Raw genomic sequence first — 56457 nt, 5'->3', positions numbered from 1 at the left:
GCTTTCGTTCGCGTCAATCCGGCCCGGGCGCGTGACTTCGCCCGCGCCACCGGCGTTCTCGCCAAGACCGACCGGATCGATGCGCGCATGCTCGCCGCCATGGCCCAGACGCTTCGTCCCGCGCCCCGCCAGCCGCGCTCCCCGGAGCGCAACCGTCTGGCGGAGTTGCACAAGCGTCGCGACCAGCTCGTCGCCATGCGCAAGCAGGAACGCACCCGACGGCAGGGATGCAGCGACGAGATCGCCGACGACATCCGCGAGACCCTGGCCTGGCTCGACATCCGCATCGCGGCGCTGGAGCGCACCATTCAGGCCTGCATCAAGGCCTCGGCCGATCTCGCCGGTGCTGAGGCGCGGCTGCGCTCAATCCCCGGCGTCGGCCCCGTCGCCAGCGCCACGCTGATCGCCCTGCTGCCCGAACTCGGCCAGCGCTCTCCCAAGACCATCGCCGCGCTGGCTGGCCTGGCACCCTACAATGTCGACAGTGGTCAGTTCCGCGGCAGTCGCCGCATCCACGGCGGACGACGGCGCGTCCGCGAGGCCCTCTACATGGCAGCCGTCTGCGCCGCCCGGATCGAGCAACGCTTCGCAGACGCCTACCGACGCATGATCAACGCCGGAAAGCCACCCAAGGTCGCCCTCATCGCTATCGCCAGAAAGATCCTAGTCATCGCCAACGCCATGCTCCGACAACACCTCTCATTCAACCCGTGACCACACAGTTGCCGGGTCTCCGCCCGGAATGACGCCGAGTGTGAGGCTGGCGAAGGGCTGAAATAACGACCGTCGCCCTTCACCAACGACCCTAAGGCAGAGGTGAAGGCGCCCCCCTACCCCAGAAACCGCGCCGGGAACGCGTGCACGGCCGGCGGGCTTTGCCGGTCGGCGAGGTTGGCCTCGATCGTCGGCAGCACCTCGGCCATCCAGTTCCCCGTATCGACGACGAAACCGGGCCCCCTCTGGTCGAGCAGGAACGGATAGATCCGCGCCTCGCTCAGGCCGCGGATCAGCGGCCGCCAGCTTTGATGGACATGGCCGCAGATCACATCCGGCTTTCCCCGCTCGATCGCCTCGACCAGAGCGGCGGTGTTGCCGATATCCGTCTCCTGGTTCACGGCGAGGATGTGCAAATCCTGCGGAACGGCCGCGCTGGCGCAGGCCTCTTGGAACGCTTTGAGCCTCGCTGCCTGTTCCTTCGAGCCGATCGTCGAGTCGAGATAGAGATAGCGCCGGCGCTCCGAACCCAGCGCCTCGAACATGCCCGCGAAGGCCGGGCCATAGTCGAGGCGATAGGTGTGGAAGCGCGGATCGTCGAGGCTGGCGTCGATCAGGCTGACCTGGCTCGAGGTTTCGCTCAACGGTTCCAGCCGCGTCTGCCGGGTGAATCCGGTCAGCACCACCGCGTCGAGCGCGTCCCACATGCCGGTCGGCATCCGCTCATTGGTGAAGCTTCCCATGACGAACTCATGCCCGGCCGAGACGACGCCCTTCTCGAACGCCATCACCAGCCGCGTATAGAACTCGTTGTCGAAGATGCCGCCGCCGACGATGTCGCGATTGTAGAAAAAGCCGATGCGGAGGTGCGCCTCGGCCCAGGGCGTGGCGACCAGGAAGGAGCCGCGGCCGACCTGGCGGCGGATGACCCCTTCGCTCTCCAGGTCCTTCAGCGTCTTCACGACCGTAATCAGCGAGAAATCGCAGAGCCTGACGATCTCGTTCTGCGATTCGATGCGGTCGCCCGTCTGCAACCCGCTCGTCTTCCAGCGCCGGAAAAGCCAGTCGCGGAGCTGGAGATGGCGCGGCGAAGCATCGAGGTTCAAACCGGCGGTTCCCATGTCTTCTGGATGGCGAGGATGCCGCCATCGACGAACAGCATCTGGCCGGTGATATAGCCTGCCGCGGGCGAGGCAAGGAAGACCGCCGCGCCGCCGACATCTTCCGGTTGTCCCACGCGACCGAACGGGATCTGCTTGTTGAGCGAGGCTCGCACGCCCGGAACGTCCAGCCCGCGCTGGGTCAGCGGAGTCTCGACGATGCCCGGGCCGAGGCCGTTGACGCGCACGCCGCGACCGGCCAGCGACACGGCGAGCGAGCGAACCAGCATCAGCACCGCCCCCTTCGAGGCGTCATAGGCGACGCTGTGGCGCTCGGCGGTCACCGAATTGGTCGAGCCGACCAGAACGATGCTGGCGCCCTCCTGCCCCGGCGCCAGCAGCCGCACGAAGGCCTGCGAGGCGAAGACATAGGCCTTCACATTGAGATTGAAGGTGCGGTCGAACAGCGCCTCGGTCAGATCGTCGAAGGGCGTGTCGACGAAGGTGCCGGCATTGTTGACCAGCGTGTCGAGGCGGCCAAGCCTGGCGTGCGCCTGTTCGACCAGCGACACCGCGCCGGCGGCGGTCGAAAGATCCGACTGGATGAAATGGCACTCGGTCAGCGCCGAAAGCTTCGCCTGCGCGCCATTGTCAGGCAGGTGCGAATTGATCACCAGCCGGGCACCCTGGCGGGCAAACGCCTCCGCAATGCCATAGCCGATGCCATGGGTCGATCCCGTTACCAGAACGCAGGGCTGCGTCATCTCTTTCTCCTTGCCGCGGAAAGTTATTTTGTTAGCATGATAACATCATAACGATGGAATGCGATATGCACGTCAAGCAGAGATGGACGAATGTCACGATCGTGACCCCCGAGGGGCAACGGCCAAACGAGCTTCTCGTCCAGAACGATCGCATCGCCGGCATCGTCACCGCCGAGACGCCGGTCGGCGACGACTGGGAGCGGATCGACGGCAAGGGGGCGATCCTGTTTCCGGGCATGATCGACCTGCTGCAGCATGGCTTCGGCGAGCATCTCTATTGCGATGTCGATCCGGGCGCGGTCGCCGCCAATTCGCAGGTGATGCTGCGCCATGGCGTCACCGGCTTCCTGCCGGCGATCCCCTGCCTGCCGCCCGCCAGCATGGAAAGCGTTCTTTCCCGCCTCGCCGCCCAATGCGGCGAAGCGAAGGGCGCGCGGGCGCTCGGCGTGCATAGCGAAGGGCCCTGTTTCGGCTCGCCCGGCGCGCACAACCCGGAAAACATCGTCGCCCCCAGCGTCGACCTAGCCGAGCGGATGCTGGCCGCGACCGGCGGCCTGCTGAAGGCGGTCACCGTGGCGCCGGAACGCGAGGGCGCGGAAGGCTTCATCGGCGTGATGAAGCGCGCCGGCGTTTCGGTCCATCTCGGCCACAGCCTGGCCCGGCCGGAGGACGTGCCCCGCTATGTCGCCTGGGGCGTCGACGCCGTCACGCACATGTACAATGTCATGCCGACCTATCCGCCGGGCAATAGGGGCGTGCATGTCGTGTCGCTGACCGATGCGCTGCTGGCCGAGCCTACACTGGCGCTCGGCCTGATCTGCGACGGCATCCATGTCGATCCGCAACTGGTCAAGCTGCTGGCGCAGCTGCCAGAGGACCGCGTTTTTCTTGAGACGGACGCGATGAAATATGCCGGCACGCCGGGCAGGACCTTCGAATTCTATCCCGGCTACGTCGTCACCAGCGCGCCCGGCAAGGCGGTGCGCGACAGTCAGGGCGGGCTTTGCGGCTCGTCGCTGGCGCCGGACGAGGCAATGCGCAACTATCTCGCCTTCTCGGGAAAGGACCTGGTCCGCGCCGCGCATGCGACCAGCCTGGTGCCGGCGCGCCTGCTCGGGATGGAAAGCGAGATCGGCAGCCTCGCGCGCGGAAAGCGCGCCGATTTCTGCGTCCTCGACCCGGCGACACTGGCTGTCAAGGCGACCTATGTCGGCGGCGAATGCCTCTATGGGAGCGTTTGAGCATGGCGACGCACGAAAGTCCGATGCGCTATGAGGAGGATGGCAACGTCCATCTCGACTTCCACGGCGCGACCAATACGACGATCGACTTCATCGTCGAGCGCTTCGGCGTCGACGCCATGGATGCGATTTTCAGGAAGGTCGGCCGCGACGTCTACGCCAGCATCCGCAGCGACCTGATCGCCGGCGACACCAGGCAGCTGGTGCGCCACTGGCGCCATTTCTTCGATCGCGAGGGCGCCGACTACGATATCGAGATCGGCGAGGACGAGATCGTCCTCACCGTTCGCCGCTGCACCGCCTGGCATCATGTGAAGGCCCTCGTCGGCCATGTCTCGCCGCATTTTTGCGACCAGACCAGCCGCACCAACGAAGCCATGGCAGAGGGCTCGCCCTTCGCCATCACGACCGAACTGACCGGCGAGGGTTCCTGCCGGCAGGTGATTGCGAGGCGCGCATGATTCCGAGCGACCACTTCACGCGGTTCTACAACGAGATCTTCAAGTTCCTCGAAAGCCAGGGCGAAGACGCGCTGGAAGCCTACTGGCTGGCGATCTCGAAGAACCAGGAGCGCCACATCCTCGAGCTGATCCAGACGCAGGGGCTGGCCGGCATGTACGAGTACTGGTCGCACATCAAGATCGAGGAAAACTGCGACATGGACCTCGATTTCAACGAGGACCGTCTCGAGCTTCGGATGAATGTCTGCCCGAGCCTTTCCAAGGTGATGGACAATGACGCCGCCCCGATGGAGCGCTATTGCGATCACTGCGCCGGCTGGATCGGCCCGATCATGGACAAGACCGGATATCACATGGTGTACGACGTGATCGACCGCACCAAGCCGCAATGCGTGACGCGGATCTTCAAGGATCCGGAAAAGGCGCGCGCGGCCGAGAAGGACGCCAAGCTGCTGATGGGCTGGCCGGGCCACAAGGTCGGTTAAGCGCCCCCGTCATCCGGGCTCGCTGAAGCTCCCCTCACCGGTACTCGATGCGCGGGTCGATATAGGCGTAGAGCACGTCGACGGCCAGGTTGATCGCGATGTAGAGCACCAGGATGATGACGATGCAGCCCTGGATCAGCGGGTAGTCGCGCGTCGAGATCGCCTGGATCAGCAGCCGGCCGATGCCGGGATAAGTGAAGACAGCCTCGGTCACCACCGCGCCGCCGATGAAGTTCGCCATCATCAGCCCGACGATCGTGATGAAGGGCAGCAGCGCGTTGCGCAGGATGTGCACGCCGACGATCTGCCGCTCCGGCAGCCCCTTGGAGCGTGCGGTCCTCACATAGTCGGCGCGGAGTTCGCTGACCAGCGAGGCGCGCAGGAAACGAGCCAGGATGCCCGAGACATAGATGCCCAGCGTCAGCGCCGGCAGCGCCAGGTTGCGCAGCGCGCCGATCGGATTCTCCCAGATCGGCACATAGGCCGAAGCCGAGGGCAGCCAGCGCCATTCCACCGCGAAGACCAGGATCAGCAGGATGCCGAGCCAGAAGGTCGGCACGCCGAGCGCCAGAGCGCTCCAGCCCGACAGCACGCGGTCGAGCCAGGACCCAGGGCGGAGCGCACTGGCAATCGCGACCGGAATGCCGATGACGAGCGAGACGATCGTGGCGGCGACGGCGAGCTGCAGCGTCGCCGGCAGGCGTTCGCCGATCAGTTCCAGCACCGGCGCGCGGCCGCGGATCGAGATGCCGAAATCGCCGCGGATCGCGTTCCAGAGCCAGTCCGCATATTGCACCAGCACCGGCCGGTCGAGGCCGAACTGCGCGGTCGCGGCGGCGATCTGCTCCGGGCTGGCATTGTCGCCGGCGATCGCGCCGATTGGCCCGCCGGGAACGGCGTAGATCATCGCCCAGATGGCGGTGGAAGCGAGCAGCAGAACGGGCGCCAGCTGCAGCAGGCGGCGCAGCACGAAACCGATCATGGCGGTGCCCCTTCGCCCTTGGGAGCGATGACGGGATCGCGATGGCCTTCGAGCAGGCCGGACAGCGCCCGGCCCAGCACATCGAAGGAAAGGATGGTGAGCGTCAGCACGATGCCCGGCAGCACGGCGTAATACGGCGCCTCATGCAGGTAGGATTTTCCGGTGCGCAGCATCTCGCCCCAGCTGGGAGTGGGCGGCGGCACGCCGACGCCGAGGAAGGAAAGCGCTGCCTCGAGCAGGATCGCCACCGAGCAGAGCACGACGACCTGCACGAAGATCGGACTCCAGCTGTTCGGCAGGATGGTGCGGAACATGTTGTAGGTCGCGGTGCCGCCAAAAGCCTCGACGGCGGTGACGAAATCGCGCTTTCGGAGCGTCAGCACCTGCGCCCGCGTGATGCGGGCAAAGCTCGGAATGCCGGTCAGGCCCACCGCGATCAGGGCCGCCGCCTGGCTGCGGCCGAGCACCGCGATCATCGCCATGGCGAACAGGATCGCGGGGAGCGCCAGCAGCACGTCGACGAAGCGCATCAGCGCCGCATCGCGCCAGCCGCCGAAAAAGCCGGCGACGAGGCCGATCGGCACCCCGACCAGCGCCGCGATCATCACCGCGCCGCCTGCCGTCACCAGCGAGGTGCGCGCGCCGAAGATGACGCGAGAGAGGATGTCGCGGCCGAGTTCATCCGTGCCGAACCAGTTGGTGGCGGAAGGGCCCTTCAGGGCGTTGGCGAGCTTCTGACCCACCGGATTGAGCGGCAGGAAGTCGGCGAAGATCGCCGCCATCGTGATGCCGACGAGGAAGATCAGCGCCAGCGCCGAGCCCTTGCTGGCGAGCAGCCGGCCGAGGATGGAGAGCGTCCTGGAGGCGATCTTCTTCACGACGCCGCCTCCATCGCGCCGGACGCGAACACATTGCGTCGCCCATCCAGAGGACCGGCATGGTGGCAGGCCGTGCGGGTGGGGAGGTCGAGATAGCGCTCGAAGGCGGGCGCCTTGGCCGAGCAGATCTCGGTGGCGCGGAAGCAGCGCGGATGGAACGTGCAGCCCGTAGGCGGCGAAGCCGGGTTGGGAATTTCGCCTTCCAGCACGATCCGCCGCCGCGTGTCGCGCACGGCCGGATCCGGCACGGGAGCCGCCGAAAGCAGGCTCTGCGTATAGGGATGGACCGGCAGGTCGTAGAGCCCGTCGCGCGAACTCTCCTCGACGATGCGGCCGAGATACATGACGGCGACCCGGTCCGAGACATGACGCACGACCGAGAGGTTGTGCGCGATGAACAGATAGGCGAGGCCGAGTTCGCGCTGCAAATCCTGCAGCAGGTTGATCACCTGCGCCTGGATCGAGACGTCGAGAGCGGCGACAGGCTCGTCGAGGATCAGCAGTTTCGGCTGAAGGGCCAGCGCGCGGGCAATGCCGATGCGCTGCTTCTGGCCGCCGGAAAATTCGCTCGGGAACCGGCCGAGCATGGTGCGCGACAGCCCGACAAGATCGAACAATTCGGCGATGCGCCGCGCGCCGCCCATTTCGTCATAGAGACCGTGGATACGCAGCGGCTCGGCCACGATGTCCTCGACCGAAAGCACCGGATTGAGCGAGGCATAAGGGTCCTGGAAGACATATTGCATCTGCCGGCGCGCCTTGCGCATCGAACCGCGATCGAGGTCGCGGATCGATTGGCCGGCGAAGCGGATGCTGCCGCCCGTGGCGCGGATCAGGCCCATGATGGCACGGCCGGTCGTCGTCTTGCCGCAGCCGGATTCACCGACCAGGCTGACCGTCTCGCCGGGATTGACGGAGAGGCTGACGCCATCGACCGCCTTGACCCAGCCGGTGGTGCGCCGAAGCACGCCGGTCTTGACCGGAAAATGCACCTTCAGGCCGTCAACGACGAGCAGCGGCTCCGGCTTGGTCGGCGCCACCTCGGCATGGAGGCGCGGTTCGGCGGCAAGCGGGGCGACCGGCAGTTCCTCGGCAAAATGGCAGGCGGACTGGCGGCTTTCACCGACTGCGCGCAGCGCCGGTTCCTCGGCCGCGCAGAGCGGCCGGTCACGGCCGACGGCGCAGCGCGGCTGGAAAGCGCAGCCCTTCGGCAGCATGCCGGGGATCGGAGGCTGGCCGGGGATCGGGTCGAGCCTCGAATCCGACGTGTCGATGCGCGGAATGCTGCGCAGCAGCGCGCGGGTATAGGGATGGCGGGGGCTGGCAAAGATCTCGGCGACCGGGGCCGTCTCGACGATGCGGCCGCCATACATGACGGCGACGCGGTCGGCGACTTCGGCCACCACCCCGAGATCGTGCGTGATCAGGATGACGGCCGAACCCATCTGGGCCTGGCGACGCGCCAGGACGGCCAGCACCTGCGCCTGCACCGTGACGTCGAGCGCAGTCGTCGGCTCGTCAGCGATGATCAGCTTCGGCTGGCCGGCCATCGCCATGGCGATGACGGCGCGCTGGCGCATGCCGCCGGAAAACTGGTGCGGATATTGCCCCGCCCGGCCCTCGGGATCGGCGATGTCGACCTCGCGCAGCAATTCCGCCGCGCGGGCATGCGCATCGGATTTCCGCAGCCTTCCGTGCGCCACTTCGCCCTCAGTGATCTGGCGTCCGACGGTAAGCACCGGATTGAGCGTCGTCGTCGGGTCCTGGAAGATGAAGCCGACATCGGTGCCCCGCATCTTTCGGAGCGTTTCCGGCGCGGCAGTAGTGACGTCGATGCCGCAGAGGCGGATCGAGCCCGCGACCCGCGCGGTTTCCGACAGCAGCCCGGTCACCGCGAGGGAGGTGACGCTCTTGCCGGAGCCGGATTCGCCGACGATGCAGAGCACTTCATTCGGATAGACGTCGAAATCGACGCCGCGAACGACGGGCACCGAGCGCCCCTCGCCGCCGAAATCCACCTTGAGCCCCCGGACGGAGAGAACCGGGTCAACCATGCGTGGATCTTCCGGCGAGAGAAGCAGTGCCCGTCACCATCACTGGAAGCCCACCGTGCGGGCGACGAACAGATTGTCGATATCGAGCGCCAAGCCGCCGAGCTTCGGCGAGGCGACAATCAGGCCGGTGTCGTAGGAGTTGGTCGGGATCGCGAAGGCGTCCGTGACCAGCACGCGATTGAGATTGTCGTAAGCCGCCTTCACATCGGCATCCGGACCGGACGTCGTATTCACCCGCTCGATGGCGGCGACATAATCGGGATGGGGATGCGGGTCCTTCAGCACCGGGTTCTTGACGACGCGGTAGATGCTGTTGGTGGCGACGCGGGAGGGGAATTTCTGCACGTTGCCGACCGCGCCGAAGGTAGCGTCGAAATTGCCGGCGAGCAGCGCCTCGGTATATTCCGCGCCCTGGCGGACATCGAGCTCGATGTTGATGCCGGCTTCGGCCAGCGCGCTTTGCAGGATCTGGCTGATGACGACGGTCGGCTCGTCGCTGCCCCAGACCAGCATCTTCCAGTTGCTCATCTCTGCCGGCGTCAGGCCGGACTCCGCGAGCAACGCCTTGGCCTTGTCGAGATTATAGGCGAATTCGTCCGTATAGGCCGCGTCGAAGGCGGGGCTCGCCGGCGCCCAGGGCAGCGCCACGACCTCGCCCAGACCGGCATAGCCGACGCGCAGCATGCCTTCGCGGTCCATCAGATAGTTGAAGGCCTGACGGAATTTGGCGTTGGTGAAGGGCGGGCGGGTCGAGTTGATGCGGAAGACCTGCACCAGCGGACCGGGGCCGCGCAGCACCTGGTAGCTGGCATCCTGCAGGCGCACGGCGCTGCGCGAGGTGCCGCCATAGACGATGTCGACGGCGTCGGATTCGAGCGCCGCGCTGGCCGAGGCGTCCTCGCTGAAAATGGTGAACTCGATCTTCTCGGCGATCGGCTGGCCCTTGCGCCAGTAATTTGGATTGGCCTTCAGCGTCAGGCCCTGGCCGACGGCGCGGCTATCCAGCAGATAGGCGCCGGTACCGGCCGGCACGGTCTCGACCGTGGCGATGCCGGCCGCCTCGATCGGGATCAGGAACTGCAGGAGATCGGTGATCTGGCGCTGCGGAGCCGGGCTCTTGAAGTTGATCGTGACGGTCTTCTCGTCCGGCGTCATCCAATCCTTGACGATCGACATGGTGGCGTAGACGTTCTTCCCGCGCTCGGGATCGGCCGCCTTGGCCAGCGTCGCCGCCACATCGGCGGAGGTGAGCTTGGCGCCGCTACGGAAGGTGACGTCGTCGCGCAGGGTGACCGTCACGGACTGGTTGTCCGGCGCGATCGCCCAGGCGGTCGCCAGGCTCGGCACCGGCTCGCCCTCGGCCGTATATTCGATCAGGCTGTCATAGAGGTTCTTGATCAGGTGGAAGTTCACCGTCGAGAACTGCTGCGGGTCGAAATTGGTCATGTCGCCGAGCAGCGCCACGCGCAGCGTGCCGCCCTTCAGCGCCTGTTCCTCGGCATGCACCGGCGCGATCCAGCCGGCGCTGCCGACGACGACAGACGCGGTCGCGGCGAGGAACAGGAAGCCCAGCCGCCTGAGTGTCCGAAGGAATTGGGTCTTCATGATGTAGGCCCCCGTTCGAGTGCATGGGGTCGGCCATGGCCGACAGGATGGGACGGTCAGGCGTCGACGCGCTGGCCGGGCTGAGACGAGTGCGCACGCCAGTCGTCAAACGTCTCGATCGGATAGATCGGGCGCGGAATCCGCTTCCAGGGCAGCGTGAACACGTCCGACTGGCCGGGACCGCGCGTATCGGCGCGGATGACGGTGGACGCGATCGGCGCGAAATACTGGAAGTTCGACGCCGTCTTCAGCACGGCGATGCCGTAATCAGTCGGCTCGACGCCCATGGCCCGGTAGACGCCCGGCACGTTTCCGGCGACGGCGCGCAGCGTCGTGATCATCAGCGTGACCGGACCGACATCGAAGATGACGGACGGTCCGAGATCGACCTCGCTCTGGTGGTTGTAGCCCTCGATCTTCAACAGGCCACCGCCGACCGTGCGAACCGTGCCCGTGACTTCGAGCGGGGTGAAGAATTCCGTTGCCGCGTCGCCGCCGAGCGGCAGCGTCACCGTCGCCCCTTCCCCGGCCGCGACCAGCCTGGCCGCCGCCACGGGCGAGATCAGCGGCACCAGCGCGCGCTTGCCGATACCCAGGCGCAGCATGGCTTCGAGCAGCAGGTTGCTGTCGCCCGCCGCGCCGCCAAACACCGTGTCGCCGGTATCGCTGAGGATCGCCAGACCTGGAGCGGCGTCCGCCTGACGAACCGCATCATCGACCGAGACCGACTCGCGGATCTGGAAGTCGTCGCGCAGCGACCAGCAGAGATCGGCCAACTCGTCGGCGAGCTTTTCCGCCAAAGCCTGGTCGTTGTCGGTGACAACGATGGTGGCCCAGCCGCCCTCGGCGACGTCGAGCCAGGGCTGCATCGGATAGTTCGACGCCTGCAGCACGCGCGGATCGGCCTCGACGGCACGGGCCGCGTCGAACCAGACCTTCATCGGTCCCTGCGAGGTCAGGAACTGCTCCTGATGCGAGACGAGCGGGATCTTGCGCCAGGCGATCGTCGGCTTCAGCCCCTCGGTCAGGATGCGCAGCAACAGCTTGGCGCCGAGGACGCCCGTGTCATAGACATCGTGCGGCTGGGTGCGGTGGCCGACGATGGCGGTCGCATTGTCGATGATCTTCTGCGTGACATTGGCATGGTGATCGAGACCGAGCACGATCGGCACGTCCGGGCCGAGGATCTCGCGGCAAAGCGCGATCTGCTCGCCCTCGACATCGTCGATTCCGTCGGCCGAGCAGGCGCCGTGCAGCTGCAGTTCCAGCCCGTCGATCTTGCCCGCCGCCAGCAGGCCGGCGCGGATCTTGTCCTGGAAGAATTGGAAGGTGTCCGCCGACAGTCGGCCGCCCGCCGAGGCATAGCCGCGAATGATCGGGATCAGCTCGATCTCGAGACCGGATTCCTCCATCACCTGGAGGTGGCCGCCGACCTGACCGAAGCCGCGCAGCTTCTCGAAGATCTCCTGGCCTTCATAGATGCCGAAGCCCGCATAGTCGTCGAGCGTCGTCGGCACCGGATTGAAGTCGTTGGTTTCCTGCGAGATGTGGATGACGGCGATACGCAACATCAATCTCCATGAGAATTACTTTTGGCCCCCGCACGAATAGATTGACCGGGCGTCTGATTGGCCATCGGAGCGGCCAAGACACGCGCTGTATTGGGCCAGAGCGGGCTCTGGATTTGCCCGATCTATATCGAAGCCTTATTGATATTCAGGCTAGGTAGCGGTCCGTTTCGTGTCAATCCCGCGACGTTTCACTGGGCGAAACAACGCGGCACTGCAACAAATTCGTGCATTTGCACGGGGGACCGCCCGGCGCCCCGTTCAGAAGAACGTCTTCAGCGCGCCGGTGACGCGGTAATCCTCGTCGACGCGGTAGAGCAGCGACCACTTGTCGAAGGTGGTGCAGGGATGGCTGATGCCGAAGCCGACCATGTCGCCGGTCCGGAGCGGGCTGTCCTCGGGCGTGACGAGGTGGCAATGCTGGTCGTTGAGCGCGACCACCTCATGGCCGGCCGGCATCGCGGCCGGGGCGGTCATGCTGCCATCCGGCCGATACCAGCACAGCGGCACCGGCAGGCCGGCATCGTGGCTGACGTCGCGCTTGCCCATGGTGAGCATGGTGCGGCCCGTCTCGGGACGAGACTGCACCATCGCCCAGACCTCCAGCGCCGGCTCGAGTCCGCCTTCGGGAAGCTTCAGCGAGGTCTCGCTGACGATGCGCTGGAACGCCGCCGCATAGGCGATGGAATCATGCGTCAGGTAGCAGCCGGACCGCAGCACGCGCAGCACCGGATGCGGAAACGAGACCTGGTTGAAGCGCTCGACGACGCGGTCGAAGAAGGCCGAGCCGCCGGCGCTGATGACGATCGGCGCGGCGGTGGCGAACAGCCCCTCCTCCATCGCCATCAACGCCATCGACGCGACATCGTCGATCAGGCCATCGGCCGTTTCCGGCGTCGGCAGCATGCCCTCGAAGCATTCGAAGCCGGCGAGCTCCAGCCCCGGCGCCGCCGCGATCGCACGCGCCAGCTCGATGGCGCCCTCGCGGGTACGAACACCGGTGCGCCCGCCAGGAAAGCCCATCTCGACGAGAATGCGCAGCGGATTGTCCTTGGGCGGCGGATTGCGGCGCGCGCCCTCGATCAGCATGGCGACGCCGTCGGGATTGTCGGCGAGGCAATAGAGCTCGAAGCCACCCTCGGTGTGCAGCGCGCGGAAGCAGGCATCGATCGCCTGGGTGCCGACCGGCTGGTTGGCGAGCAGCACGCGCCTGACGCCGAAGCGCAGGCAGACGCCGACCTGCTGCAGCGTCGCAGCGGTGATCGCCCAGGCGCCGTCCGCGATCTGCAGGTCGAACAGATGCGGCGACATCGTCGTCTTGCCATGCGGCGCGATGACCAAATCGTTCTCTGCCGTGAAGGCGCTCATCCAGGCGCTGTTGGCGGCCAGAACCTCCTGACGGATGACGGCGACCGGCAGCGGCAGGTCGCCGGCGAGCAGGCTCCAGCCCTGCGCCGCGACATCGCCGACGGTGAGGCTTGGCGCGTCGTAAGGGAGCCCCTTGGTCGAGGGATCGAGTTCGAGCGCATCGAGCGAAGCGATGTCGAGGCGGGGGATCAGAGCCATGGATTGGGGTCCAGCGGTGAAAGCGGGCGACGCGCCCGGGTGTAGGGAATCTTCGCCGTGTCGCTCGGATAGGGACCGCCCGTATCGAGGTAGTGCACCTTGTGGGCGATCTGCGCGAAGGCGGCGTGGAAATGGTTGGACGACTTCACCACGACGATCTTCTTGGCGGCGAGATCGACGCCGAGATCGGTGAAGACGGGCGGGCTGAAGGTCTGGGCGCGGGTCGACGCCAACACGACATCGAGATTGCCGATCGTCACGGCCGCCGCCGGGCCGAGCGAAACCCAGCTCTGCTCGAACGGCACCAGCAGATCGTCCGTGACGCCGCGCACGACCACGCGCGCATCGATCGGCTTGCCGGAGGTCGGAGCCGCCTTGCCGCCAAAGCGCAGATCGATCTCGGCGCCAATCCCGGCCGCCCGGCAGAAGCTGACGGCGACCGGATCCCAGAGCGCGCCGATGGCGGCGGGAATTTCGGGATGGCGCAGCAGCGCCTCGACCATGACGGTGGAATCGCCGGCCACGCCGCCGCCGGGATTGTCCCAGCGATCGGCGAGAACGACCGGCTGGCCTAGTTCTGCCAGCGCCTGGACGATCGCCTCTTCCGGCTTGAAGTGATAGGGCCCGCCGCCCGCGCCCCAGCTCAGGATCTCGCGGCCGAGGCGCTCGGCAAGCGCCGCCGCCTTCCCGTGGTTGGCGGCGCCATCGGCGATCACCAGCACTTTGGTGCCGACGTCATGGACATCCGCGGCCTGGAAGCCATGCGCGACCGAGATCGACAGGATGGCATCCTGCCCTTCCAGCGCCAGCATGCGATCGACGAAGCTGCGACCGGGCTCGCGGCTGGTCATGAAGCCGGTGATGGCGCGGCAATCGAAGACGGCGCTGACCGGCGCGATCTCGCGCCTCGCTGCGCGCAGGCAAAGATCGACCAGATCCTCGGCCCGCTCGAGGAAATCGGTATGCGGGAATTCCTTGAAGGCGGTGATGACATCCGCCGCCTCGACCATCTGGTCGGTCAGGTGGCAATGCATGTCGAGTTCGGCGCCGACGATCGCCTCCGGCCCGGCGATAGCGCGGGCATGCGCCAGCAAATCCCCCTCGCAATCGTCATAGCCGCGCGCCACCATCGCCCCATGCAGGCCGAACAGCACGACATCGACCGGCATTGCCGCGCGCAGCTGGTCGAGGATCTCGTCGCGCAGGCTTTCATAGGCTGCGCGCGAGACGAGCCCGGCCGGCTCGGCCCAGGTCGCCGTACCTTCGAAAAGCGTGAAGCCATCCGTGCGGGCGCGGCGGCGCGCGGCCACCATCGGGCCGGAACAGAGCGTTGGCGTCTCGGGATGGGTGCCGGGCGGACAATAGAAGGCGCCCTCGAACGCGCTTCGATCGACGAAGAGCGGCGAGAAAGTATTCGTCTCGGTTGCCAGAGACGCCACGAAGACCCGCATTGCCGACCCCTGCTCGCCATGCCGGAAGGGCACGACATCAATTATTCTACATCATGGAACAACGCTTTGGCTGCTTGCTGAAATTTAAGCGGCAGGAAGCGGCGCCTGTCAACAAGCCTATCGACGATCCTCTATCGAAACCAGAGGTTCGTCTTGCGCACACCTCGGAGTTGATGTCTTAATATCCGGGCGAACATCGCCATTTCGTTCTATGATATGGAATGATGTCCGGATAGTCGCGATAGCAACGGTCGGAACCCGCATGTCGAAGCCAGAAAACGAGCCCAGCGGCGCCGCTGTGGCCGCGCGCATCCAGTCGGTCGCCCGCGCCAAGGCGCTGCTCGACGCCATGGCGAGCGGCGATTTCGTCACGCTGCGCGACCTGGCCGCCCGCACCGGACTTGCCAAGACCACGGCGTTCAATCTCGTCACGGCGCTCGTCGATGTCGGCCTCGCCGAGCGCGACATCAAGGGCGGCGCCTACCGGCTCAGCCTGCAGCATCTGGTCTATGGCAAGGCGGTCGAGCGCCGGCTGGACATCGCGGCGCTGGCGCAACCCTATCTGGTTCGGCTCTGCGCCGAAACGCGCGAGACCGTGAACCTGGCCCTGCCCGGCCCGACCGACGCGGTGATCGTCGAAAGCCTCGAAGGCAGCCAGACGCTGCGCGTCTCGTCCTATTCCGGCACCCGCGCCGCCTATCATTCGACTGCCTGCGGCCGCGCGCTGCTCGCCTACCAGCCCCTATCCTTCCGGCGGATCATCTACAATCTCGGCTCTCTGCCGGCCGCGACCGACCGCACCATCACCGACCCCGAAGCGCTGGAAGCCGTGCTGGAGCGCTGCCGCACCGTGGGCTGGACCACCGAATTCGAGGAAAACGAAATCGGCGGCGCCTGTGTCGCCGCGCCGATCTTCGCGCCCGGCGGCGAGGCCATCGCCGCCGTCTCCATCGCCGGCCCGTCGGCCCGCTTCGAGCCCGACGCCATCGAAAAGCTCGGCCGGCTTCTCGTCGCCACTCTCGCCGAAATCACGGCGAACATGTCCCGCAACCGGTAGCCTTCCCATGAACCCACGCGCTCGCATCCTGCTGGCCGGGCTCTATCACGAGACCCATACTTTCGTGGACGAGATCACCGGGCTTGCCGATTACGCCATCCTGCGCGGCGCGGAATTGCCGGCGCGCCGGGGCGACGGCTCCACCGTTGACGGCTTCCTCGAAGTCGCCGAGGCCGAGGGCTGGGACGTGGTCCCGGTCGTCGAATATTCCGCGCTTCCTTCCGGCACGACAGATAACGCCGTGTTCGAGCAGTTCTGGGCGGAACTGGAAGCGGGCCTTCGCGACGCGCTGGAGCATGGCGGGCTCGACGGTATCTGGCTGGCGCTGCACGGCGCCATGGTGACGACGGACTGCGTCGATCCGGAGGGCGAACTGCTCGCCCGCATCCGCGCGATTCCCGGCGCTGGGGCGCTGCCGCTCTATGGCGTCTTCGACCTGCACGCCACTTTCACCGCCGCCATGGCCCAGCATGCCAACGGCCTCGTCGCCTACCGCGAGAACCCGCATACCGACGCGCGCGAATCCGCGGTCCGTTCGGCCCGGTTGCTGGCGCGCGCCCTTCGCGAAAGGGCTGCGCCGGTCATGCATGCCCACAACGCCGCGATCCTGTGGGCGCCGCCCGGCACCGGAACGGCCGACCGGCCGATGCGCGACCTCGAAGCCCTCGCCCGCCAGATCGAGGCAGAGGATGCCGAGATATGGGCCGTCAACGTCATCGCCGGTTATTCCTTTTCCGACGTCCCGGACGCCGGCGTCGCCTTCTCGCTAGTCACTACCGGCAGCGCCGAGCGGGCGAAAGCCGCACTTGACCGGCTGGAAGCACTGGCAATCGAATTGCGCGAGTTGGGCCAGCCGACGGAATGGGACCTCGACACGGCGCTTGCCGAGATCAAGACGCTGGCAGGCGGCCCCTATATCGTGGTCGAGCCGGCCGACAATATCGGCGGCGGCGCGCCCGGCGACGACACGGCGATCCTGCGCGGCTTCCTGCGCCACGGCATCCGCAACGCCGCCGTCGCCGTTGCCGACGCCGACACCGTGAAGGCGTTCGCGGACGCCAGGCCTGGCGATGTCCGAACGATCCGCCTCGGCGGCAAGGGCAGCAAACTCGGCGCCGGGCCGCTCGAGATCAACGCGACCTTCCTCAGCCGCAGCGATGGCGAGTTCACGTTGGAGGACCGCAACAGCCATCTCGCCGCGATGCAGGGCGTCCATATCAGCATGGGCGCCTCGGTCGTGCTGGAAGTGGCAGGCGTGAAAATCCTGGTCAACAGTCGCAAGACGCCACCCTTCGATCTCGGCCAGTTCCGCTCGCAGGGCATCGTGCCGGAGACGCTGACGGCGATCGGCGTCAAGGCAGCCGTCGCGCACCGCCGCGCCTATGACCCGATCACGGTCAAGAGTTACACGGTGGCGACGCCGGGCCCCTGCACCAGCGTGCTGACCTCGCTTCCCTATCGCCGGCTGCGCCAGCCGGTGTTCCCGATCAGCTGAAACCTGGAGATACCATGATCGAATATCCGAGCGAGCCGGACACCCCGCGTTCGCACCTGCCCTTCAGCCCGTCGACCAAGTTCGGCGATCTGATCTTCGTCTCCGGCCAGGCTTCGGTCGATGCCACCGGCAAGATCATTTCCGAGGATTTCGAGGGCGAAATGCGCCGCTCGATGGAGAACATGCGCAAGGTGCTGGAGACGGCCGGCAGCGACTTCCAGCATGTGCTGCAGACCCGCAACTACGTGCAGGATCCAGCCGATATCCCGCTGTTCAACAAGCTCTACCGCGAATATTTCGGCGAGCCGTTCCCGGCCCGCACGACGATCACCAACTGCCTCGGCGCGGCCCTGCGCTACGAAGTCGAGTGCATCGCCATCGCCAAGCCAAAGGTCTGATTGTCTCAAGGCCGCAGGACACAAGGGCGGCGTGCCTCGGTCCTCACCTCTCCCTGAGGGAGAGGTCGACGCACTCAGTGCGGCGGGTGAGGGTTTACGGCCTCGCCGGATAGTTCCCTAAACCCTCACCCGGAGCTTCGCTCCGACCTCTCCCTCAGGGAGAGGTGAAGAAACTGCATTCCCATCGCACCAGCCTCGGCACGGGCGGCAAACCGTCACCCGAACCGATATTCCGTCTCTTGCCGGTAGATCTCGCCGGGACGGAGGATGGCCGAGGGGAAAGTCGGCTGGTTGGGGCTGTCGGGGAAGCGCATCGGCTCCAGGCAGAGCCCGGCATGCGCCTGATAGGGCACGCCGTCGAGGCCGGCGAAATCGGGTGCCAGCCCCGCCCCGTCATAGAAGACAAGGCACGGCTCAGTGGTGTGCACTTCCATGGCCAGCGAACCGTCCGGCGCCTCCAGCCGCGCCGCGCGCAGCAGGCCGTCACCACTGCGGTCGAGCACCAGACAGCAATCATAGTCGAAGTCAGGGTCGCCGGCCGGATCGGAAACCGGACGCGGGGTCCGGAAATCGTAGGGCGTGCCGGTGACGCTGGCGATCTCGCCGCTCGGCACCAGTTCCGGGCTGAACGGCGTGTAGCCGGAAGCGGCGAATTGCAGCTTGTGCTCGCGGCTGGTGGCACCGGGCAGCAGCGAGAAATAGGAGTGATGCGCCAGGCTGACGATGGTCGGCGCATCGGTCGTCGCCGTCATCGTGATGTGGATGGTGCCGGGCGGCAGCAGCCGATAGGTGCAGCGAACGTCGAGCGTGCCGGGATAGCCGTCGTCGCCATCCGGCGAGATCAGGCCGAGCGTCACCGATTCCTCGTCCGAGTCGAGGATCTGCCAAGGCTTGCGCGAGAAGCCGGTGACGCCGCCATGCAGATGCACGCCGCCTTCGTTCAGCGACAGCTGATATTCCTTGCCGTCGATCGCGAGGTGGCCATCGCCGATCCGGCTGGCATGCCGTCCAGCCGTGACGCCCAGAAAGCGGTTGTTCTGCAGATAGCCTTCCAGTTCCTGGAAGCCGAGCACGACGCGGCGCGGTTCACCGCCCATCACCGGCACGACCAGGTCGCGCAGCGCCGCGCCAAAGGTCAGGATCGAGACCGAGGCGCCGCTGGCATTGGCCAGCCGGATCTCGGAAATGGCCGTGCCGTCCGGCAAGCGACCGAAGAAATGGATCGACACGATGCCTCCTGGGCGCTGTCGGCGCCTGCTTCACCGCTCCCTGAGGGAGACCTTCTCGTTACACCGTTGTAACGCCAAGCCCCCGCGTCGCGCGAGCGTCATCCCGGCGAAGGCCGGGATCCAGACACACCGGCCTGCGGAGAGACGGCTGGCCGCTGGTTGCTGGGCCGGTGTTTATGGGCCCCGGCCTTCGCCGGGGCGACGAGCCTTTCCATGCACGCGATTTGCATGGATGTCCTGGAGGTCGGGCAACCGCTCACCTCCGCAAAGAGACCTTGATCCTACCAGAGCGTATAGCCGCCATCGATGACATAGGCGGCGCCTGTCACATAGGAAGCGGCGGGGCTGGCAAGGTATACGGCGAGCGGGGCGATCTCCGGCGGGTTGCCCGGGCGGCCCATCGGGATATGGGCGACGATGGCGTCGATCACGTCCGGCCGACGCTCGTTCCAGCTGCGGTTGGTGTCGGTCATGAACAGGCCGGGGCAGATCGCATTGACGGTGACCCCATGCGGCGCCCAGTCGGCGGCGGCGCAACGGGTGAAATGGATCACCGCCGCCTTGCCGGTCTCGTAATCACGCCCGCCAATGCCACGATTGGCGATCAGGCCGCTCATCGAGGCGATGTTGATGATGCGGCCGCCCTGCCCGCGCTCCAGCATCGCGGCGCCAAAAATCTTGGTGCCGAGGAAGCAACTGGTCAGGTTCATGTCGAGCGATTGCTGCCAGGTCTCCAGCGTCTCCTCGACGATCGGCATGCTGGCGATGCGGTTGCCGACATTGTTGATCAGGATATCGACGGGGCCGTATTCCTTGAGGATGGTCTTGCAGGCCGCCTCGCACTGAACCGCCTCGGCCATGTCGGCCATCACGCCCCAGGCCTGTCGGCCGAGCGCGCGGATCTCGGCCACGGTGGCGTCGAGCGTTTCCTGCGTGCGGCCGGTGATGATGATGTCGGCGCCCGCTTCCGCCAGCGCCAGTGCCATTTCGCGCCCCAGGCCGCGACTTGCACCGGTGACGAGCGCGCGCTTGCCCTCCAGCCCGAACCAATCTTTCAGTCCCATCTCGGTCTCCGATTTTCTTCTGGCGTCGCGGGGGGAAGCGGCGGGCCGAGGCCCGCCGCGCGTTCACAACCGTTGTCGAAACGTCACTTCACGGCGCCGACCGTGAGCCCGCTGACGAGCGAGCGCTGCAGCAGGGCGAAGATCGCCGCCACAGGCACGCTGGCGACCAGCGTCGCCGCCATCACATGGTCCCACTCGACCTGATAGCGGCCGCCGACCAGCGAGAAGGTCTGCAGCGTCAGCGTGCTCTTTTCCGGCGAGCGCAGTAGCGTCATCGCCAGCACGAACTCGTTCCAGCAATAGATGAAGATGAAGACGGCGGTGATGCCGATGGCGGGCGCCGCCAGCGGCAGGAAGATCAGCCGCATCCTCTGCAACGTCGATGCGCCGTCCAGCGTCGCCGCCTCCTCCAGCTCCTTCGGAATCGTCTGGAAATAGGCCTGCAGCATCCAGACAGAGAAGGCGAGGTTGAAGGCGACATAGGCGAGCACCAGCGCCGGCAGCTGGTCGACGAAACCCATCTTCGCCATCAGGCGGAAGATGCCAAGCACCAGCACGATCGGCGACAGCATCTGGGTGACCAGCAGGAACTGGCGGAACAGCTTGCGGCCTGTGAACTCCATCCGCGCCGCCGCATAGGCGGCGGGAATGGCGACCAGCAGGCAGAGCGCCGTGGCGGCGATGCTGACGACCAGGCTGTTCATCACCGCCGGGCCGAGCCGCGTCGCATGCCACATGTCGACGAAGTTCTGCAGCCGGATTTCCGACGGGAACCAGCTTGGCGGATACATCAGCACCTCGACCCTTGGCTTCACCGCCGTCGAAACCATGACGGCGAAGGGGAAGAGGATCAGGATCACCAGCGGCGACATCAGCAGCCACATCAGCAGGGATTTGCGAACCGGATGTTCCATCAGGCCGTGCTCCGCTCGTTGCGCATGGCAAGCGCCGCATAGGTGATCGTCAGCGCCAGCAGGATGACGAACATCACGATCGACAGCGCCGAGGCGATGCCCAGTTCGCCATAGCGGAAGGCGAGTTTGTAGAGCCAGGTCACCAGGATGTCGGTGCTGTTGGCGGGATCGCCCTGCGTCATCACCCAGATCAGCGGGAAGGAGTTGAAGACGTAGATGAAGTTGAGCACCAGCACGATGTTGAGGAAGGGCCGGATCAACGGCAACGTCAGATAGCGGAAGCGCTGCCAGGCCGTGGCGCCGTCGATCCTGGCCGCCTCGAAGACGTCAGCCTGCAGCGAGGAGAGGCCGCCGAGGATGACCGTCACCGTGAACGGAATCGAGACGAGGATGCCGATGGCGATCAGGATCGGGAAGGCCGTCGCCGAGGTCGCCAGCCATTCGACCGGCGTATCCTGCAGGCCGAAATTCGCCAGCGTCGCATTGACCATGCCGAACTGACCGTTCAGCGACCAGCGCCATACGATGCCGGTCATGGTCAGCGACACCGCCCAGGGCAGCATGATGATGATGCGCGCCAGCGTCCGGCCGAAGAATTTCTCGTTGAGGATCAGCGCAATCGGCACCGAGAGCAGCACCGTGCCGCCGACGACGAACACCGTCCAGACGAGCGTGCGGATCAGGCAGCCGATGAACAGCTGGTGGGAGAACAGGCGCTGGTAATTGGCGAAATCGTTGAAGGCCGCCGTCTTGCCGAACCGGTTCACCGCATGAACCGACATGTTGGCCATGTCGTAGATCGGATAGCCGATGATCCAGAAGGCGAACAGGATGGAGGGGAGGATGAGAAGATAGGGCGCGCTGGCGCGCCCTATCTTGCCGTTGGCCGGCGTCTTGGCGCGATTCATCGCGCGTCCGACGCCAGCTTCCGGTGCCGAACCGGCCTTACTGCTGGATAAGGCCATCGATCGTCGCCGCGGCTTCCTTCAGGGCGGCTTCAGGCTGGGCCTGTCCGATATAGACCTTCTGAACAGCGGCGATCACGGCATCGACCATCTGCTCCCAGTTCGGGACCGGCGGCGCGAAGCGGGCATAGGGCAGCATGTCGGTGAAGGCCTTGAGCTGCGGGTCGTTGGCGAAGACGGGCGCGGCGGCCTCTTCCTTCATGACCGGCAGGAAGCCTTCCTTGGTCGAGAACTCGATGCGCCATTTCGGGCTGAACGCCGTCTCGGTCAGGAACTTCATGGCGAGTTCCTTGTTCTTGCTCGACTTGAAGACCATCAGCGTGTCGGTGACGCCATAGGTTGCCTTGGTGGTGCCCTCGGGGATCGGCGACAGGGCGTAGTTGAGCGTCGGGGCGTCGGTCTTGATCTGGCCGCGCAGCCATGGGCCGGTCAGGATCATGCCGATCCGGCCCTGCTTGAACAGGCGCTCGATGTCCTGGCGGTTGAGGCCGCTCGGATCGGGCTCGGTCAGGCCCTCGTCGATCATCGACTTGTAGAGCGTCAGCGCCTTGATCGCCTCGGGGCTGGCGACGCCGGACTTGCCGTCCTTGATCAGGTCGCCGCCATGCGTCCAGAGCGAATAGTACCAGTAGGCGTCGGTCTCGATTTCCTTGCCCTGCAGCGCGAAACCATAGGCATCGGTGCCGAGCGCCTTGATCTTCTTCGCGGTGTCGACGACGCCGTCCCAATTGGTCGGCGGCTCGTTGACGCCGGCCTTGGCCAGCAGGTCCTTGTTGTAATACATGGCGCGGGCGGAAGCCGCGACCGGCAGGCCGTACATCTTGCCGTCGAAGGTCGAGGGCGACAGGAACGACTCGATGAAGCCGCCCTTGAATTCCGGCGTCATGTAGCCGTCGAGCGGCTCGGCGATGTCGTTCTTGACGTAGTCGACCAGCCAGCGCGTGCCGATCATGGCGATGTCCGGCTCGGTGCCGCCGGCGATGTCGGTGGTCAGGCGCTGCTGGAGGTTATCCCACTGGATGACTTCGATCTTGACCTCGTCGCCGGGATGCTTGGCCATGAAGTCCTTGGCCATGCCTTCGAACAGTTCCTGCGTCGCGGCGCTGTAATAGCCGAGCACGACGCGCACCGTCTCGGCCTGCGCCATGGACGAGGTTGCAAGTATGGCGGCGGCGCCAGCCAGCAAACCGAGAACCCTGCTTTTTTTGGTTTGGTACATTGAGCTGATCCTGTCGTATTCACGAAGTGAATGTTGATCGATCGAGATAGTGGCCGATGTATCCTTGAATTCTGCTTCTGACGGTCCGCGCTATTGTTTTGGTTCCCCGCGCAGCCGTCCGGGCAGAATGGAGTATCATCCTCGCAGGATGACTACGTCGTGAAAAGTCCCTGATCACGAACGGTCGACAGGCCGGAAACCCGGCTTGTCTTGCAAACGCCGTCTCCTCTTCTTCGCTCGACAGAACCGAGCGGTACGCCTCCCCGTCACGGGGACAGACTTACTATCGCACCTCTGCGGGATCCGGCTCTAGAGACCGTTCCCTGGACCTGGTGCCCGATCATGTGTCGCCGGCACGGCCTCTGCCAAGCGATTTTTTTATTCTTGTGTCATTTGTCGACAAATGAGCGGCCAGAGCATTCCGATTGAGCAATATTTGTTCGACAAAGCCAAATATTGGCAGCCGCTGCCGCTTATCTGACCGGATGCGACCGAAGCCTTTTCCCGGGCGATCCCAACCTTTTCGACGCCTCAGCGGCGGCGGGTGATCGAGATCATCTTGAGTTCGGTCATCGCCTCCAGCGTCAGGCGGCCGCCGAGCCGGCCGATGCCGCTCTTGGTCCCCGGAGCGCCGCCAAAAGGCAGGTGCAGCTCCCAATAGGTGCTCGACTCGTTGACATTCACGATGCCGGCCGGGATCGCCTCGCCGAAGCGCAGGGCGCGGCCGAGATTTTCCGTGAACACGCCGACGCTCAGCCCATGCTCGCTGTCGAGCGCCAGGTCGAGCGCCTCCTCGTCATCGCCGAATTCGAGGATCGGGATGATCGGGCCGAACGTCTCCTCGCGGTTGATGCGCATGTCGCGGGTGACGCCGGTCAGCACGGTCGGCTCGTAGAACAGGTCGCTGCCGAGATCCGGCCGCGCCTTGCCGCCGGCCAGCACCGTGGCGCCCTTCGCCACCGCGTCGTCGACATGCTCGTGGATTTTGGCCACGACCTTGGGATTGTTGAGCGGCCCCATGGTGGTGCCCTGCTGCAGCGGGTCGCCGAGAATTTGCGCCGCCGTCAGTTCGACCAGCCGTTTCGCCAGCGGCTCGACGATGCTGCGATGCGCCAGCACGCGCCCCGTGGCGGCGCAGACCTGGCCGGCATTATAGAACGCGCCGCCGGCAACGGCGGATGCCGCCGCGTCGAGATCGGCGTCCTCGAAAACGATGACCGGGCCGTTGCCGCCCAGTTCGAGCATCATCGGCTTGCCGGCGCCACGCTCGGCAATGCGCTGTCCCGTTGCGGGACTACCGGTGAAGCCGATGCCGTTGACGTCGGGATGCGAGACGATCTCGTCGCCCACGACCGGCCCCTCGCCCATCACCAGATTGACGACGCCCCTGGGCAGGCCGGCTTCCTCGATCGCGCGCATCAGTTCGACGGCGGCCATCGAGGTGGTCGGCGCCGGCACCCAGACGGCGGCATTGCCGGTCGCGACGCAGGGACCGAGATATTCGACGGGAATGTTGACCGGGAAATTCCAGGGCGTGACGATGGCATAGACGCCGCGCGGCTGGCGGATGGTGATGACCAGCTTGCTCGGATCCTCGGCCGGCAGGGTCTCGCCGCCCAGCTGCTTGACCAATTCGGCCGCGAGGCGGAAACCGTCCGCCGCCTTGCCGACTTCGCCGACCGCCTCCGATAGCGGCTTGCCCTGCTCCTGGCTCAGCGTGCGGGCGATCTTCTGGCGATTGCGGTCGATGCTGGCGGCGATGGCGACGCACATCTCGGCCCGCTTCCAGACCGAGGTCGCCGCCCAGCCCGGCTGCGCCTTCTTCGCTGCGGCGATCGCGAGGCGCGCCGTGTCGCGGCTGCTTCTCGGCAGATTGCCGATCACCTGGCCGCTCGCCGGATTGATCGCGTCCATGCGCTCGTCTTCGGCCACCCAGGCGCCGTCGATGAAATTGCTGAAGCTCTCTATGTCCGCATTCAACATGACCCAGTCCCCTGCTCTTTCATCGCGCCGGTTTGCCCGGACTTAGTTCGAGTGCCACCACTTGCCGGCGACGACGACGCCATCCGCGAAGATGCGCTCCTCCGCCGTGACGATGCCGTTGCGCGAATCTTCCAGCGGGAAGGCGCCATTGCGGATCGACAGGATGCTGGCGTCGCCGGGGCTGCCGGGCCTCAGCGTGCCGAGTTCGGGCCGGTCGAGCGCCTTGGCGGCGTTGAGCGTCGAGGCGGCGATCACCTCGTTCAGCGGCATGCCGAGATGGAGGAACTTCGACATCGTCGTGACCTGGTCGAAGGCGGGGCCTTCGATGCAGAGCGCATGCACGTCGGAGGAAATCGTATCCGGCGCAAAGCCCTGCTCCAGCATGGCGCGCGCGGTCTTCCAGGAGAACGACCCCATGCCGTGGCCGATATCGAAGATCACGCCGCGCTCGCGCGCCGCGATCACCTCGGGCTTGATCTTGCCCTTGCCGGTGATCGGCGCGTTGGGGAACGGGCGGAAGCAATGGGTCAGCACGTCACCCGGCCGCAGCCGGTCCACCACCGCCTCATAGGAAGGCGGCGGCTCGTCGATATGCACCATCATCGGCATGCCGAGCTCGTCGGAGACCTGAAGCGCGATATCGAGCGGCGCGATGCCGCTGTCGCCGCTGGCGTGGCGGCCGATGCGGACCTTGATGCCCACGACGACGTCGCGATTGGCATCCGCCACCTCGACCGCGTCCTGCGCCGCCATCAGGCGCATGTCGTGGCTCTCGCCGACCATGATGCGGTTGGAGAAGGCATAGATGCCGGCGAAGGAGACATGCAGATAAGCGAGGATGCGGACCTCGCTCGGCTCGATCACATGCTTGCGGAAGCCGGGAAAATTGCCGGGGCCGGCGCTGCCGGTGTCGACCGAGGTCGTGACCGCGCTCTGCCGGGCATAGGCCTCGGCATCGACGCCGAGCGACGTGCCGCCCCAATAGACATGGGTGTGCAGGTCGATCAGGCCCGGCGTGACGATCCGGCCCGAGACATCGCGGATATCCGCGCCCGCGGCGTCGAGGCCGTCGCCGATCGCCGCCACCTTGCCGTCGGCAAAGGCGACGTCGGTGATCCGGTCGATACCCTGGGACGGATCGATGACCCGACCCTTCTGGAGAACGAGGTCAAATGGCATGGTGGGCAGGTGCTCTGCGTTGTGACGACGGAGGCGACAGGCATGTCTTGCGGCAACTGGCCGAACGGGCCAGAAAACCGCCTCGTGAAGGCACCCGATGATGAGCATCGATCGGGGCCGCCGCCAAGTTAATTTTTCATTTTTCCGTCATTTCGAGTAGACGCACGGGAATTCTTTCGCAGTGCGGCGAGAAAATGATCTGAAAAATCAATTCCTGGGCAGCTTCAGCCCATTCGCGGTGCAGCGCCGGATCAATCCGCCAGCGGCTTGCTGGTGTCCGAGTCACGGTGCACGGTGAACTGCTGCTTGATCCGCCGCAGCTTCTCCAGCGCCGCCGGGCGGCTGCGCACCGCCGCGCCATAGGCGAGCATGTCGATGACGGCGAGAAAGGCATAACGCACCGAGGTCGGCCCCAGCACGTCGCCATCGTCGGCAACGTTCACAGCGAGCGAGATATTGACCATGTCGGCCAGCGGCGTACCGGCGACCGTCAGGCCGATGGTCTGCGCGCCATAATCGGCGCCGATGCGCAGCGCGCGCATCAGCTCCGGGTTGGTGCCGCTCAGCGACGAGCAGAAGATGACGTCGCCACGCCCGACCGTCGCCGCCAGCATCATCTGCATCTGGTGGTCCGCGCTGGTGCTGACATGCAGGCCGAGCCGGAACAGCCGGTTGTGCACCTCCTCGATCAGCCAGCTCGAAACGCCGCCGGAGCCGAAGGCATAGATCATCCGGCTGCGGCTGATGATCTCGATCGCCTGCTCCAGCGCGCCGAGATCCAGGGTTTTCTGCGCGTTGACGATGGCGCGCTGGGCCCGCATGGCGACACGCTCGCCCACTTCGATCAGGGTCGCAGGCGGGGTCTGCGGCTCCAGATATTGCAGGCCGACCCGCATGCTGCCCATGATCTTCAGCTTGAGATCCCGCAGGCCATCGCAGCCGACCTCGCGGCTGAAGCGGGTGATGGTGGGTGCCGACACGCCGATCCAGGGCACCAGTTCCTCGATCGGCTTTTCGACGAAGACGCGCGGATAGCCGAGGATCGCCTGGGCGATCTTGCGGTGGGATTTGGAGAGGCCCGGCTCGCGGTCGAGAATGGCGGCGAGGATGTCATTGGCGGCGGACTGTGCGTCCTCGACGGAGATCGACAGATCGGTGCCGCGGTCGCGCGCCGGTCCGCCACCGCCAAGCTCCGGGCTATCCGTGGTCCGTGCCCGTCGCCGGCGGCCATCCATCCGCTGTCTCTCCCGCGCTTTCATTTTCGCATCAGATTTGTTGCGACGATTGCACAGGACCCCGGCTTGGGGAAGACGGCTTCGTACCGAACGGCGCCGACGGCTCAGACGAAATAGGAGGTCGGCGACACCTGGTGGGTAGCGCGGAAGGCTGCAAGGCGCTCGGCCGCCTTCTCGCTGGAAGCCTCGAGATGGGCGCGCAAAAGGTGCTTGGCGCCGTTCACGTCCTGCCGGCCGATCGCCTGCAGGATCTCCAGATGCTCTTCCATGAAGGAATCGAAGAAGGGCTGGCGTTGCAGCGCGACCTGGAAGTGCTTGCCGGATACCAGGATGCAGCGGGTGCGCTTCAGCGCCTCGACGATCTCGGGATTGCGGCCATAGGAGAGGCAGCCGATATGCAACTCCTCCTCCAGCACGTCGAGTTCGGCGATGCCGGCGTCGCCGGCGCGGTTGATGCCGTCCTCCAGCCGTCCGGCCATCGCCGACAGCACGGGCGTGGGGATGGCGCCGACCGCGGTTTCGAGCGCCGCCGGCTCCAGCAGCATGCGCAGATCGTAGAGATCCTGGAAGCGCGCCTCGTCGAGCGGCACGATCCACCAATGCGATTTTTCGCCCTTGGCGACGATGCCGACCTGCTGCGCGTGAATGAGCAGGTCTCGCGCCACGGTGCGGCCGACATTGAAGTGTCGCGCCAGCGCCAGTTCGTTGACGCGAAACCGGCCGAACACCGAGCGCAGGATGACCTCGCGCTCGAAATCATAATAGAGCGATTGCCAGGCGAAATGCTTGGCGGCCGGCATCGCGGCCGCGTCCATGTCGAACATCTCGGCCGTGATCTTCAGCCGAATAGGCTCGCCGGTGGTGCCGACGAGAAGACCGCGGCCGTCGAAGCGGCTGAGCAGCCCCTCCTCCTCCAGCCGCGCCAAAGCCTGCTTCACCGGCGAGCGGCTCGACCCGAAGATCGAGGCGAGCGGCCCCTCGAGCAGCACCGCGCCCTCGGGCAGGCTGCCGCTCTCGATGCCGCGGCGCAGCCGCTCGGTGATCGAGGCATAGGCGGGCGTGCGATCCACGCCGCCGCCCTCCGCACGTTTTCCGTTTCGCGCGACCGTCAGGTCACCGCGCCGATCTGCCATGGCACGAACTCATTATCGCCGAATCCGAAATCTTCACTGAGGGTATACTGACCCGACGCGGTGGCGATAACAGCTTCGAAAATGCGCTGACCGGCCGCCTCGATCGTATCCTCGCCCGTGACGATGCCGCCGCAGTTGACGTCCATGTCATCCTGCATGTGCTCGTACATCTCGCTGTTGGTAGCGACCTTGATGCACGGCGCAGGCTTGAAGCCGGAAACGGAACCGCGACCCGTGGTGAAGACGATGACGTTGCAGCCGCCCGCGACCTGCCCCGTTACCGCTACGGGATCGTAGCCGGGTGTATCCATAAAGACAAACCCGGTCTGGTTGATCGGCTCGGCATATTCATAGACCGCTTCGAGCGGCATCGTGCCGCCCTTGGCGACCGCGCCGAGCGACTTTTCCAGAATGGTGGTGAGCCCGCCGGCCTTGTTGCCATGCGAGGGATTGTTGTTCAGTTCCGCGCCGTTACGCACGGTGTAGTCGCGCCACCATTCGATCCGGTCGACCAGCTTCTGCGCCACGGCCGGCGTCACGGCGCGGCGGGTCAGGAGATGCTCGGCGCCGTAGATCTCCGGCGTCTCGCTGAGCACGGCGGTGCCGCCATTCTGCACGATCAGATCGGCCGCATAGCCGAGCGCCGGATTGGCCGAGATGCCGGAATAGCCGTCGGAACCGCCGCATTGCAGCGCCAGTTTCAGGCCGGAAAGCGGCACCGTCGTGCGCTTTGCAGCGTTGGCGATCGGCAGCATCTCGCGGATGATCTCGGAGGCGATCTCGACCGTCTTGCGCGCGCCGCCGAGGCGCTGGATCGTCATGGTGCGCAGCATGGGCCCGACCTCGAGACCGAACTTCTCGACGATCGGCTCGATCTGGTTGGTCTCGCAGCCGAGGCCAATCATCAGGATGCCGGCGAAGTTCGGATGCTTGGCATAGCCGCTCAGCGTGCGGGTCAGATAGGTGTAGCCCTCGGCCTTGGTCGAGATGGCGCAACCGGTGCCATGCGTCAGCGCCACGACGCCGTCGACATTCTCGAAAGCGTCCAGCGCGCCGCCGCGATTGAAAGCGTCGGCGATGGCGCGCGACACGGTGGCCGAGCAGTTCACCGAGGTGATGATGCCGATGTAATTGCGGGTGCCGACCTCGCCATTGGCGCGGACATAACCCTCGAAGGTGCGGCGCTCGGCTTCCGGCAGCAGCGGCGTCGGCCGCGCGTCGGCGGCGAAGTTGTGGGTAACGTCGCTCTCCTGCATCGCCAGATTATGCAGATGCACATGCTCGCCGGGCTGGATCGCGGCGCTCGCCGTCCCGATCACTTGGCCATATTTCAGCACCGGCTGGCCGGCCTCGATCGGCTGGATCGAGATCTTGTGGCCGGAGGGAATCTCGTCCCGCGCCACGACATTGCTGCCGGGCAGCACGGTGCCGGCGGGAATGACCGCCCGCGCCACGCTCACATTGTCTTGCGGGTTGAGCAGGATGACAGGGGATGACGGCGTCGGGAGCGACATGATCATTTCCGTTAAAATGGTTATTGCGTGCATCAATCAATCATGTTAGATCTGCTCTAGTCAACAGAAAAACAATAATAATTATAGGATATGGGAGCACTGCCGGCATGGTGTGCCAAGGCAGGAATCGAGCCTATGCGTAGATCTCGATAACGAACGCGCCACTTCCAAACTTAAGATTCAGAAATACGGCTCCGTTGCGATTCATCATCGTTACGGAATGTGCGGGGTTGCGCCTTGTCATATGAATTCGATTTCTCGTTCCTGAACGATTATCTGCCGGAACTTTGGCACGGAATCTGGCTGACGCTTGGAATGACCGTCGTCTCGATCGTTCCGGGCTTCGCGCTCGGCACCGGTTGCGCCGTCGGCCGTCTCTATGGCCCGCCCTGGGTGCAGCGCCTCGTCACCATCTATGTCGAGGGCATCCGCAACACGCCCCTGATCATCCAGGTGTTCTGGCTGTTCTTCGGACTGGCGGTTCTGCAGGTCCGCGTCGGCCCCTTCCCCGCCGCCGTGATCGCGCTGGTCATCAATGTCGGCGCCTATACGGCCGAGATCATGCGCGCCGGCCTGCAGAGCATTCCCAAGGGCCAGCTGGAAGCCGCCGCCTGCCTGGCGCTGAAGCCGAGCCAGAGCCTCTGGTCGGTACAGATCCCGCAGGCGGTCGAGCGGGTCTATCCGGCCCTCGTCAGCCAGTTTGTGCTGATGATGCTCGCGACCTCGATCATGTCGCAGATCTCGGCCGAGGAACTGACCGGCGTCGCCTACATGATCCAGTCCTTCACCTTCCGCGGCTTCGAGGTCTACCTCGTCATCGCCGGCATCTACCTCGTGATGTCCTGCCTTCTGCGCCTGACCCTGCTCGGCGTGGCGCAGGTGTCCTTCCCGCGGCGGCGGCGCCTCGGCACGCCGCTCTAGCCTTCCGCCCGCCTGCTCCCGCCTGCCCCTTCCACGATGCACGGATCCCGCCCATGTTCGGACTGACCATCGAGCAGATCGCCTTCATCTTCCGCGGCGCCGGCTGGACCATCGTCCTGTCGCTGCTCGGCTTCGTCGGCGGCACGATACTGGGCCTGCCGGTGGCGCTGGCGCGCGCCTCGCGCCGCCGCAGCCTGCGGACCGCCTCCGGCCTGTTCGTGCAGTTGGTGCAGGGCATCCCGCTGCCGGTCATCATGTTCGTCGTCTATTTCGGCATCTCGATTGGCGGCTATGACGTGCCGGCGCTGGTCGCCGCCGGCATCGCCATGACGCTCTATTCCAGCGCCTATCTCGGCGAGATCTGGCGCGGCTGCATCCAGGCCGTGCCGAAGACGCAGTGGGAAGCGGGCGAATGCCTGGCGCTGACCAACACGCAGCGCTTCGTCTTCGTCATCCTGCCGCAGGCGCTGCGCATCGCCGTGCCGCCGACGGTCGGCTTCCTGGTCCAGATCGTCAAGAACACCTCCTATGCGGTGGTGATCGGCTTCTTCGACCTCACCTACTCGGCCAAGGTGATCAACAACTCGACCTTCATGCCCTTCACCGTCTTCACCATCGCGGCGCTGATCTATTTCGCCATCTGCTTCCCGATGTCCGTCCTGGCGCGCCGGTTCGAGCGCCGGCTGAGCCGGAGCTGAGGAGAGCCAAATGAACATCGCCGCCACCCCGCAACGCGCGACCGAGATCCAGAGCATGACCCGATCCGATACCCCGCTCGTCCGCTTCCAGGGCGTCCGCAAGAGCTTTGGCGAACTCGAAGTGCTGAAAGGCATCGATCTTGAGGTCAAGTCGGGCGAGGTCGTGGCGCTGATCGGCCGCTCGGGCTCCGGCAAGAGCACGGCGCTGCGCTGCGTCAACGGGCTGGAGCGGATCAATGCCGGCGAACTCACCGTCTGCGGCCGCACGCTGCATGACGGCAAGGTCGACCTGCGCGACCTGCGCCAGGACGTCGGCATCGTGTTCCAGAGCTACAATCTGTTCCCGCATCTGACGGTCGAGCAGAACGTCACCCTCGCCCCGCGCAAGGTGCACAAGATCGGCTCGAAAGAGGCGCGCGAGCTGTCCGATCAGGTGCTGGCGCAGGTCGGCCTTTCTGACAAGGCGAAGAACTATCCCGAGCAGCTTTCCGGCGGCCAGCAGCAACGCGTCGCCATCGCCCGTTCTCTGGCCATGCGGCCCAAGCTGATCCTGTTCGACGAAGTCACCTCGGCGCTCGACCCGGAACTGACCGGCGAAGTGCTGCGCGTCATCGCGAAGCTCGCCGCCGAAGGCATGACCATGATGCTCGTGACCCACGAAATGGCCTTTGCCCGTTCGGTCGCGGACCAGATCGTCTTCATGCACCAGGGCCGCATCTGGGAGAGCGGCAAGGGCGACATGCTCGACAATCCCCAGACGCCGGAGCTGCGCCAGTTCGTCGGCAACGGTCTCTAAACGACGCCAGAGGCGTCAAACCGAACTACCCAGTGGAGGAAACACCATGAACTTCAAGCATTTGGTCGGCGGGCTCACCCTGTCGCTCGCGCTCTGCGCCGGTGCGGCGACGGCCCATGCCGATACGCCCGCGCAGATCAAGGAGCGCGGCACGCTGCGCGTCGCGGTCGATATCGGCCATCCGCCCTACGGCATGCTCGACGCGCAGGCGCAGGCAACCGGCTCCGACATCGAGACCGCCAAGCTGCTGGCCGACGATCTCGGCGTGAAGCTCGAAGTTGTGCCCGTCTCGGGCGCCAACCGCGTGCCGTTCCTGCTCGCCAACAAGGCCGACGTCGTCATCGCCTCGTTCTCGATCACGGCCGAGCGTAAGAAGGTCGTCAACTACTCCAAGCCCTACGGCGTCATTCCCGTCGTCGTCTCGGCCCCGAAGGCGGTCGCGATCGCCACGGCTGCCGATCTCGCCGGCAAGAACATCGCGGTCGCCCGCGGCACCACCGCCGACATCGAGCTGACGCGCGCCCTCAAGGAAGCCGGCGCCGCCGCCAGCATCGTCCGCTACGAGGACGAGGCGACCACCAACACCGCCGTCGCCACCGGCCAGCAGGATGTGTTCGCGGCCGCGCTTTCGACCGCCAATTCGGTCGCCGAGCAGAACGCCGACAAGGGCCTCGAGGTCAAGCTGACGCTCGCCGCCTACCCGATGGCGATCGGCCTGCGCAAGAACGACGCGGAACTCAAGACCTGGGTCGATGAGTGGGTCGTGACCAACCTGAAGAACGGCAAGCTGAACGAGATCTACGTCAAGTATTTCAATCAGAACCTGCCGGAAACCATCCCCGAATAAGAAGCGCAGCGGGCCCCTCGGGGCCCGCCTTTTTCCCGAGATGATTGTCCGGGCCTTCGGGCCGATCTACCGGCTCCGCCATCATCCTGAGGCGCTTCGCGCGAGCGAAGCCTCGAAGGAGGCTCCAGCGGAGCTCGTTCGATGCAGACGAAGCCGTATCCCGCCTCCCTAGAAGCGTTCCCTGGACCCTCCTTCGAGGCCCGGCTTTGCCGGGCACCTCAGGATGATGGTCGAGTTCTGGGAGTCGCAGAGATCGGCGCGGCGCTCTGTTTTCCAGACCACGTCCGACAAAGGCGCACCGACATGACCGAGACCCGAGAGATCACCGGCAAGACCCGCGTGCTCGGCATCCTGGCCGACCCGATCGCGCATGTGAAAGCGCCGCCGGGCATCAACCGCATCGCGCGCCAGCGCGGCCGCGACGCCGTCATGGTGCCGTTCCAGATCTCCCCGGAGACGCTGCCGCACTTCGCCGACGCGCTGCGGAACCTCAGAAGCTTCGACGGGGCCATCATCACCGTGCCGCACAAGGGAGCGATGGCCTCGCTGTGCGACGAGGTCAGCGCCAGCGCCCGCGCCATTGGCGCCATCAACGTGATCCGCCGCGAGCCGGATGGCCGGCTGGTCGGCGACATGCTGGACGGCCTAGGCTTCGTCGCGGGCCTGACAGTCGCCGGCATCCCGATCGCCGGGCGAAGCGCCTATCTGGCCGGCGCCGGCGGCGCAGCCAACGCCATCGCCTTTGCGCTGGTCGAGGGCGGCGTGTCGAAGCTGACGATTGCCAACCGTACCCGCACCAAGGCCGAGGCGCTGCGCGAGCGCATCCTGGGACTTCATCCGGATGCCAATGTCCTCATCGGCGACAGCGACCCCAGCGGCCATGACCTTGTCGTCAACGGCACCTCGCTCGGCATGCGCGCCGAAGACGCCGCGCCGCTCGATTTCGCCCGCCTGAGGCCCGAGATGATCGTCGCCGAGGTGATCATGCAGCCGGCCATGACGCCGCTGCTGATCGCGGCCGAGGCCGCCGGCTGCCGCATCCACCTGGGCAAGCCGATGCTCGACCAGCAGTTGGAACTCATGGCGGACTATTTCGGGCTGTAGCTCAGGAAGACCCTCACCCCACCCCTCTCCCGCAAGCGGTAGAGGGAGCCCATCGCACCCAGTCTTGCCGTCGACACTGCCTCGACGGAAAAGCCCTCGCCCGCTCTCGGGAGAGGGTGGGGTGAGGGAATTGCTGGCTGAACGTCGCGGACGCCATGCGCTTATGATGCATATGCGGGCTCGTCGCCCCGGCGAAGGCCGGGGCCCATAAACACCGGCCAAGGAAACGGGTCGCACTTCGGCGGGGATGATGGGCGGAGCGTATACCTGAGGCCTGCTTCACTTCTCCCGCCGGGAGGGACAAGGAATAAGGCCATCCATGGCGGGCTTGCTGGCCCCTAGCGGCCGGTGGCGCGGCGGGCGAACTGGGGCTTTTCCTCGAAGAAATCGGGATAGCGCTCGCGCAGGCCCTCGAGGCGGGGCAGCAGGTCGCGCACATGCACGCGCATGGCCTCGCGCGCGTCTTCAGGGCGGTGCTCGCAGATCGCCTCGACCACCGTCGTGTGCTGGGCGACGACCCGGCGCGACGTGTCGATTTCAGGCAGCGTCAGGTAACGGACGCGGTCGAGATGGCCGCGCGCCTGCTCCACCGGGCGGCCGAGCCCGCGCAGGCCGGCGACTTCGCAGATCAGCCGGTGTGTCTCCTCGTCGAGCAGGTGGAATTCCGGCCACCGCTCGGCCTCGAGCGCCGCCGCGTGGCGGGCGAGCACGGCGCGCAGGCGGATGATGCCGTCCTCGTCGATGATGCGCGCGGCACGTTCCGCCGTGGCGCACTCGATCGCCTCGCGCAGGAACTGCGCCTCCAGCAGCGCTTCCATGCGGATCGGCGCGATCACCGTCGCGAGCTGCGGATAGCTGGTCAGCAGCCCCTCCTCCGACAGGCGGATGAAGGCCTCGCGGACGGGCGTGCGGCTGACGGAGAGGCGGTTGGCCACGTCCTGCTCGGAGATCGGCCGGTTAGGCACGAGCTGCAGCGACAGGATCGCCCGTCGCAGCAGGTCATAAACCTGCTGCGAGGCGCGCCGGTCGCGCGTGAGATTGGCGTCGTCCAGAATCGCCCCGAGCGAGTGGTTTCCCGCTTCCATGATTCCGCCCCCTGCTTTTTTATTCGGCTTTTTTGCGTCCCACCCTCGGTGGACACGCTGAATCTTAGAATGAAACCAAACGTTTCCGCCGTCCACTCCGGCCAAAGAAGCCGATTGTTGGGCCATATTGTCAAGAACCGTAGACTAGAATACTAGTGCCGGGACGCACAAAGAGGCAAGGGAAGCCCGACTGGCACACGGATCCGAGCGGTCTGGAGCCGGGGAGTGATCCGGCTGCGCGAACCCATCGCGACACCGGATCCTGGCAGCTCGACAAGGCCCGCGCGGTTCCGCCCTCACCGGCGCAGTTCCACTAGGATGCCTCCGGGAGGAGGTTCGACCAAGGCGACGCAATGAACACCACGAACCCTATGGCTTCCACGCCGAACCGCACGGTCCCGCACCTGGCATCGAACGGGAGCCTTACGATTCCGCCTAGGTCGGATTGCCACAGCCATCCGGTGTTGCGATCGCCGTCCGCGGGGACTATGCCGCCATCGACGGAACGGGCCGGTGCAATGTCATGACGGGCCAAGCCGCCTCGAAGATCCGCGCCGTGTAGCAAAAGCCGCTGCCATCCGCGATCTCGCTCCCCCTACCGAGCCCACCAACAGCAGGCGACGGGATGATCTCATACTCGTTTGACTTCTCATTTCTTTTGACGACCTGGCCCGCCTTCATGCGCGGCGCCTGGCAGACGATCCTGCTCGCGGGGACGTCGATCGCCATCGGCTTCGTCGTCGCGCTGGTCTGCGCCATCATCCGTTCCGGCAAGAACAGGCTCGCCTCCGGTCTGGTCGGCGCCTATGTCGAGGTAATCCGCAACACGCCGCTTCTGGTGCAGATCTTCATCGTCTATTTCGGCCTGCCCAGCCTCGGACTGCGGCTCTCGGCCGAAACGGCCGCCGTCATCGCCTTGGTGATCAACACGGGCGCCTATGGCAGCGAGATCATCCGCGCCGGCATCGAGTCGATCGCCAAGGGCCAGATCGAGGCGGCCGAATGCCTCGGCCTCAACAAGCTGCAGATCTACTGGCACATCGTGCTGATCCCGGCCGTCGAGCGCGTCTATCCGGCGCTGTCGAGCCAGTTCGTGCTGCTGATGCTGTCCTCCTCGATCACCTCGCAGATCTCGGCGCAGGAACTGACGGCCGAGGCGAACATGATCCAGTCGGAGACGTTCCGCTCGTTCGAGGTCTACCTGATCGTCGCGGCCGTCTATCTCGCCCTCTCCGTCCTCTTCCGCGTCGTCCTGTGGGCCATCGGCGAAGTCGCCTTTGTCCGCCGCCGCAAGCTGCGCACGTGAGGTGAGGTGAAGCCATGATCACGTTCTCCTCCACCCATCTGATCTACCTCATCGAGGCCGCGCGCTGGACGCTGCTGCTGTCGGTGCTGGCCTTCATCGGCGGCGGCATTGTCGGCCTCGCTCTGGCGCTCGGCCGCGTCTCGCAGATCCGCTGGCTGCGCTGGGTGTCGTCCGCCTACATCCAGATCATCCAGGGCACGCCGCTGCTGGTGGTGCTGTTCCTGGCCTATTTCGGCCTGTCGATCCTCGGCCTCGATATCCCGCCGATCGTCGCCGCGGGCCTGTCGCTGACGCTCTACACCTCGGCCTTCCTGGGCGAGATCTGGCGCGGCTGCATCCTCTCCGTGCCGAAGACGCAGTGGGAAGCCTCCAACTGCATCGGCCTGAACCGGCTGCAGCAGTATCGCTACGTCATCCTGCCGCAGGCAGCCCGTATCGCGATCCCGCCGACCGTCGGCTTCATGGTCCAGATCATCAAGAACACCTCGATCACCTCGATCATCGGCTTCGTCGAGCTCGCGAGAGCTGGACAGATCGTCAACAACTCGACCTTCGAGCCGTTCATCACCTTCGTCTTCGTGGCGATGATCTATTTCGCCATGTGCTACCCCCTCTCTCTCGCCAGCAGACATTTCGAAAGGAAGCTCAATGTCGGTAAATGAAGCCACCGGCACGAGACCTCGGAACGAAGCCGTGCCGGGCGCCGAACCCATCATCGTCGTCGACAATGTTTCGAAGAGTTTCGGCCCCCTCCAGGTGCTGCACGGTGTGTCGCTGACCATCGAGCGCGGCACCATGGTCGCCATCGTCGGACGCTCCGGCTCCGGCAAGAGCACGCTCCTGCGCTGCATGAACGCGCTCGAGGAGATCAATGGCGGCGCCATCGAGGTGTGCGGCAACAAGGTCTCGATGGGCGACCGCCCGTCGGTCAAGCGCCTGCGCACCGATGTCGGCATGGTGTTCCAGAGCTACAACCTGTTCCCGCACCTGACCGTGCTGCGCAACATCACGCTGGCGCTGACGGTGGTGCAGAAGAAGCCCCGCGCCGAGGCCGAGGCGATCGCCCAGAAGGTGCTCGCCATGGTCGGCCTCGCCGACAAGGCCGAAGCCTATCCCGAACAGCTTTCGGGCGGCCAGGCGCAGCGCGTCGCCATCGCCCGCTCGCTCGCGCTTTCACCAAAAGTGCTGCTGTTCGACGAAGTGACCTCGGCGCTCGACCCGGAACTGACCGGCGAAGTGCTGAAGGTGATGGAAGACCTCGCCCGCGAGGGCATGACGATGGTTCTGGTGACGCATGAAATGGCGTTTGCGCGCCGGCTCGCCGACGTCGTCGTGTTCATGCATCAGGGCAAGGTCTGGGAGGCAGGTCCGCCGGCCGAGATTTTCGCAGATCCGAAGACTCCGGAACTGCGCCAGTTTCTCAGCAGCGGCCTTTGACGTTTCAACTGGAGGTAATGACATGAAGTTTCTGACGCGCGTCGCGCTCGCCGCGACCCTGGCACTCGGCGTCGCCGGTGTTGCCAAGGCCGATCTTCTGGCCGACATCAAGGCCAAGGGCGAAATCGCGATCGCCATCGACCTCGGTGCGCCGCCATGGGGCATGACCGATGCCAACCTGAAGCCCGCAGGCGCCGACGTCGACGTCGCGAACAAGCTGGCCCAGGATCTCGGCGTCAAGATGCGCCTCGTCGAAGTGACCGGCCCGAACCGCGTGCCGTTCCTGCTCACCGGCAAGACCGACATCGTGATCTCTTCCTTCGCGATCACCCCGGAGCGCGCCAAGGTCGTCGACTTCGTCCCCTACTCGGTCAACCGCCTGATCGTGTTCGGCCCCAAGGGCGTCGAGATCAAGTCGCTCGAGGACCTGTCCGGCAAGCGCGTCGGCGTCGTCCGCGGCAATCTGCAGGACACCGAGCTGACCAAGAAGGCTCCGGCCGACACCAAGCTCGTCCGCTTCGACGATGACGCGACCACGATCACCGCGCTGATGTCCGGCCAGGTCGACGCCATGTGCGCGCCCTACGGCATGTTCCTGACCCTGTCCGAGCGCTACCCGGCCAAGGAACTCGAAATGAAGGCCGAAGTCGTCCAGCAGCCGCTGGGCATCGGCCTGCGCCAGAACGAGCCGGAGCTGAAGGCCTGGCTGCTCGATTGGGTCAAGAAGGGCGCCGACGACGGCTCGCTCTCGACCATCTTCGAGAAGTACATGGGCGCCAAGCTCGACCTGGCTCCGTTCCTGGCGGACGCCAAGTAAGATCTACGCCCCGGCGTGAAAAGAAGGGCTGCCCGCAACCGCGCGGCAGCCCTTTTCATTAGGGCCTCTGGATCAGACTGACCGGCTCCAGACCGAGCTTGGCCTTGCGGGCGGGTATGTTCATCGCGATCACGCCTGCAACGACGAATGCGAGGCCGAACCAGGCCGCCGGCGACAGAGTCTCGCCCAGAACCACCGCTCCGATCGCCACGCCGATCGGCACACGCAGATAGGCCTGTGCCGTCGTTCCGACGGATCCGAGCGTCTGGACCAGCCGAAAATAGATCACGAAGGCAAGCGCCGTCGAAAACACCGATAGGGCCAGCAACGCCAGCACCGACTGCGCCGAAGGCGCCAGCGTCCAAGGCCGATCCACGATGAGGCTCAGAGGGACCATCAGGGCCGCGCCGCAGATCAACGAACCTGCCGCCGGCATCATCGGATCGAGGCCCTTGAAGTTCTTGCCGAAGATCGCCGCCCCCGCATAGCAGACCGTGGCGGCGACGATGGCGAGTTGGGCCACGAGTTGGTGCCCGATCCCGGCCAAGGCTTGGACGCCGACGATCAGGCAGATTCCAATCAGTCCGGCGCCAACTCCGAACAGCTTTCGCCCGGTCACGGCCTCGTGCCGCGTAACAAGCCATGTCAGCAGGAAGGCGAAGACCGGCGTCGTCGCGTTCAGGATACTGGCAAGGCCCGCTTCGGTCGTCTGCTGCGCCCAGGCGATCAGCGTGAAGGGAACGACGCTGTTCAGGCACGCCTGAAGCAGGAAGCGTTTCCATGTCTGCCGGTCCTTTGGCAGGGCAAGCCCCCGCAGGCGGAGGATCGCGAGCAGGATCGTTCCGGCAATCAGGGTTCTCACCGCGATCAGGGTTACGGGCGGGATGGTCTCAACACCAATCTTGATGAAGGTATAGGACGCGCCCCATAGCGTCGAAAGCAGGAGCAGAAGTGCCAGTTCCCTGGCCATATTCGGCTTGCTCGTAACGTCGGATTTGCCCGTCATTTTCTGCTTTCCCGCTTCCTGGTATTTCCAGGGCTTATAGCGGGTTCCGGACGACAGATGTTTCGGCCGCGGCCGAACTGTCCCTGGCTTGCGGACTGCAGGTGGAAGACGGCTTTCCCGTCAGTTCACCAGCCCGGATTGCGCGCCGGCGCAGCGGCAGGTCAGGCGGACGCCGGGGCCCTCGCCCTCGGCAGGGATGAGACGGACGCCGCCATCTTCGAAAGCTCGAATCAGCAGCGCCTCCGTGGCCCGGTGAATCGCATGGCGATTGCACTCGAAGTCCTTGATCGTGCTACGCGACACGCCCGCGAGGCTGGCGAGATGCTCCTGTGTCCAGTTAAGCAGTCCCCGCGCCGCCCGACATTGCTCCGGAAGCAGATTCATCGTTTCAAAGCCTTGCCTAACGTCCCCCAAGTCAACCATAATGGGTGAGATCAGGCAATGGGGCCTGTGTTCGAGCGGGCCACGGCACCAATGACGGACGACGCATCGCTAATTCTGATGGTCGGCCTGCCATTTGCCGGAAGCATTCTCGCTGCGGCGCTCCCCACAAATGCCCGAACCGCCGCCGCGGCCCTTGCCGGCGGCGTGACAACGATCTGTCTCATCATCGCGGTCATGCTCTATTCGCCCGTCGCCTCCTTCGGCGCTGTGCGCAACGAGATCGACTGGATCCCCGCGCTCGGCCTCAATTTCTCGCTGCGGATGGACGGCTTCGCCTGGATGTTCGCGCTGCTGGTCGCCGCGATCGGCCTGCTCGTGGTGCTCTATGCGCGCTATTACATGTCGCGCGAAGACCCGGTTCCGCGCTTCTTCTCGTTCTTCCTCGCCTTCATGGGCTCGATGCTCGGCATCGTGCTGTCGGGCAATCTGATCCTGCTCGTCGTGTTCTGGGAGATGACGAGCATCTTCTCCTTCCTGCTGATCGGCTACTGGCACCACAATGCCAGCGCCCGTGACGGCGCGCGCATGGCGCTGACGATCACCGGCATTGGCGGCCTCGGGCTGCTGACCGGCGTGCTGCTGATCGGCCACATCGTCGGCAGCTACGAACTGGACGTCGTGCTCGCCTCCGGCGACCTGATCCGCGAGCATCCGCTCTATGTGCCGACGCTCTGCTTCATCGCCCTCGGCGCGCTGACCAAGAGTGCCCAGTTCCCGTTCCATTTCTGGCTGCCCAACGCCATGGCAGCCCCCACCCCGGTGTCGGCCTTCCTGCATTCCGCCACCATGGTGAAGGCGGGCGTCTTCCTGCTGGCGCGGTTCTGGCCGGTGCTGGCGGGCACGAATGAATGGTTCTGGATCATCGGCCTCGCCGGCATGATGTCCTTCCTGCTCGGCTCCTATTTCGCCATCTTCCAGCAGGACATCAAAGGCCTGCTCGCCTATTCGACCATCAGCCATCTCGGCCTGATCACCATGCTGCTCAGCCTCGGCAGCCCGCTTGGCGCCGTCGCCGCCATCTTCCACATGATGAACCACGCCACCTTCAAGGCGTCGCTGTTCATGGCGGCGGGCATCATCGATCACGAGACGGGTACGCGCGACATGCGGCGGCTGAGCGGGTTGTTCCGCTTCATGCCGTTCACCGCGACGCTGGCGATGGTGGCCAGCGCCGCCATGGCCGGCGTGCCGCTGCTGAACGGCTTCCTGTCGAAGGAAATGTTCTTCGCCGAGACGATCGAGACGCATGTCAATTCGATCCTCGACACGATCGCGCCCTATGCCGCCTTCCTCGGCAGCGCCTTTGCCGTCGCCTATTCGGTGCGCTTCATCCACTCGACCTTCTTCGGCCCGCCGCCGACCGACCTGCCGAGCGTGCCGCATGAGCCGCCCTTCTGGATGCGCTTCCCGATCCTGCTGCTGGTGCTCACCTGCCTCGTGGTCGGCACGCTGCCCGGCCTGACGATCGGACCGTATCTCCACACCGCCGTCACCTCGGTGCTCGGCGACCGGACGCCGGAATACAGCCTGGCGATCTGGCACGGCTTCAACCTGCCGCTGATGATGAGCCTGGGCGCGCTCGCCGCCGGCCTGATCCTATTCGCGCTGCTGAAGAACTATCTCGCCACCAGCGAGGAAGGACCGCCCTATTTCCGCCGGCTGAAGGGCCAGCGCATCTTCGAGCGCGCCATGGTCACGATGTCGTGGCGCTGGGCGCGTTTCCTGGAAGCGCGCCTCGGCACCCGCCGGCTGCAGCCGCAGCTTCGGCTGCTGGTGCTGGTCGCCATCGTCGCCGCCGTGTGGCCGCTGACCATCCTCGGCTTCAATCGAGACAAGCTGACGCTCGCCGGCGCCGATCCGGCCTTTGTCGGCCTCTGGGCGATCGCCATCGTCTGCGCCATCGGCGCCGCCTGGCAGGCCAAGTTCCACCGGCTCGTCGCGCTGACGCTGATGGGCGGCGCCGGAACTCGTCACCTGCATAACCTTCCTGTGGTTCTCCGCGCCCGATCTCGCCGTCACGCAATTGCTGGTCGAGGTGGTCACCACCGTGCTGATCCTGCTCGGCCTGCGCTGGCTGCCGAAGCGCTCGCCGGAAATCTCGGCCGGCGACTCCGGCCTTGGCGCCAAGCTGCGCCGCTATCGCGACCTGATCGTCGCCGCGGCCGCCGGCACCGGCATGATGCTGATCTCCTACGCCATCATGACCCGCTCGATGCCGGACACGATTTCCGACTATTTCCTCGAAAAGGCCTATTCGGAGGGCGGCGGACGCAACGTGGTCAACGTCATCCTGGTCGATTTCCGCGGTTTCGACACCATGGGCGAAATGACGGTTCTGGGCGTCGTGGCGCTGACGGTCTACGCGCTGCTGCGCCGCTTCCGCCCGGCTGCCGACAGTGTCGACTCGCCGGAGCAGCAGCGGATCCAGAACGCGGATGACGATGCGCGGCCCGACCGCAAGCTCGGCGACACGGTCAGCGACTATCTGCTCGTGCCGGCCGTGATCATGCAGTGGTTGTTCCCGGTGATCATCGTCTTCGCCGCCTATCTGTTCATGCGCGGGCACGACCTGCCGGGCGGCGGCTTCGCGGCTGGCATCGCGCTCGCGGCCGCCTTCATCCTGCAATACATGGCAGCTGGAACGGTGTGGGTGGAAGACAAGCTCCGCGTCCTGCCGGTGCGCTGGATCGGCATCGGACTGCTGCTGGCGGTGGCCGTCGGATCCGGCTCCTGGCTGCTCGGCTATCCGTTCCTCACCACGCATTCGCAATATATCGAGCTGCCGTGGATCGGCGCCGTTCCGGCGGCGACCGCGCTGCTGTTCGATTTCGGTGTCTTCTCGCTGGTTCTCGGCGCCACCACGCTGATGCTGATCGCGCTCGCCCACCAGTCGATCCGGCGTCTGCGCGCGCCCCGGGCGGCTGCCGGCTCCAGCGAGGAGGCCTCCTGATGGAACTCATCCTCTCCATCGGCATCGGCGTCCTGATCGGGTCCGGCGTCTTCCTGCTGTTCCGGCCGCGCACCTACCAGCTCATTATCGGGCTGTCGCTGATCGCCTATGGCGTCAATCTCTTCATCTTCTCGATGGGCCGGCTGAAAGTCGCGGCCCCGCCCGTGCTGGCCTCGGGAGGGCCCGTGAATCCCGCCGATTACGCCGACCCCATCCCCCAGGCCCTCGTCCTGACCGCCATCGTCATCGGCTTCGCCACAGCCGCGCTGTTCCTCGTCGTACTGCTCGTTTCGCGCGGGTTGACGGGTAGCGATCACGTCGATGGCCGGGAGCCCAACTGATGGGTTGGCTGGATCATCTCGTGATCGTCCCGGTGCTGCTGCCGCTGCTCACCGGCGCGCTGCTGCTGATGTTCGACGAGCGCCGGCACCGTCTGAAGGCCACGATCAACGTGGTCTCGACGATCCTGCTGGCTTTGGTCGCCGTGTCCCTGCTCGACATCGCCGATACGCCGACGGCCGCGAACAAGGCGGCCGCCCTCGTCTACCTGCTCGGCAACTGGCCGGCGCCATTCGGCATCGTGCTGGTGCTCGACCGGCTTTCGGCGATGATGCTGGTGCTGACCGCGATGCTGGCGCTGCCGGCGCTGATCTATTCGCTGGCGCGCTGGCACAAGAGCGGCCCGCATTTCCACACGCTGTTCCAGCTGCTGCTGATGGGACTGAACGGCGCCTTCCTGACGGGCGACCTGTTCAACCTGTTCGTCTTCTTCGAAGTGCTGCTCGCCTCGTCCTACGGCCTGATGCTGCATGGCTCCGGCCCGCTGCGCGTCAAGGCGGGCCTGCACTATATCGTCATCAACCTGGCCGCCTCGTCGCTGTTCCTGATCGGCGTCGCCATGATCTATGGCGTCACCGGCACGCTGAACATGGCCGATCTCGCCGTGCGCATCGCGCTGGTGCCGGCTTCCGACCGCATGCTGCTCGATGCCGGCGCCGGCATTCTCGGCATCGCCTTCCTGGTCAAGGCGGGCATGTGGCCGCTCGGCTTCTGGCTGCCCACCGCCTATAACGCCGCCGCCGCGCCCGTCGCAGCGATCTTCGCGATCCTCTCCAAGGTTGGCGTCTATGCGCTGATGCGGCTTTCGCCCTTGCTGTTCGGTGCCGGAGCGGGCGATTCGACCGGCTTCGGCGACAACTGGCTTCTGGTCGGAGGGATGGCGACCATGGCCTTCGGCATCATCGGCGTGCTGGCCTCGCAAGCAAAGGGCCGGCTCGCAGGCTTCTACATCCTGGTTTCGTCCGGCACGCTGCTGGCCGCGACCGGCATGGCCAACGCACCGACAACCGCCGGCGCGCTCTACTACCTGGTTTCCTCGACCCTGGCGGTCAGCGCCTTCTTCCTGCTGAACGAACTGATCGACCGCGTGCAGGACCCCGCCGCCAACGTGCTCGCCGTGACCATGGACGCCTATGGCGACGACATGGAGGAGGAAGAGGCGGAAGAGGAAGTCGGCGTCGCCATTCCCGCGACGCTGGTCATCCTCGGCATCTGCTTTGCGAGCTGCGGCCTGCTGCTGGCCGGCCTGCCGCCGCTCTCGGGCTTCGTCGGCAAGTTCGCCATCCTGACGGCGGTGTTCAATCCGAATGGCCTGACCCAGGGCAGCACGCTGTCGCTCTCGGCCTGGACCTTCGTCGGCCTGCTGGTTCTTTCCGGCCTCGCCGCGATGATCGCCATCACCCGCTCGGGCATCCAGACCTTCTGGGCGCCGATCGAGGGCCGCGTGCCGCGCGTGCTGCTGATGGAAATCGCACCGGTCGCCTTCCTGCTGACGCTCTGCGTCGGGCTGACGGTCTTCGGCGGACCGGCGATGCGCTACATGGAACAGACGGCGCAGGCTCTGCATTCGCCCGCCACCTATATCGAGGGCGTGATGCACGCGCCGCGCGTGCCGTCGCCCGCCAAGGAGGCCGCGCCATGAGACGGGTGCTGCCCTATCCGCTGCTGACCGCATCGCTGATCCTGATGTGGCTGCTGCTCAACAGCTTTTCGCTCGGCCACCTGATCCTGGGCACGATCTTCGCCTATGGCGCGTCTTGGGCCATGGCGGCGCTGCAGCCTTCCAAGCCGCGCATCCGGCGCTGGGACGTGATCCCGCGCCTGTTCTTCGTCGTGCTGGGCGACGTCTTCCGTTCCAACGTCGCGGTCGCCGGAATCATTCTCCTCGGTAAGCGGCGGGAGCGCACTTCCGGCTTCGTCATCATCCCGCTCGAACTGCGCGACCGCACCGGCCTGGCGGTTCTCGCCTGCATCCTGACCGCGACGCCCGGCACCGCCTGGGTCGAATATCATGCCGACAATGGCCGGCTGCTGATCCATGTGCTCGATCTCGTCGACGAGAACGCCTGGATCGAGCTGATCCGCAACCGCTATGCGCGCATGCTGTCGGAGATTTTCGAATGAGCGCGACGATCCTCTTCTGGTCCGTCACCCTGTCGCAATGGATGCTGGTCGCGGCCATGGGCTGCGCTGCCTTCCGCGTCATCGCCGGCCCGCGCGCGCAGGACCGGGTGCTCGGCCTCGACGCGCTTTATGTCGCCGCCATGCTGCTGATCCTCACCTTCGGCATCCGCACGGGCAGCACGATCTATTTCGAGGCCGCGCTGGTCATCGCGCTGCTCGCCTTCGTCTCGACGGCGGCGCTCGCCAAGTTCCTGATGCGCGGCGAGGTGATCGAATGACCGGCCTCGACGATTTCCCGCTCTGGGCGGCGATCCTCGTTTCGCTGCTGCTGCTGGTCGGCGCGGCGCTGACCCTGCTCGGCACCATCGGCCTGGTGCGGTTCAACAGCTTCTACGAGCGCGTCCACGCCCCCACGCTCGGCACCACCTGCGGTGCCGGCGGCATCCTGCTCGGCTCGATCCTGTTCTTCTCGGTGCTGCAATCGCGCCTCGCCCTGCACGAGCTGCTGATCACCGTGTTCGTCACCGTGACGACGCCGGTGACGCTGATGCTGCTCGCCCGCGCCGCGATCTATCGCGACCGCACCGAGGCCAAGGCCAACATGCCGGAATCCCGGGCCGACGTTCCTCCTTCCTCGGCGATGTCCTCCGACAGCCTTCCCGACACCAAGGCCTGACGCAACCCTGCCGGGTATCTCGATCAATTTTACGTTACCTTGACGTGTATCAATTCGGCTGTCTTACGGCTCGGCTATCCTTCGCGCTCCATTGGGGTGCAGGAGGTCCAGATGCCACGCATGAAAGCCGCCATCTTCGTTGAGCCGGGTCGTATCGTTCTCGACGAAAAGCCAATTCCCGATGTCGGACCCCGCGATGCCCTGATGCGCATCACCACGACGACGATCTGCGGCACCGACATCCACATCCTCAAGGGCGAGTACCCGGTCGCCAAGGGCCTGACCATCGGCCATGAGCCGGTCGGCGTGATCGAGAAGCTCGGCTCCGCCGTCGAGGGCTATCAAGAGGGCCAGCGCGTCATCGCGGGCGCGATCACCCCCAGCGGCCACAGCTATGCCTGCCTCTGCGGTTGCGGCTCGCAGGATGGTCCCGGCACCAAGCATGGCTTCAAGGCGATGGGCGGCTGGAAGTTCGGCAATACCATCGACGGCTGCCAGGCCGAATACGTCCTGATTCCGGACGCCGCGGCCAATTTGAGCCCCGTGGCCGAGGGCCTTTCGGACGAAGAGATCCTGATGTGCCCCGACATCATGTCGACGGGCTTTGCCGGCGCCGAGAGCGGCGGCGTCCGGATCGGCGACACGGTCGTCGTGTTCGCGCTCGGCCCGATCGGCCTTTGCGCCGTCGCCGGCGCCAAGCTGATGGGCGCCACCACCATCATCGGCGTCGATACGGTTCCCGAGCGGCTGGCTGTCGCCAAGAAGCTCGGCGCCGACATCGTCGTCGACTTCAAGAAGGGCGACCCGGTCGAGCAGATCATGAAGCTGACCGACGGTCGCGGCGTCGACGTCGCGATCGAGGCGCTCGGCACCCAGGGCACGTTCGAATCGGCACTGCGCGTGCTGCGTCCGGGCGGCACGCTCTCCAGCCTCGGCGTCTATTCGAACGATCTCAAGATCCCGCTCAGTGCCTTCTCGGCCGGTCTCGGCGACAACAAGATCATCACCTCGCTCTGCCCCGGCGGCAAGGAGCGCATGCGCCGGCTGATGAATGTCGTCGCCTCCGGCCGCGTCGACCTGAAAGCGCTGGTCACCCACCGCTTCAAGCTCGACGACATCGAGGCGGCCTACGACCTGTTCGGCCACCAGCGCGACGGCGTGCTAAAGGTCGCGATCACCCCCTGAGATCTTGCGTCGGGCGTCCCGGACTCCGCATCGGGACGCCCGCTGCTTCCGCAGATTTCTGCGGCTCGAAGGCTGAACGCCTGACCGGAATCCCAAGCCTGTTCGGCATGGCCGAACCATTTCCCTGCGCTGCCATTCCTTCGACAATGCGGCCGATTTGCCACAGGAATCGACCATCGTCGCCCTAGCTAAGGAATGGCGGCGACGGCACCAACCGCCCATTTACTTGCCCCCTGATTTGCCGTCTGGTTGCCTTAGGGTTGCGCGACGCGCGCGAGGGGGATTCCACAAAATGGTTGGCTTAAATTGGGCCCGCGGCCTTGGCCGCGCGCGGGCAATGCTGTGCCCTGTCTCCGGGCTCGGCGCGCTGCGCTCCCTCTTGCGTCTCGGCGTCGCTGGCGCCGCCCTGTTTGCCATGGGCTCGTCGGCTCGCGCGGTCGAAGTCGCCGTCACCTGGAGCGGCGGCGGTTCCAGCAAGGACTGGAGCAACGCTGCCAACTGGGTCGGCGGCAGCACGCCTTCGGCCACCAGCGACGTGGTCGTCCCAGGAGGCCTGGTCAAGAATCAGACCGTCCAGACGATCGTGAGCACGGATGTCACCGCCGGTTCGCTGACGATCGGCAAGACCGGCGCCGCTGCCAAGGCCATGCTGGTGCAGACGCAAGGCGCCGGGACGCTTGATCTCGGCACCCTGCACCTGCTCGCCGGCGGTTGGCTGCAGCTCGTCGGCACGACCCTGCCAGCCGATCAGGCGTCGCTTACGGTCGACAATCTGAATCTGGACTCGAATTCCATCCTCGATATCGGTGCCGGTAACCTCGTCAACGTGAACACGAGCTTCACCCTCGCCGGCACGGCGCAAGGGGCTGGCACGTTGATCTCCAGCGGGACGATCGTGCAGACGGCTGGCAAGATGGGCATCGATCACGTCACCACCGCCAGCTACAGCCTGACGGGCGGCCAGACGACGGCGACGACGATCACCTTCTCCGACAATTTCGCACTATCGGGAACCGGCAGCGTCAACGACCGCGCCACCACGCTGATCGGCGGCGAGGGTTCAACAATGACCCAGTCGGGCGGCGTGATGGGCGGCACCGTCAGCGGCATCGACAGCTATACCCAGACCGGCGGCACCGTCGGCACCTTCGTCGACGGCTTCATAAACGGCAAGGTGACGACGGCGAACTATGAACTCTCGGGCGGTTCGATGACCGCCGAGGTGAACGTTTCGAAGCTGTTCGCGCTGTCGGGCACCGGCACCGTGACCTCGACCGGACGGATCGTCGGCACGGACGGCTCCGTGATGACCCAGTCCGGAGGCACGATGGCCGGCACGGTCACCGGCATTGATCGCTACACCCAGTCGGGCGGCGCCATCACCGGCACGGTTTCGACGGATAGCTACGAGCTGGCCGATGGCACCGGCGACGGTTTCGAGAACGTCACCATCGGGAGCACGCTGCTCCAGTCGGGCGGCGTGTTTGATTATGATGGCGTCGTCGTGCCCACCTTCACCCAATCGGGCGGCCTGTTTTCCGGCTCGATCCGCGCCGCAACTTACAATCAGACCGATGCAGCGGCGACGTCGGATGGCGGCACCATTAATGCGTCGAGCGCCTTCAACCTCGAGCCGGCAGACGGCACCGCCGTCGTCGCTGCCACACTGGCGGGCACCGGCAATCTGGTGAAATCCGGCGATTCGACCGTCGTGCTCAGCGGCGCCAACAGCTTCACGGGCACGGTTCTGGTCAAGGCCGGCACGCTCGAACTGCAGAACGGCGCGGCGCTCGCCGACACGGCCGCCGTGACGATCGCCGACACGGCCGGCACAGCCTTGCTCATCACCGATTCCGAGCGGATCGGCTCGCTATCGGGCGGCGGCACCGTCACGATCGCGGATGGCGAGACGCTGACCACCGGGGACAGCGCCAATACCGTCTATTACGGCTCGATGGGCGGAGAGACCGGCAACCTCACCAAGGAGGGCTCCGGCAGCTTCACGCTGGCCGGGGAAGTGACGCTCGGAGCGCTCGCGGTCAATGCCGGCACACTCGCGATCGGCGACGGCACCACGACCAATACCGCCTCGTTCGAATCGGCTGTCATCGAATCCGGCGCGACGGTCTACATCGCCAGCGGCGCGACGCTCACCATCCGGGTTCCGCAGAACATCACCAATAACGGCCGTCTGATCAATGACGGCACGGTCAATGACGACCTCGCCAATGCCAGCGACTTCGAAAATAACGGCACCTACAACGCCAATGTCGCCAGCAATACGGACACCATCAACAATAACGAATTCGGGGTGTGGACCGGCAACGTGCTGACCAATGACGGCCAGATCGCCAACCGCGATGGCGGGCGGTGGATAGGTGATATCAAGGGCAACAACAACGCCATCTTCAACAGGGCGGGAAGCACCTGGACCGGCGACGTAGTCCGCAATGGCGGGGGCTCGAACGATGGGGCGCAGATCGACAATTATGGCGCCTGGATCGGCGACGTGAAGAGCAATTCCGGCGGGATCGTCGTCGTCGCAGGCAGTTGGACCGGCGACATTGCGGGCAATAGCGGCTGGATCATCAACAACGTCAACGATACCAACGTCAATATAGACGGCATCAACGCCGCATCGTGGATCGGCACCGTCACAAACGGCACCGGGTCGGTGACCAACGACCATGGCGGAAGCTGGACAGGGGACGTCCTCGGCAATCGCGGCTATATCGCCAATCGGTCCGACGCCACCTGGACCGGCAAGGTCACCGACAATGCCGGCGAGATCGACAATCTCGGCGACTGGATCGGCGACGTGACGGCCAATCATGGCTCGATCTACAATATTTCGGGAAGTTGGACGGGCGACGTGCTGTCGAACAACGGCACGCTCATCAACAACTGGAATGACGACACCGAGAATCCGGGCGGCATCAACCATGCCGTCTGGAACGGCGACGTCTCGACCTTCGAGGGCGTGATCAACGACAAAGGCGGCACCTGGAACGGCCGGGTGCTCGCCAACAACAATGCGATCTTCAACATGGCCGGCGCGACCTGGAACGGCAATGTCGTCGCCAATGGCGGCGGCTCGAACACGCATGCGCAGATCATCAATTACGGCGCCTGGGACGGCGACGTCGAGACCAATGCGCTGGCGATCTACAACAGCAATGGCAGCTGGACCGGCGACGTGCTCGGCAATGCCGGCCGAATCTACAACAATTTCAATGACGACGGCGACAATGCCGGCGGCGTGAACGCCGCTGTCTGGACCGGTGACGTGACCAACACCACCGGCGGCGTGATCAACGATCATTTCGGCATCTGGAACGGCAATGTGCTCGCCAATGACGGTACGATCATCAACCGCTCCGACGCCGTGTGGACCGGCAACGTGGCCGACAATGCCGGAACCATCACCACGGCCGGCACCTGGAATGGCGACTTCACCAATTCCGGCACGGTCAACGCGGAAAACAGGATCAACGGCGCCTTCGACAATCTCGGGCTGCTCACGATTACCGGCTCGCTGTCGGGCATCACGACGCTGACCAATGACGGCACGCTCAACATGGTCGGCGGTGGCGCGGCCGACACGGTGAGCGCCGCGAGCGCGAGCTTCGGGAGCGACTCGTCCTTCAATATCGACATCGATGCGACCGGCCAGAACGACCGGCTCGCGGTCACCGGCCTCGCCACGCTGGACGGCACCGTGCAGGTGACGGCCAAGAGCGGCAATTACGACGCCATGACGACCTATACGATCCTGACGGCCGGCAGCATCAACGGCACCTTCGACGGCGTTACGACGAGCTCGGCCTTCCTCGATGGCCGGCTGACCTATGACCCGAACGACGTCTTCCTGACCTTTGCGCGCAATAATATCGGCTTTGCCGAGGTGGGGTCGACGGCCAATCAGCAGGCCGCGGGTGCGGGAGCGGAATCGCTCGGCGCGGGTAATGCCATCTACGATGCCATTCTGTGGCTCGATGGCGAGCAGGCGAACCGTGCCTTCGATTTGCTCTCCGGCGCTGCCTACGCCTCCTTCGATACCGCCTTTATCCAGGACGCCAGCCTGCTTTCCGACGCCGTGAACGGCCGGATCGACCAGGCTTTCGACGGCGTGGCGGCGGCGCAGGATCCGACTCGCAGGACCGGGCTCTGGGGCCAGATCTACGGCGCCAACACGCGCCTTTCCGGCGACGGCAACACGTCGGACCTGCGTTCGAGCAGCGGCGGCTTCCTCGGCGGCGTCGATGAAGCGCTCGGCGACTGGCGTCTTGGCGTCGTGCTGCAGGCCGGCACCACCAATCTCGACGTCCCGGACCTCGATACCTCCGCCGACAGCACCGACTACGGTCTTGGTGCCTATGGCGGCCGCGAATGGGGCAATACGAGGCTGTCGCTGGGCGCCGCCTACACCCAACACGATATCAGCGCCACCCGTCGGGTCGATTTCGACGGCTTCAGCGACAATCTCGAGGCGGATTATGGCGCCGGCACCGCACAGGTGTTCGGCAAGCTGTCGCAGCGCGTCGATCTCGGCGTCGTGTCGGTCGTGCCGTTCGCGACCCTGGCCTATGTCAGCCAGCGCACCGACAGCTTCAGCGAAACCGGCGGCGCCGCGGCGCTCGACCGCGCCGCCAACCGCTATGACGCGCTGTTCACGACGCCCGGCATCGGCATCGACCGCAACTTCCTGGTCGGCGAAACCATGCTGCTGACGGCAAAGGGCTCGATCGGCTGGCGCCACGCCTTTGCCGGCGACGCCGAAAGCGCGGCTGCGATCGAGGGGGGATCGATCTTCCTGGTCGACGGGACGGCGCTCGAGACCGATTCAGGCCTGCTCACCGCCGGTCTCGACCTCGCCATCAGCCCCCGCTCGGCGCTCAGCCTCGACTATCGCGGGCAGATTGGCACAGACGGCCAGAGCCAGTCCATCAAGGGCAGCCTCGCCACCCAGTTCTAGTGGGGGCGAGACTGACGGCACGAAGCGACGGATCGGCGACCTAGAGCGTTTTCGAGTGAAGTGAGGACCGGTTCGCGTGAAGAAAACGCGACCAAACAAGGGGCTAGAGCATTTCACCGTTTCAAAGAAACGGCGAAGTCTCTAGCCGATCCGCATCGTCGCGATGCCGAGCAGCAGGCCGAGCTTCTCGACCTTGTCGGCGATATGGCCGATGCCGATCGCGCAGTGATGCGCCGGGCATTGGGCATTCCAGGTCTCGACGAAATTCCGCGCGCCTATGGGGAAGCGGTAGCGGCTGTTGGTGTTGCCGATCTCGAGGATCGGACCCGGCACCGATTCCGCTTCCGCCACCACCAGCTTCAGCTTGCCGGCGCCATCCTCGGCGACCGAGAGCAGCGTCACTGGGCCGTGCTTCACCGACATCTCGACGCTGACGCCCGAGCCGACCTTGCCATGATAGACTTTTAGCGGCCGCACCTTGGTCTTGCCCTCGGCGATTTTCGTATGGCCGGGGCCGTCATGGCCCATCAGCACGATGTCGTCGTTGAAATCGATGCCGTAATACTCGGTGAAGGAGCCGCCGACCCCGAAGGTGTCGAGGATCTTCATCGCCTGGGCGTTCTTCACCTCATATTCGCCCGCCACCGGCACGCCGCGCGCCGTCAGGTAGGAGCAGCCGAGGATGACCGAGGAAATCACGTCCTCATGGTCATGGCCGGGCGTCGATTCGTAGTAATAGGCCAGCGAACCGAGCTTGTGCTTCGCGACCAGCCGATCCAGCGCCACCGACGTCCGCGCCGCACGCAGCAGTTCGGCCGGGTCGCAATCGGGCTGGATCTCGAATTCATCGCGAAAGGCGTCGACACGGGCCGTTGCCTCGATCTCGGTTACCTGTTTGCGCAGTGCCGCCAGTTCGTCGATCTCGACGATTTCCAGATGACCGCCAAAGGTCGCGACCTGCGCCGTCGTGTCGGAATAGATGTCGAGCATGCCGTTATAGTAGCGGCCCATCAGGCCAAGGCGGTTGTGCGACATGACATAGGCGACGCGCGCCGCCTCGATCCAGGCCTCGATCTCGCGGTCGACATGCGCGTCGCCATCGAGCACGCCGGTCACCTGATGGAAATCGATGCCCGAGCGGCGGAAGACATTGGCGATCTCCGGCACCGGACAGGCGGCGCAGAAGGCGAGCCATTCGCCGGTCATCAGTGTGCGGTCGTCGAGCGCGTTGAAGCTGGCATAATCGATCGCCGCTTCCGGCTGCAGGTTGAGGATCACGACCGGCACCTTGGCCCGCTGCACCACCGGCAGCACGGTCGAGGAAACCGCATAAGTCGTCACATGCAGGAAGATCAGGTCGACATCGGCGGTGCGGAGCTGGTGGCCGGCGTCCATCGCCTTTTCCGGGTCGTCGATCAGCCCGAGATTGACGATCTCGACGCCGGGTCGCGCCAGCTTTTCGGCCACCCGCTCGATATAGCCGCGCAGGCGCGGTTCGAGACCGGCGAATTGCGGCCAGTAGGCGTTGAGACCGATGCCGAACAGGCCGACCTTGAGCGTGTCATGCGCCATCTTTTTGTCCCCCTCGATCCGCCAGGATTTTTCCGACACGCGCGCCAAGCGCCTCGCCCAGGATGCGATGCGCGTCGGCGTCCAGGTGGATGCCGTCGACTTCGCTGGAGGCGATCACCGAACCGGCGTCGAACACCTCGATGTTTCGGCCCTTCGTCGCGCGGGCAAATTCGGCGGCGAGTTTTCGCGATTTCTCCGTGCCGCCTTCGAACATCTCGGCCAGCCAGCCGAGTTTCGACAAGGCCGCCGGGACGACGAGCAGCACCTTGGGCGGCCTGCCCTGCGGCCCGGTCGCCGAGCCGAGCACGATGTCGGCAAGGCGAACCGCGCCATCGGCGATGTCGCCGGCCTGCATCGAAAGCCGCGCCTTCAGATCATTGGTGCCGAGCTTGATGATGACGAGGTCGAGCGGCATATGCGTCTCGATCGCCACCTGCAAAAACCGCGCGCCATTCTTGTGATGGCCCTCGACGGGATCATCGACGCAGGTGGTGCGGCCGTTCAGCCCCTCGGCGATCACCTGCACATCGTTGCCGAGAGCTTTCTGCAGGACGCCCGGCCAGCGCACATCCGGCGCGAACCGCCCTCCGACGCCGCGCTGCGGCTGCGGTTCCGCGCCCCAGCTGTTGGAATCGCCATAGACCATCACGGTTTTCATCGGGCTTCTCCTTCTTCACCTCTCCCTGAGGGAGAGGTCGGCTCGAAGAGCCGGGTGAGGGTTTAGGAAACGATCCGGTGAGGCCGTAAACCCTCACCCGCCGTCCTTCGGCCGTCGACCTCTCCCTTAAGGCGAGAGGTGAAGAAATGGCAGTCCGTCTCAGGTGAAGAAAGCCCCAGCAAGCCCCTCACCCTTCCCTCTCCCGCAAGCGGGCGAGGGCTTTCTTGGCCGGCGGGGCGGAGGCGTCGAGACCGGGCTCCAAGCGCCCCCTCGCCCGCTTGCGGGAGAGGGTTGGGGTGAGGGGTGAGGGTCTGCCTGCCATCCCAACCGACCGCCCCTAGTTCACGCGATACCGCGCCAGCACGTCGGCGCGCGGCTCGGCGCCGTGGCCGGGGCGGCTTGGCGCCGAGATCAGCCCGTCCTCATGCCAGAACGGCTCGTCGATCAACTCGAACTGCATCGGCCCGACCAGCGGCTTCAGCTCGAAAAGCTCGGCAGCCTTGGAGGCCAGCGACAGATGCAGGCTGGCGCCAGTCAGCACCGCCGTGCTCCAGGCATGCGCGTTGACCGTCTTGCCCGCCGCCTCGATCACAGCAGCTGCCTTGCGGAAGCCGGTGACACCTTCGATGCGCGCGGGATCAAGACCGAGCACGTCGGCGGCGCCCGTATCGAGCCAGCGCTGATAGCCGGCGACGGTGAATTCCCGTTCGCCGACCGCGACGGGCGTCGAAATCGCTGCCTTCAGCGCGATGTGATCGGCGACCTGGCTGGGCAGGAAGGGTTCCTCGATCCAGGCAATCTCAGACTCTTCCATCCGCTTGACCGTGCGGATCGCGGTATCCAGATCCCATTTCGTGCCATTGCCGGCGTCGACCATGATGCCGGCTTGCCCGCCGATCGCTTCGCGAAGCGCCGCCACCAGCGCCACGTCGTAATCGGGATCGCGGCCGGCCTTCGAAAGCCCGCGTTTTCCAAGCCCTAGCTTGGTAGAGCGGAAACCGCCGGCGATATGGCCTGCGATCTCGCGGACGCTGTCCTCGATCGTCGCCTGGTTCACATGCAGGCTGGCGCAAACCGGCAGGGATTGGTGATGCGCGCCAAACAGCTCGACGAGCGGCTTGCCGGCGTCCTTGGCCTTGATGTCCCACAGCGCCATGTCGAGCGCCGAGATCGCCATCGAGGCGATGCCGCCTTCGCCATACCACCAGCAGTGATTTTTCATCGCCTGCCAGCAGGCTTCGACATCGCTGAGATCGCGCTCGG

At 65.6% G+C, this 56457-nt stretch carries 48 protein-coding genes and 1 pseudogene (2 of these 49 only partly in view); 24 read left to right on the top strand and 25 right to left on the bottom strand.

Going from position 1 to position 56457, the window contains the following annotated elements; translation table 11 throughout:
- On the top strand, positions 1-714 hold the 3' portion of the coding sequence (locus ACHMWQ_RS08885) for an IS110 family transposase (protein WP_396306466.1). The gene continues 216 nt to the left of window position 1, outside the view; only the last 714 of its 930 coding nucleotides appear in the window; its start codon lies beyond the left edge, outside the window; the stop codon is at positions 712-714.
- A gap of 116 nt (positions 715-830) precedes the next feature.
- On the opposite strand, the gene ACHMWQ_RS08880 is transcribed toward ACHMWQ_RS08885, so the two are convergent.
- Both ACHMWQ_RS08880 and ACHMWQ_RS08875 read right to left on the bottom strand, forming a co-directional pair.
- Positions 831-1820, bottom strand: coding sequence for a hypothetical protein (locus ACHMWQ_RS08880; RefSeq protein ID WP_396307179.1), 990 nt, complete (start codon positions 1818-1820; stop codon positions 831-833).
- Positions 1817-2578: an SDR family NAD(P)-dependent oxidoreductase gene (locus ACHMWQ_RS08875; RefSeq protein WP_396307178.1), complete on the bottom strand. Its 762-nt coding sequence runs from the start codon at positions 2576-2578 to the stop codon at positions 1817-1819. The genes ACHMWQ_RS08880 and ACHMWQ_RS08875 overlap by 4 nt, the downstream gene beginning before the upstream one ends.
- Before the next feature lie 65 nt (positions 2579-2643).
- Between ACHMWQ_RS08875 and ACHMWQ_RS08870 the strand changes: the two genes are divergently transcribed.
- Genes ACHMWQ_RS08870 through ACHMWQ_RS08860 form a run of 3 tightly spaced genes read left to right on the top strand, consistent with a single transcriptional unit; the run spans position 2644 to position 4765 of the window.
- Entirely contained in the window at positions 2644-3819 is a 1176-nt protein-coding gene (locus tag ACHMWQ_RS08870; RefSeq protein ID WP_396307177.1) for an N-acetylglucosamine-6-phosphate deacetylase, read from the top strand.
- A 2-nt stretch (positions 3820-3821) separates the two neighbouring features.
- Positions 3822-4280 (top strand): hypothetical protein, encoded by a 459-nt coding sequence (locus tag ACHMWQ_RS08865; RefSeq protein ID WP_396307176.1) that lies wholly within the window; start codon positions 3822-3824, stop codon positions 4278-4280.
- Positions 4277-4765 (top strand): hypothetical protein, encoded by a 489-nt coding sequence (locus tag ACHMWQ_RS08860; RefSeq protein WP_396307175.1) that lies wholly within the window; start codon positions 4277-4279, stop codon positions 4763-4765. The genes ACHMWQ_RS08865 and ACHMWQ_RS08860 overlap by 4 nt, the downstream gene beginning before the upstream one ends.
- A 34-nt stretch (positions 4766-4799) precedes the next feature.
- On the opposite strand, the gene ACHMWQ_RS08855 is transcribed toward ACHMWQ_RS08860, so the two are convergent.
- The 7 genes from ACHMWQ_RS08855 to ACHMWQ_RS08825 form a co-directional block, all read right to left on the bottom strand.
- Positions 4800-5747: an ABC transporter permease gene (locus tag ACHMWQ_RS08855; RefSeq protein ID WP_396307174.1), complete on the bottom strand. Its 948-nt coding sequence runs from the start codon at positions 5745-5747 to the stop codon at positions 4800-4802.
- Complete coding sequence (locus ACHMWQ_RS08850) at positions 5744-6625, bottom strand: ABC transporter permease (RefSeq protein WP_396307173.1); 882 nt, start codon at positions 6623-6625, stop codon at positions 5744-5746. Before ACHMWQ_RS08850 ends, ACHMWQ_RS08855 begins: the two co-directional genes overlap by 4 nt.
- Positions 6622-8679 carry a dipeptide ABC transporter ATP-binding protein gene (locus ACHMWQ_RS08845; RefSeq protein ID WP_396307172.1) on the bottom strand — a complete coding sequence of 686 codons (2058 nt, stop codon included), beginning with the start codon at positions 8677-8679 and terminating at the stop codon, positions 6622-6624. The genes ACHMWQ_RS08850 and ACHMWQ_RS08845 overlap by 4 nt, the downstream gene beginning before the upstream one ends.
- 39 nt (positions 8680-8718) lie before the next feature.
- Positions 8719-10284, bottom strand: a complete 1566-nt coding sequence (locus tag ACHMWQ_RS08840; protein WP_396307171.1) for an ABC transporter substrate-binding protein — start codon at positions 10282-10284, stop codon at positions 8719-8721.
- A gap of 56 nt (positions 10285-10340) precedes the next feature.
- The gene (locus ACHMWQ_RS08835; RefSeq protein ID WP_396307170.1) at positions 10341-11855 is read right to left on the bottom strand and encodes a M81 family metallopeptidase; all 1515 of its coding nucleotides are present in this window, start codon (positions 11853-11855) and stop codon (positions 10341-10343) included.
- A gap of 258 nt (positions 11856-12113) precedes the next feature.
- Positions 12114-13418, bottom strand: a complete 1305-nt coding sequence (locus ACHMWQ_RS08830; protein ID WP_396307169.1) for an amino acid aldolase — start codon at positions 13416-13418, stop codon at positions 12114-12116.
- The gene (locus ACHMWQ_RS08825) at positions 13409-14869 is read right to left on the bottom strand and encodes a M81 family metallopeptidase (protein WP_396307168.1); all 1461 of its coding nucleotides are present in this window, start codon (positions 14867-14869) and stop codon (positions 13409-13411) included. The genes ACHMWQ_RS08830 and ACHMWQ_RS08825 overlap by 10 nt, the downstream gene beginning before the upstream one ends.
- 262 nt (positions 14870-15131) lie before the next feature.
- On the opposite strand from ACHMWQ_RS08825, the gene ACHMWQ_RS08820 reads away from it, so the two are divergent.
- The 3 genes from ACHMWQ_RS08820 to ACHMWQ_RS08810 are packed head-to-tail and all read left to right on the top strand — an operon-like array spanning position 15132 to position 17819.
- Positions 15132-15926 carry an IclR family transcriptional regulator gene (locus ACHMWQ_RS08820; RefSeq protein ID WP_354552429.1) on the top strand — a complete coding sequence of 265 codons (795 nt, stop codon included), beginning with the start codon at positions 15132-15134 and terminating at the stop codon, positions 15924-15926.
- Positions 15927-15933: 7 nt separating this feature from the next.
- A complete protein-coding gene (locus tag ACHMWQ_RS08815; protein ID WP_396307167.1) occupies positions 15934-17421 on the top strand; it encodes a M81 family metallopeptidase in 1488 nt (495 codons plus the stop codon).
- A 14-nt stretch (positions 17422-17435) separates the two neighbouring features.
- Complete coding sequence (locus ACHMWQ_RS08810) at positions 17436-17819, top strand: RidA family protein (protein ID WP_396307166.1); 384 nt, start codon at positions 17436-17438, stop codon at positions 17817-17819.
- A 215-nt stretch (positions 17820-18034) separates the two neighbouring features.
- Here ACHMWQ_RS08810 and ACHMWQ_RS08805 read toward each other — a convergent pair whose 3' ends face one another.
- The 10 genes from ACHMWQ_RS08805 to ACHMWQ_RS08760 all read right to left on the bottom strand — a co-directional run bounded on the left by ACHMWQ_RS08805 (position 18035) and on the right by ACHMWQ_RS08760 (position 30254).
- Complete coding sequence (locus ACHMWQ_RS08805) at positions 18035-19048, bottom strand: aldose epimerase family protein (RefSeq protein WP_396307165.1); 1014 nt, start codon at positions 19046-19048, stop codon at positions 18035-18037.
- A gap of 281 nt (positions 19049-19329) precedes the next feature.
- Complete coding sequence (locus ACHMWQ_RS08800) at positions 19330-20112, bottom strand: SDR family NAD(P)-dependent oxidoreductase (RefSeq protein WP_354552422.1); 783 nt, start codon at positions 20110-20112, stop codon at positions 19330-19332.
- Positions 20113-20195: 83 nt separating this feature from the next.
- Positions 20196-21026, bottom strand: a complete 831-nt coding sequence (locus tag ACHMWQ_RS08795) for a carbohydrate ABC transporter permease (RefSeq protein ID WP_396307164.1) — start codon at positions 21024-21026, stop codon at positions 20196-20198.
- Positions 21026-21901 carry a carbohydrate ABC transporter permease gene (locus tag ACHMWQ_RS08790; protein ID WP_396309416.1) on the bottom strand — a complete coding sequence of 292 codons (876 nt, stop codon included), beginning with the start codon at positions 21899-21901 and terminating at the stop codon, positions 21026-21028. Before ACHMWQ_RS08790 ends, ACHMWQ_RS08795 begins: the two co-directional genes overlap by 1 nt.
- 70 nt (positions 21902-21971) lie before the next feature.
- Positions 21972-23210, bottom strand: a complete 1239-nt coding sequence (locus ACHMWQ_RS08785; RefSeq protein WP_396307163.1) for an extracellular solute-binding protein — start codon at positions 23208-23210, stop codon at positions 21972-21974.
- 531 nt (positions 23211-23741) lie between these two features.
- On the bottom strand, positions 23742-25193 hold the full coding sequence (locus tag ACHMWQ_RS08780; protein ID WP_396307162.1) for an aldehyde dehydrogenase family protein: 1452 nt from the start codon (positions 25191-25193) through the stop codon (positions 23742-23744).
- Positions 25194-25235: 42 nt separating this feature from the next.
- The gene (locus ACHMWQ_RS08775; RefSeq protein WP_396307161.1) at positions 25236-26372 is read right to left on the bottom strand and encodes an amidohydrolase/deacetylase family metallohydrolase; all 1137 of its coding nucleotides are present in this window, start codon (positions 26370-26372) and stop codon (positions 25236-25238) included.
- A gap of 251 nt (positions 26373-26623) precedes the next feature.
- A complete protein-coding gene (locus tag ACHMWQ_RS08770) occupies positions 26624-27607 on the bottom strand; it encodes a MurR/RpiR family transcriptional regulator (protein ID WP_396307160.1) in 984 nt (327 codons plus the stop codon).
- A 104-nt stretch (positions 27608-27711) separates the two neighbouring features.
- Entirely contained in the window at positions 27712-28677 is a 966-nt protein-coding gene (locus ACHMWQ_RS08765) for a GntR family transcriptional regulator (RefSeq protein WP_396307159.1), read from the bottom strand.
- Between the two features lie 38 nt (positions 28678-28715).
- Entirely contained in the window at positions 28716-30254 is a 1539-nt protein-coding gene (locus tag ACHMWQ_RS08760) for a UxaA family hydrolase (protein WP_396307158.1), read from the bottom strand.
- Between the two features lie 237 nt (positions 30255-30491).
- On the opposite strand from ACHMWQ_RS08760, the gene ACHMWQ_RS08755 reads away from it, so the two are divergent.
- The 5 genes from ACHMWQ_RS08755 (at position 30492) to ACHMWQ_RS08735 (ending at position 34620) form a co-directional block, all read left to right on the top strand.
- The gene (locus tag ACHMWQ_RS08755) at positions 30492-31175 is read left to right on the top strand and encodes an amino acid ABC transporter permease (RefSeq protein WP_266331022.1); all 684 of its coding nucleotides are present in this window, start codon (positions 30492-30494) and stop codon (positions 31173-31175) included.
- 53 nt (positions 31176-31228) lie between these two features.
- Positions 31229-31873, top strand: a complete 645-nt coding sequence (locus ACHMWQ_RS08750; RefSeq protein ID WP_354552408.1) for an amino acid ABC transporter permease — start codon at positions 31229-31231, stop codon at positions 31871-31873.
- 55 nt (positions 31874-31928) lie between these two features.
- Positions 31929-32669, top strand: a complete 741-nt coding sequence (locus tag ACHMWQ_RS08745) for an amino acid ABC transporter ATP-binding protein (protein ID WP_396309415.1) — start codon at positions 31929-31931, stop codon at positions 32667-32669.
- A 46-nt stretch (positions 32670-32715) separates the two neighbouring features.
- Positions 32716-33516 carry a transporter substrate-binding domain-containing protein gene (locus ACHMWQ_RS08740; RefSeq protein ID WP_396307157.1) on the top strand — a complete coding sequence of 267 codons (801 nt, stop codon included), beginning with the start codon at positions 32716-32718 and terminating at the stop codon, positions 33514-33516.
- Positions 33517-33819: 303 nt separating this feature from the next.
- Positions 33820-34620: a shikimate dehydrogenase family protein gene (locus ACHMWQ_RS08735; RefSeq protein WP_396307156.1), complete on the top strand. Its 801-nt coding sequence runs from the start codon at positions 33820-33822 to the stop codon at positions 34618-34620.
- Between the two features lie 338 nt (positions 34621-34958).
- Here the strand turns inward: ACHMWQ_RS08735 and ACHMWQ_RS08730 are convergent, their stop codons facing one another.
- A complete protein-coding gene (locus tag ACHMWQ_RS08730) occupies positions 34959-35705 on the bottom strand; it encodes a GntR family transcriptional regulator (RefSeq protein WP_396307155.1) in 747 nt (248 codons plus the stop codon).
- 628 nt (positions 35706-36333) lie between these two features.
- Between ACHMWQ_RS08730 and ACHMWQ_RS08725 the strand changes: the two genes are divergently transcribed.
- Genes ACHMWQ_RS08725 through ACHMWQ_RS08710 form a run of 4 tightly spaced genes read left to right on the top strand, consistent with a single transcriptional unit; the run spans position 36334 to position 39265 of the window.
- On the top strand, positions 36334-37011 hold the full coding sequence (locus ACHMWQ_RS08725; RefSeq protein WP_354552809.1) for an amino acid ABC transporter permease: 678 nt from the start codon (positions 36334-36336) through the stop codon (positions 37009-37011).
- 14 nt (positions 37012-37025) lie between these two features.
- The gene (locus tag ACHMWQ_RS08720) at positions 37026-37673 is read left to right on the top strand and encodes an amino acid ABC transporter permease (RefSeq protein ID WP_266331015.1); all 648 of its coding nucleotides are present in this window, start codon (positions 37026-37028) and stop codon (positions 37671-37673) included.
- Positions 37660-38448, top strand: coding sequence for an amino acid ABC transporter ATP-binding protein (locus ACHMWQ_RS08715; protein WP_354552400.1), 789 nt, complete (start codon positions 37660-37662; stop codon positions 38446-38448). The genes ACHMWQ_RS08720 and ACHMWQ_RS08715 overlap by 14 nt, the downstream gene beginning before the upstream one ends.
- 22 nt (positions 38449-38470) lie before the next feature.
- Entirely contained in the window at positions 38471-39265 is a 795-nt protein-coding gene (locus tag ACHMWQ_RS08710) for a transporter substrate-binding domain-containing protein (protein ID WP_396307154.1), read from the top strand.
- A 58-nt stretch (positions 39266-39323) separates the two neighbouring features.
- Here ACHMWQ_RS08710 and ACHMWQ_RS08705 read toward each other — a convergent pair whose 3' ends face one another.
- Positions 39324-40271, bottom strand: a complete 948-nt coding sequence (locus ACHMWQ_RS08705) for a DMT family transporter (protein WP_396307153.1) — start codon at positions 40269-40271, stop codon at positions 39324-39326.
- 120 nt (positions 40272-40391) lie between these two features.
- On the bottom strand, positions 40392-40655 hold the full coding sequence (locus tag ACHMWQ_RS08700) for a helix-turn-helix transcriptional regulator (RefSeq protein ID WP_354552397.1): 264 nt from the start codon (positions 40653-40655) through the stop codon (positions 40392-40394).
- A gap of 90 nt (positions 40656-40745) precedes the next feature.
- Here ACHMWQ_RS08700 and ACHMWQ_RS08695 point away from each other — a divergent pair.
- From ACHMWQ_RS08695 to ACHMWQ_RS08660, 8 genes and pseudogenes are all read left to right on the top strand, one after another.
- Positions 40746-43665: pseudogene (locus ACHMWQ_RS08695) on the top strand (monovalent cation/H+ antiporter subunit A).
- Entirely contained in the window at positions 43665-44006 is a 342-nt protein-coding gene (locus tag ACHMWQ_RS08690; RefSeq protein WP_354552393.1) for a Na+/H+ antiporter subunit C, read from the top strand. Before ACHMWQ_RS08695 ends, ACHMWQ_RS08690 begins: the two are co-directional and overlap by 1 nt.
- Positions 44006-45646, top strand: coding sequence for a monovalent cation/H+ antiporter subunit D (locus tag ACHMWQ_RS08685; RefSeq protein ID WP_396307152.1), 1641 nt, complete (start codon positions 44006-44008; stop codon positions 45644-45646). The genes ACHMWQ_RS08690 and ACHMWQ_RS08685 overlap by 1 nt, the downstream gene beginning before the upstream one ends.
- The gene (locus ACHMWQ_RS08680; protein ID WP_396307151.1) at positions 45643-46128 is read left to right on the top strand and encodes a Na+/H+ antiporter subunit E; all 486 of its coding nucleotides are present in this window, start codon (positions 45643-45645) and stop codon (positions 46126-46128) included. Before ACHMWQ_RS08685 ends, ACHMWQ_RS08680 begins: the two co-directional genes overlap by 4 nt.
- Positions 46125-46406, top strand: coding sequence for a K+/H+ antiporter subunit F (locus ACHMWQ_RS08675; protein ID WP_354552387.1), 282 nt, complete (start codon positions 46125-46127; stop codon positions 46404-46406). Before ACHMWQ_RS08680 ends, ACHMWQ_RS08675 begins: the two co-directional genes overlap by 4 nt.
- Complete coding sequence (gene mnhG / locus ACHMWQ_RS08670; protein ID WP_396307150.1) at positions 46403-46804, top strand: monovalent cation/H(+) antiporter subunit G; 402 nt, start codon at positions 46403-46405, stop codon at positions 46802-46804. The genes ACHMWQ_RS08675 and mnhG overlap by 4 nt, the downstream gene beginning before the upstream one ends.
- Before the next feature lie 111 nt (positions 46805-46915).
- Positions 46916-47989, top strand: coding sequence for an NAD(P)-dependent alcohol dehydrogenase (locus tag ACHMWQ_RS08665; protein ID WP_354552383.1), 1074 nt, complete (start codon positions 46916-46918; stop codon positions 47987-47989).
- A 292-nt stretch (positions 47990-48281) separates the two neighbouring features.
- Positions 48282-52964, top strand: coding sequence for an autotransporter domain-containing protein (locus ACHMWQ_RS08660; RefSeq protein WP_396307149.1), 4683 nt, complete (start codon positions 48282-48284; stop codon positions 52962-52964).
- A 141-nt stretch (positions 52965-53105) separates the two neighbouring features.
- On the opposite strand, the gene ACHMWQ_RS08655 is transcribed toward ACHMWQ_RS08660, so the two are convergent.
- The 3 genes from ACHMWQ_RS08655 to ACHMWQ_RS08645 form a co-directional block, all read right to left on the bottom strand.
- Positions 53106-54536: an arabinose isomerase gene (locus ACHMWQ_RS08655; RefSeq protein WP_396307148.1), complete on the bottom strand. Its 1431-nt coding sequence runs from the start codon at positions 54534-54536 to the stop codon at positions 53106-53108.
- A complete protein-coding gene (locus ACHMWQ_RS08650) occupies positions 54526-55194 on the bottom strand; it encodes an SGNH/GDSL hydrolase family protein (protein WP_396307147.1) in 669 nt (222 codons plus the stop codon). Before ACHMWQ_RS08650 ends, ACHMWQ_RS08655 begins: the two co-directional genes overlap by 11 nt.
- Positions 55195-55531: 337 nt before the next feature.
- Positions 55532-56457, bottom strand: the 3' portion of a protein-coding gene (locus ACHMWQ_RS08645) for a mandelate racemase/muconate lactonizing enzyme family protein (protein ID WP_396307146.1). 196 nt of this gene lie beyond the right edge of the window; the window shows 926 of its 1122 coding nt (coding positions 197-1122); its start codon lies off the right edge, out of view; it ends in the stop codon at positions 55532-55534.

Source organism: Kaistia sp. UC242_56 (genome assembly GCF_044452255.1).
GTDB lineage: Bacteria > Pseudomonadota > Alphaproteobacteria > Rhizobiales > Kaistiaceae > Kaistia > Kaistia defluvii_A.
This window is presented reverse-complemented; position numbering and strand designations above follow the sequence as displayed.

What these genes read in the sequence shown, in the direction of transcription:
- ACHMWQ_RS08875 (WP_396307178.1), bottom strand. Translation starts at nt 2,578, where the DNA reads ATGACGCAGCCCTGCGTTCTGGTAACGGGATCGACCCATGGCATCGGC.
- ACHMWQ_RS08870 (WP_396307177.1), top strand. Translation starts at nt 2,644, where the DNA reads ATGCACGTCAAGCAGAGATGGACGAATGTCACGATCGTGACCCCCGAG.
- ACHMWQ_RS08865 (WP_396307176.1), top strand. Translation starts at nt 3,822, where the DNA reads ATGGCGACGCACGAAAGTCCGATGCGCTATGAGGAGGATGGCAACGTC.
- ACHMWQ_RS08860 (WP_396307175.1), top strand. Translation starts at nt 4,277, where the DNA reads ATGATTCCGAGCGACCACTTCACGCGGTTCTACAACGAGATCTTCAAG.
- ACHMWQ_RS08855 (WP_396307174.1), bottom strand. Translation starts at nt 5,747, where the DNA reads ATGATCGGTTTCGTGCTGCGCCGCCTGCTGCAGCTGGCGCCCGTTCTG.
- ACHMWQ_RS08845 (WP_396307172.1), bottom strand. Translation starts at nt 8,679, where the DNA reads ATGGTTGACCCGGTTCTCTCCGTCCGGGGGCTCAAGGTGGATTTCGGC.
- ACHMWQ_RS08840 (WP_396307171.1), bottom strand. Translation starts at nt 10,284, where the DNA reads ATGAAGACCCAATTCCTTCGGACACTCAGGCGGCTGGGCTTCCTGTTC.
- ACHMWQ_RS08835 (WP_396307170.1), bottom strand. Translation starts at nt 11,855, where the DNA reads ATGTTGCGTATCGCCGTCATCCACATCTCGCAGGAAACCAACGACTTC.
- ACHMWQ_RS08830 (WP_396307169.1), bottom strand. Translation starts at nt 13,418, where the DNA reads ATGGCTCTGATCCCCCGCCTCGACATCGCTTCGCTCGATGCGCTCGAA.
- ACHMWQ_RS08825 (WP_396307168.1), bottom strand. Translation starts at nt 14,869, where the DNA reads ATGCGGGTCTTCGTGGCGTCTCTGGCAACCGAGACGAATACTTTCTCG.
- ACHMWQ_RS08820 (WP_354552429.1), top strand. Translation starts at nt 15,132, where the DNA reads ATGTCGAAGCCAGAAAACGAGCCCAGCGGCGCCGCTGTGGCCGCGCGC.
- ACHMWQ_RS08815 (WP_396307167.1), top strand. Translation starts at nt 15,934, where the DNA reads ATGAACCCACGCGCTCGCATCCTGCTGGCCGGGCTCTATCACGAGACC.
- ACHMWQ_RS08810 (WP_396307166.1), top strand. Translation starts at nt 17,436, where the DNA reads ATGATCGAATATCCGAGCGAGCCGGACACCCCGCGTTCGCACCTGCCC.
- ACHMWQ_RS08800 (WP_354552422.1), bottom strand. Translation starts at nt 20,112, where the DNA reads ATGGGACTGAAAGATTGGTTCGGGCTGGAGGGCAAGCGCGCGCTCGTC.
- ACHMWQ_RS08795 (WP_396307164.1), bottom strand. Translation starts at nt 21,026, where the DNA reads ATGGAACATCCGGTTCGCAAATCCCTGCTGATGTGGCTGCTGATGTCG.
- ACHMWQ_RS08785 (WP_396307163.1), bottom strand. Translation starts at nt 23,210, where the DNA reads ATGTACCAAACCAAAAAAAGCAGGGTTCTCGGTTTGCTGGCTGGCGCC.
- ACHMWQ_RS08780 (WP_396307162.1), bottom strand. Translation starts at nt 25,193, where the DNA reads ATGTTGAATGCGGACATAGAGAGCTTCAGCAATTTCATCGACGGCGCC.
- ACHMWQ_RS08775 (WP_396307161.1), bottom strand. Translation starts at nt 26,372, where the DNA reads ATGCCATTTGACCTCGTTCTCCAGAAGGGTCGGGTCATCGATCCGTCC.
- ACHMWQ_RS08770 (WP_396307160.1), bottom strand. Translation starts at nt 27,607, where the DNA reads ATGGATGGCCGCCGGCGACGGGCACGGACCACGGATAGCCCGGAGCTT.
- ACHMWQ_RS08760 (WP_396307158.1), bottom strand. Translation starts at nt 30,254, where the DNA reads ATGTCGCTCCCGACGCCGTCATCCCCTGTCATCCTGCTCAACCCGCAA.
- ACHMWQ_RS08750 (WP_354552408.1), top strand. Translation starts at nt 31,229, where the DNA reads ATGTTCGGACTGACCATCGAGCAGATCGCCTTCATCTTCCGCGGCGCC.
- ACHMWQ_RS08745 (WP_396309415.1), top strand. Translation starts at nt 31,929, where the DNA reads ATGACCCGATCCGATACCCCGCTCGTCCGCTTCCAGGGCGTCCGCAAG.
- ACHMWQ_RS08740 (WP_396307157.1), top strand. Translation starts at nt 32,716, where the DNA reads ATGAACTTCAAGCATTTGGTCGGCGGGCTCACCCTGTCGCTCGCGCTC.
- ACHMWQ_RS08735 (WP_396307156.1), top strand. Translation starts at nt 33,820, where the DNA reads ATGACCGAGACCCGAGAGATCACCGGCAAGACCCGCGTGCTCGGCATC.
- ACHMWQ_RS08730 (WP_396307155.1), bottom strand. Translation starts at nt 35,705, where the DNA reads ATGGAAGCGGGAAACCACTCGCTCGGGGCGATTCTGGACGACGCCAAT.
- ACHMWQ_RS08720 (WP_266331015.1), top strand. Translation starts at nt 37,026, where the DNA reads ATGATCACGTTCTCCTCCACCCATCTGATCTACCTCATCGAGGCCGCG.
- ACHMWQ_RS08715 (WP_354552400.1), top strand. Translation starts at nt 37,660, where the DNA reads ATGTCGGTAAATGAAGCCACCGGCACGAGACCTCGGAACGAAGCCGTG.
- ACHMWQ_RS08710 (WP_396307154.1), top strand. Translation starts at nt 38,471, where the DNA reads ATGAAGTTTCTGACGCGCGTCGCGCTCGCCGCGACCCTGGCACTCGGC.
- ACHMWQ_RS08705 (WP_396307153.1), bottom strand. Translation starts at nt 40,271, where the DNA reads ATGACGGGCAAATCCGACGTTACGAGCAAGCCGAATATGGCCAGGGAA.
- ACHMWQ_RS08700 (WP_354552397.1), bottom strand. Translation starts at nt 40,655, where the DNA reads ATGAATCTGCTTCCGGAGCAATGTCGGGCGGCGCGGGGACTGCTTAAC.
- ACHMWQ_RS08690 (WP_354552393.1), top strand. Translation starts at nt 43,665, where the DNA reads ATGGAACTCATCCTCTCCATCGGCATCGGCGTCCTGATCGGGTCCGGC.
- ACHMWQ_RS08685 (WP_396307152.1), top strand. Translation starts at nt 44,006, where the DNA reads ATGGGTTGGCTGGATCATCTCGTGATCGTCCCGGTGCTGCTGCCGCTG.
- ACHMWQ_RS08680 (WP_396307151.1), top strand. Translation starts at nt 45,643, where the DNA reads ATGAGACGGGTGCTGCCCTATCCGCTGCTGACCGCATCGCTGATCCTG.
- ACHMWQ_RS08675 (WP_354552387.1), top strand. Translation starts at nt 46,125, where the DNA reads ATGAGCGCGACGATCCTCTTCTGGTCCGTCACCCTGTCGCAATGGATG.
- mnhG (WP_396307150.1), top strand. Translation starts at nt 46,403, where the DNA reads ATGACCGGCCTCGACGATTTCCCGCTCTGGGCGGCGATCCTCGTTTCG.
- ACHMWQ_RS08665 (WP_354552383.1), top strand. Translation starts at nt 46,916, where the DNA reads ATGCCACGCATGAAAGCCGCCATCTTCGTTGAGCCGGGTCGTATCGTT.
- ACHMWQ_RS08660 (WP_396307149.1), top strand. Translation starts at nt 48,282, where the DNA reads ATGGTTGGCTTAAATTGGGCCCGCGGCCTTGGCCGCGCGCGGGCAATG.
- ACHMWQ_RS08655 (WP_396307148.1), bottom strand. Translation starts at nt 54,536, where the DNA reads ATGGCGCATGACACGCTCAAGGTCGGCCTGTTCGGCATCGGTCTCAAC.
- ACHMWQ_RS08650 (WP_396307147.1), bottom strand. Translation starts at nt 55,194, where the DNA reads ATGAAAACCGTGATGGTCTATGGCGATTCCAACAGCTGGGGCGCGGAA.